This is a genomic window from Bacillus cereus group sp. BceL291 (genome assembly GCF_051776705.1).
GTDB lineage: Bacteria > Bacillota > Bacilli > Bacillales > Bacillaceae_G > Bacillus_A > Bacillus_A cereus.
In genome coordinates this window covers 1-50160 of the sequence record NZ_JBPWAP010000040.1, presented here as the reverse complement: position 1 = coordinate 50160, position 50160 = coordinate 1, and the positions used below count along the sequence as shown (strand labels likewise).

The following is a 50160-nucleotide window of genomic DNA, read 5'->3' as shown; positions in this document are numbered from 1 at the left end:
CTAATATTAAGAAAAAACATTCAATTTCTTTATATTCTATCACGAATATAAAGAAAGGATGGCATTTTTTACTTTTGGGGATAGTTAACACTTTTAAGTTGATGGGCATGATTCCATACCCCTATACTGAAAAAACACGATACAAAATTTCGACAATAAAACAAGAAGAGAAAAAATAGATTTTCCCCTCTATCTTGATTATAATAAAACTGATGAAAGGAGTCGATAAAAATGGAAAACCCACATATGCAAGAACAAGTATTAGAAGTATTAGATAAATTACGTCCATTCTTACTTCGCGATGGCGGAGACGTTGAATTAGTAGACATTGAAGAAGGTATCGTAAAACTACGCCTTATGGGTGCATGCGGAAGCTGCCCAAGTTCTACAATCACACTAAAAGCTGGTATCGAGCGCGCGTTACTTGAAGAAGTACCAGGCGTTATCGAAGTAGAACAAGTATTTTAATTAAAAGCGGAAGCGGCTCGTTCAAAATGTGAGGGGGATGGAGCTTCTGACATAGAGGCGTTTTTTGCCTCAGCGGAAGAAGCGAAGCCACCGAACATTTTAGCCGCTGGAGCTGGATATTAATCTAAAAGCGGAAGCGGCTCGTTCAAAGTCACTTGCTAAAAGGAGACCAAATTTGGTCTCCTTTTTTTATTCAAATCACATTTATCCGTTAACATCATAAAACAAAATTGGAAATCCCTCTCAAAAAATGCGATAATTAATACTATATAGTGAATCGTTCACACATATAAAGTAAAAAACATAGGGGGACGACACATGCCAAAAATGGGGAACACTTTTTTAACAATTCAAGAACTAGAAAAGAAAAAAGAGTATTTATTAGGCCTTTCATCCGCTATACCAACGTGGAATACAAGCTATCAATTTTTATTTAAAGAAATCCAGCAAGAATTATTGGGTAAAGTAAATGAAAAGCTCGAAAAGCATCAATTCGTTTTAAATATATGTACAGATCAGCAGGTAGGGGCATAATGTATTACATAAAATTGTGGTATATAAAAAAGAGACCTCACTCGGTCTCTTTTTTATATTTTTAAGATAACCAATCTAATTTTCTAATCCCAAGCTTATCTACTGGTAAACGAAGCGAACCATAAAAATGCTTCATAAATTGCTCTGAGCGGTTCACATCGTGTAAAATGGCTTCTAAGCGATCTCTATATATGCTTTTTTGTTCTTCGTTTCCAGTTTGGTAATATCGTTCGACCGTTTCAAAATAGTGCAGCGGGAACAGGAGCCTTGCAAATAATAAGCGCCAGCCAAATGAGGATAGCGAATAATTCCGTTCATAATCCGTAACAAATTGAACGATTGTTTGCTCCCAGTCTTTCTTTTTTTCTATCGTCATATGGCGGATCCATTCTGCAATATCTCGACTCGGGTGATCATACACCCAATCAAAAGGAAGTTTGAGACGCTTCGTTTGATGCCATAATAAAGGTGTGAATCGTTCTTGGCAAATTGTTGCTGCATCCGTTAGTTGCGGCGTATCATCCATTTCTGTATCGACAACATATTGAATGGCATTTTCTGCAACTCCTAAGTAATACGGGAAGGATTCAATAAACAATTGATCGAATACATCTGAAGGGTGGTTCATCACTTGTGATTGCCAAAACTTTTCTAATTGATCGAGCCTTTTTTCCCATAACGCTTTCCATTCACCAATTCGGCTTAATTGCTCAATTTCTTCTGGAAAGAATGCACCTCGTTTATGGAATATAGAAAGCTCACTTCCTAATGACATAGCATGTCGTTCTAACGTGCGCATACCTTTTAATAAGCAATAATTTTGTTCTTCTATCTCACTTACATAGTAGCCGTGTATAGTCGGAACGAAAGTCGCTACAGTTATATCCCCTTGCTGGTTCATATAATCACTGAGCTTTTTCATCTCTACAAGTACTTCTTCCTCCATTTCTCCAATTGGAACAAGTACATAAATTTTGTTGCGAATCCAAAAGCTTTTATAGGGGCCAAGGGGGATTAATTCTTTAACATGCATGTGATAATGCTCATAAATATGCTGAATCATCGCAGTCGCCACCTATGGTTTTTCTTTATATATATGAGCTTGTGCTCGCCTTTCATTCCTATGCACATGATAAAGCAACGAAACGTATACAAATACTAAAAAGAAAAAAAGGTGATAAACATGAAAGAATCAAATCAACTACAAGAAAGAGCATTAAAACTATTACAAGAACGCGGTGTAACAATTGACGATATTGCTGAACTTGTTCATTTTCTTCAAAAAAAATATCATCCAAATTTAGAGATGTCAGAATGCCGTTACAATGTAGAACGTGTACTATCAAAACGTGAAGTACAAAACGCACTGATTACTGGTATCGAGCTTGATGTCCTTGCTGAAAAGGGAATGCTAAGTGAACCGTTACAAGATATTGTAAAACGTGATGAAGGCTTATACGGAATTGATGAAGTTATCGCACTTTCTATCGTGAATGTGTACGGCTCTATCGGTTTCACGAACTTTGGATATATTGATAAATTAAAACCTGGTATTTTAGAATACTTAAATGATAAATCAACTGGAAAGGTGCACACGTTCCTTGATGATATCGTTGGCGGAATCGCTGCCGCTGCTTCAAGCCGTTTAGCGCACCGAGCTGAGCACTCAGAATAATAGTGTTTTCTAGGCCGTCAGGTTCATGCTGACGGTCTTTCATATTCCATCAGCATAAATTCTCTTCCGCGACTCAAAAAAATAGGCCCTTGCTTAAATCCGATATTTTTATATAACGTAATCGCTCTTGTATTAAATGTCGCTACGCTTAATCGAAACATTTTTGCATTAAACTCTTTCGTGGCAAACGCTATTCCAGCTTGGAAGAATTCTTTCCCCATTCCTTTCCCGGTTAACGCCGGCTTCATGCCAAGTCCAATATCAATCACATCTTCTCCACCATATAAATGAGCATCTCTTCCACCATATAAATGAGCATCTCTTCCACCTGGTACTTGTGCATTTGCTCCAAAACAAAAATAACCGATGAGGTCTCCTTGATCATCACAACAGCCATAATACGTTCCATCTAATAGCTCTTCCATTACTTCTTTCTCGCCTGAAAAACTATATAAATTATATGGTTCCTCGTACGTCCAAGTATTTATCTCATTTGCTTCTACCTCTGTTAATTTATGTATATCCACTTTCTCTTTCCCCCTATTATATTTCTATTAACAATATTCGATATTCATCTTATAATTCATCTTTCTCAATATATTTTTTTAATTTCTTGCTTCATTTTTATGGAAGATTTTTCTTATTATGTTACGATTAAACAGAATCATTATAAATAAGGTGGTGACAATTTGAATTACTTTTCTTATCTCTCCTCAGAAGAACGGCAAAATTTTTTCTATAAAGAACCTCTTAGTTTTTCAAAAAATATAGGAAAAGAACAACTAGCTTACGCACTAGGCGCTACACTATATACTCCTGGCACGAAAGAAACGATTGCGGAAGATATAATTAGAAGGAAACATGTGGATGCTATCTCAATTATTCTTTGTCTAGAGGACGCTATCAGCGATGAGGAAGTAAAACTTGCAGAGCAAAACATCGTCGTTCAAATACAGCAAATCGCTAACTTAGTCAGTGCCAACATACTAAATCAAGCAGACATCCCACTCCTTTTTATTAGAGTTCGACAGCCAAGTCAAATGAAGAAAATTGTTACTGAATTAGGTAGTGCCGTTCATTGTTTATGTGGTTTTGTCTTTCCAAAATTCACACCGATTAACGGAAAGACTTATATCGATCAGCTTGCATATATAAACGAGTTATACTCATTATCGCTATATGGCATGCCGATTTTAGAATCACCCGAAATTATGTATAAGGAAACACGGGCAGAATCATTATTACAAATAAAGGATTTACTAGATTCTTATCACGATTACATCTTAAATGTACGTATTGGTGCTACTGATTTTTCAAGTATATTTAGTATTCGGCGCAATAAATACACACCTATCTATCATATTACTGTTGTCCGTGATTGTATTTCAGACATTATTAACGTTTTCTCAAGGGCAACAAATGAATATATTATTTCAGGATGTGTATGGGAATATTTTTCTAATGATCATGAAGAAGGACTTATTCAAGAGGTATCACTTGACCATGCAAATGGCTTAATCGGAAAGACAGTTATTCACCCATCTCATATTAAAGTTGTACAGGCAATGCATATCGTCACAATGGAAGATTATTTAGATGCGAGATTAATTTTACAAAATGCAGATACGTATAATGGAGTGCTAAAAAGCAGTTTTTCTAACAAAATGAATGAAGTAAAACCTCATTATGGCTGGGCTCGCAAAACCATTTTAAAATCTAATATTTACGGGGTGCTACATGAAAACAAACAATTCACCGATCTCCTTATTGCAAAAGCAAAGCAACACGTATAACGTTTTAAATAATATACAAGTTCATGTAGAAGTACGTGATAATCCATATAATTTAGCGCTAGACAATCTTTTTCAAATGGCTGCGAGAATAAATAAGAAACGTAGTTTTTTATTTGTGAGTACAATCCTTGGAAAGCATCTTCCTATTAAACCTACAGTCTCTCTATCAAGTGGAGTTGCTCTCGCTGCAAGATATATGGAAATACTACATAATATTTCTCATCCATTTCAAAAAGAAATTTTAAATCTCATTTCATTAGAAATTGATGAAATCCCAGAGGAAGTATTTCGTTATCAATATCCTCTGCAAGAAGAAGTTTTGTTCATCGGATTCGCTGAAACAGCGACATCACTTGGTCATTCTATGTTTCAATGCTTTCAAAATGCAAAGTATGTACATACAACTAGGGAATCGATACCCCACCTAGAATCTGTCATTACATTTGAGGAAGAACATTCTCATGCAACATCACACCGTTGTTATGTAGATGAAAGCTTTTTTCAAAACAACAATCCAATTGTTCTCGTAGATGATGAGATGACAACAGGAAAAACAGCATTAAATATTATTAGATCTATTCAAAATAAATTCCCACGAGAAGAATATATAATTGCTTCTTTGTTAGACTGGCGTTCTCATACTAATAGAAAACAATTTAAACAATTAGAAGAAGAACTTCAAATTAAGGTTCATGTTATTTCTTTATTAGAAGGCAGTATTCATACAACTGGCCAACCATTAAATATTACAAAAACAGAGATTCAAATTGAAGAAACAAAACCTGATTTCAAAAAACATACCCTTACCTGCCCAAAATCACCCTATACATCAAATTATATAAAATATACTGGGCGATTTGGCATTTCAGCATATGAACAAAAGCACATTCATTCTTTCGCCCAAGAAGCAGGAAAAACTTTAAAAAGAGAAAGAATGGGAAAACGAACACTCTGTCTCGGAACGGGTGAATTTATGTATATACCAATGAAAATTGCTGCTGAAATGGGTGAAAATATTTTATATCAATCTACAACAAGAAGCCCTATCCATCCTGTTTCAAATGATGTGAACTACGCCATTCATAATCATTTCTCATATCCAAGTCCTGAAGATCCTACTATAACAAATTACTTTTATAATATTTCACCTCATGATTACGATGAAGTATTTGTTTTCATTGAGCGTGATTTAGGGGAAGAAGCCCTATCTCCTCTTCTACAGCAGTTACAAACAGTTATTCCTTTTATTCATATCGTCTCATTTTCAAATAGCATAGAAAAGGAAGGTTGATAATTATGGTAAAAGTAAATTCTCATATTAGTAGTTACAATCCAAATGATGCTATTTTTCTATTAAAAGATATTAGTGATTTAATGAAAGAAAGTTCCACGGAAACTAGAGAACAAGCAATTCAAGCTGGCACACATTATTCCGAAATGTTACCAATGGAATATAAACCCTCTAAAGCGTATATGGATTTATTCTTTTCTTCCCTGCAACAATACAAACACAAACTAGCCATCGCTGTTGGAGTTGTCGCCGAACAGATTATACAAACTAAAGGAACTAACCTTGTCCTCGTTTCATTAGCTCGTGCTGGTACACCTATTGGCATTCTTATCAAACGCTACATACGCTATCAATACAACCTTGATGTACCTCACTATTGTATTTCTATTGTTCGCGGACGCGGTATTGATGAAAATGCACTCCATTATATTTTGGAACATCACCCTAAAGAAACAATTCAATTCATTGATGGGTGGACTGGAAAAGGTGCAATAAAAAAAGAATTAGAATATGCAGTACACACATTTAACGAACGAAATAATACACACATTTCTCATTGTATGGCTGTGCTTGCTGATCCCGGTTACTGTACTTCAATTTACGGTACACGTGAAGATTTTCTTATTCCTAGCGCTTGCTTAAATGCAACAGTCTCTGGACTCATTAGCCGCACTGTACTAAATGACACCTATATCGGTCCAAATGATTTTCATGGTGTTAAATATTATAAAGAGCTAGAACAAGAAGACTTATCAAATTTATTCATTGATGAGGTAACAGATTTATTCCCTTCTGTTCATTCTCATATAGATAATCAATTACTTTATATTACTTCAACTTACACTGCTCCCTCTTGGCAAGGATTAAAAGATATACAGTCTATCCAAAGTCACTTTGAAATTGACGATATTAACTTAATCAAACCAGGAGTCGGTGAAACAACTCGCGTATTACTCCGGAGAATACCATGGAAAATTTTAATACGGAAGCAAAGCAATCCCGATTTAAAGCATATTTTACTTCTCGCTAAAGAAAAGAATGTCCCTATTGAAATCTATGAAAATATGGCTTATTCATGTTGCGGGCTCATTAAGCCCCTTAGGAGGAAAACGATATGATTTTCGCCAGTGATCTTGATCAGACGCTTATTTATTCCCGGAAATCGTTTCGTGCCCCTATAGAAGATGAATCAATTCAACTCATTGAAACTTTAGATGGGAAAGAAATTTCTTTTATATCACATAAAACCATTTCACTACTAAAAAAATTACAACTGCACTCACATTTCATCCCAGTTACAACAAGAACTATTGAGCAGTTTCAGCGGATTGGTTTATTCCAAGACGAAATCATTCCCGAATACGCCATTACAAGTAATGGCGGTAATATCCTTCATAACGGGAAACAAGATGGTACTTGGAACAGGACAGTAAAAGAAAGACTATCGGTTGAATGTATAGAGAGAAACGACATACTAAAGGAATTTGGACAAATAGCTCATAAAGATTGGGTTATATCACAAAAAACAGCCGATGATCTATTCCATTATTGCATTATTAAACGGGAGAACATTCCTTATGATGAATTATCATCTTTCACTTCCTGGTTAGACAAACAAGGCTGGAATCATTCACTTCAAGGTAGAAAGCTATACTTTGTACCAAAACCAATTAACAAATGGGACGCCGTGCAATATATAAAAGAAATTTTGCAAATAGATACGATTATTACAGCTGGGGATTCTTTACTTGATTTATGCATGCTTGAAAAGGCGAACCATGCCTTCGCACCACTTCATGGTGAGTTAGGGGCAATGCATGATAACTTACAACCTCATATTTTAAAAACAGACGCAATCGGCATATATGCCGCAGAAGAAATCGTAAATAAATCACTTCAAATTATTCACAGTTCATTACCTACCTCATGATCATAATATGCACAATTGCATACGCACCACAATTAAACAAATGGTACAATCTATTTGAATCGCTGTTGCTACACTTCTTGATTAAAGAAAAGGCGTTAACACGGAAATTAGCGTCTTATCAACCTCAAGCAATTGGCACATTTTGTCATCTTAAAAGACACTCCAACGAGTGTCTTTTTTTCTATATCCAACAAGGACTTACTCATTTCAAAGTATAAATACATAAAATAATGTAAATCATTACACGCATGAATCACTTTCTAAAAGTTATAAAGTAGATTCAAAATAAAAAAGCACTCTTAACTAGAGTGCTTTTTACTTTCAAACAAGGAGGCTACATATATGGATAGCACTCTCGTATTTAATTTCGGCATCGGGCTTGTCATTATTTTATTTGTCTTCTTTGTACTTTGTATGAGCGGGGTATAAAAAGGCGATTTTCGGGCGTCTTTTTATACATACATATGTATTACTTGACTTCTACAAAAACAGTAACCATAATAGTTACAGATATACAAATAACTATTCACATATCCACAAATAGGAGGAAGAAAAATGAAACATGTAATCGTTTATGCACACCCGAATACAGAAAGCTTCAACCATGCGATTTTAGAAACGGTAAAAAGTGAATTAGAAGAAAAAGGTCACGAAGTACGCGTTCGCGATCTATACGAATTAAACTTTAATCCAGTATTAGGCGCTTCCGATTTCATCTCATTTTCTAAAGGAAATACACCAGAAGATATTAAAGAAGAACAAGAGCATATCTCTTGGGCTGATAGCATTACATTTATTTATCCAGTTTGGTGGGCGGGACTTCCTGCTATTTTAAAAGGATACGTTGACCGTGTGTTTAGCCATGGATTTGCTTATGCTTACGGTGAAAACGGTATTGAAAAGTTATTAAGCGGTAAAAAAGGATTGTTATTATCTACAATGGGCAATACGAAAGAAGCATACACAGCAGGCGGCATGTTTGATGCGATGAAGAAAACAGCGGATGTTGGTATTTTTGAATTTACAGGCATTGAAACAATTGAGCATACATTCTATACAAGTGTTCCTTCTGTGGATGACAGTGTGCGTAAACAATATCTTGAAGAGGTTAAAGACGTTGTGAATCGTGCGTTCTAATAAAATTATATCAGTGATTTTCTAAATATATCAGCGCAACTCATATTATATCAGCGATTTTCTAAATATATCGGCGCAACTCAGATTATATCGGCGATTTTTCAAATATATCGACTTACCGACAAAAATCGACACTAGTCACAACTGAATGTTAGCCCACACCAATCGGGCTGCCCGCAAATATCAGAAAAAAAGCTGTTCCAAAGTTTGGAACAGCTTTCTTCATTACATCTTCTCAATCCACTCCGTCAAGTTATGCACAACTTGCGTTGGTTGTACTTCATATTCTGTTAACTTCTCCACAGTTGTGACTCCAGTGTGGACAAGAAGGGTATGCATGCCAGCATTTACTCCCGCTAAAATGTCTGTATCGTAGTTATCCCCAACCATTAATGCTTCATTTTTTTCTATGCCAAGCACTTTTAAAGCTTGTTCCATAATGATTGATTCTGGTTTTCCGATAAAGATTGGATCCACACCTGTCGATACTGCTACAACTGATGTTAATGAACCGTTACCTGGTAATAATCCGCGCTCAGTTGGAATGGCAATGTCCCCATTTGTAGAAATAAACGTTGCGCCGTTACGCACAGCAAGACACGCTTTTGCTAATTTTTCATATGTGATGTCACGATCTAAACCAACAACAACGAAATCAGGATTTTCATCCGCAAGTTCAAATCCTTTTTCCACAAGTGCATCATGCAAGCCTTCTTCACCAATCATATATACAGTTGCGTCTTGTTTACGTTCATAAATGAAGTTCGCAGTCGCCATACTCGTTGTGAATACTTGCTCTGCTTTCGCTGGAATATCGAAACGAACAAGTTTTTCTGCCACTTGTTCTGGTTTACGCGTTGAGTTATTCGTAACGAATAAATAAGGAATGCCGCGCTCTCCTAATGCTTTTACGAAGTCGCTTGCCTCTTCAATTTGTTCTTCCCCGCGATACATCGTACCGTCTAAGTCAATTAAGTAACCTTTATACATCGATTATGTCTCTCCTTCTATGCTAACGTTCTCACCTTATCATACCACTCTTATATTACCCGCTTTTTCCAAAGAAAAAAACGCTTTACCTAAAAGCGCCCCATAACGTTCATTTTTTCTCTTTTACTTGGTAAGAACAACTACAATCGCCCTCACACATATTTGCTAACGTCTTTACATCTGCTCCTGCAAATAAACGCTTATACATCTCTTTTTCATCTTCACATACTTGCGGGAATCTCTCTGCAATTTCCTTTAACGGACAGTTTTGTTTTTCAATTACGAAAGAATTCTCTCCATCTCTCTTTATTTGAACCATATAACCGTTTTTCTCTTGCATAGCTGCTATCTCTTGCACTTTATATGCTAAATTCTTTTGATTACTCACTCTCTTTTGTAACTGTTCTTCCATTCGCTTCGTTCTCTCTTTTAAAACGTAACGAAGTATTTTTTCATCACCCATTCGAGCTAAATCTTCTAGCATATCAATCGCAAATTGCTTATACTCTTTCGGGAATGTATCTTCTCCCTTTTCACTTAATCCATACAAATAAGTTGGTCTTCCGACATGTTGCCTTACCATCTTAGAATAAATGAGTCCGTCTTTCTCAAGATTACTTAAATGTCTTCGAATCGCCATTTCTGTAATCTCTAAAACGTCAGCTAGTTCAGCTACCGTGTGCTCTCCCTTTACTTTCAACAATTGTACAATTTCGTCTTTCGTCGTACGTGCTTCCCCCATACTTCACCCTTCTCCCTTTTCTTTCTCACATACAATATAAGATCCCCAAAAGGCATTCTCTGGGGATCTTATAAGCATAATTATTCTGGTACAAATGCAGATACAGGTCCTAATTCCTTTTCTAAATAACTGCGAATATTTGCTGGGTATTTCTCTACCACTGCAATATGTTTTTGAATCGTCTTATATAATTCATCATGATTCATTTGAATATAGTCTTGCGTAAGCATTTTTCGAAGAAGGATAATTTCTTTCATCCCTTGTCCATCTTCTTCACTTATCACTCGCTCGTCCATTAAAATATCAATAATATCTTCATAGCTTCCTGGATCGCGCATAATAAATCCATCAATCATCGCATTCCCGGCATCTAATACACAATCAATAATAAGATGGGCTATGCGCTCTAATGCGTAAAATTCAAACTCGGTTTCATATATCTTTTTCTCTTGAAATGTACTTGTTGCTCGTTCTAAACATACTAGCATTTGTTCTATTTTCTTTCTGTCTACAAAATACATGAATGTCACCTACCTGGAAATTAAAGCATTTACATTTTAATTGTAACGCTTTCTTCTGAAAAAATCGACAATTTTTCGAATTCACCTTTTCTCCGTTATTTGTTATAGTTATATTTGTATGATTTTTGAAATTGGAGGAATGGAATCTTGGAACGTGAACTCGCACTAGAAATTGTCCGTGTAACAGAAGCAGCAGCCTTAGCATCCGCACAGTGGATGGGCCGCGGAAAGAAAAATGAAGCAGATGATGCAGCAACTACAGCAATGCGTGATATGTTCGATTCAGTAAACATGGCAGGTACAGTTGTAATTGGTGAAGGAGAACTTGATGAAGCACCGATGTTGTATATTGGTGAAGAACTAGGAACAGGTAACGGTCCAGAAGTAGACATCGCCGTTGATCCATTAGAAGGTACAAACATCGTTGCAAAAGGTCTTGCAAATGCAATGGCAGTTATTGCAATCGCAGACAAAGGGAACCTTCTTCATGCTCCTGATATGTACATGGAAAAAATCGCGGTTGGTCCAAAAGCAGCTGGTAAAATTAGCTTAGATGATCCAATTGAAAAAACAATTGAAATTGTAGCAGAAGCTAACAATAAAAAGATTCGCGATCTAACAGTTATCGTTCAAGAACGTGAACGTCATCAAGATATTATTGACCGTGTTCGTGCAAAAGGTGCACGCGTAAAATTATTTGGTGACGGTGATGTTGGTGCGTCAATCGCAACAGCACTACCTGGAACGGGTATCGACTTATTCGTAGGTATTGGCGGAGCTCCAGAAGGTGTTATTTCTGCAGCAGCATTAAAATGCCTTGAAGGTGAAATGCAAGCTCGTTTAGTTCCAATGAACGAAGAAGAAGAAGCTCGTTGTCGTGAAATGGGATTAGAAGATCCTCGTCAACTTCTTATGTTAGATGACTTAGTATCTGGGGATGATGCAATCTTCTCAGCAACTGGTGTATCTGCTGGTGAGTTATTAGACGGTGTTAAATTCCTTGGTGGAGATTTAGCTGAAACATACTCTATCGTAATGCGTTACAAAACAAGAACAGTACGATTCATTAAAACGCATCACCATTTAGATCATAAACCACACTTAAACTTAGATATTTAATAAAGGAGCCATGTGTATGGAAGAACGTTTCTTTCTGTACGACGATACTGTCGCTACAAAAACTCGTTTCGTTAGCTTTATGGGAGAAAATGAGCGTCACGATTTAGCGCTATTATACTCCGATCGTCATTACGGTAAAACAATTGTCCTTGATATGCAACGCAATAAATTTGCAATCATCGGTGCTGACGATTTAAACGAACCAGGCTACTTAGAGCACGCATTTTCTATGACTGAAGAAATTGCAGAAGAATTACGCTCATTTTTATTTGAACTTATATAATTTATCGTATGCACCAGCTATTTTAGCTGGTGTTTTTTTATTATAAGTATTTTTAATTTTCAAACTAATATGTTATAATTAAGAATAAATCTATTTGGATAGAAAGGACGTTATCTACGTATGCCAACATTTACTTTGTAATGGACCAGCAATTGGATAGCATTACTCTCAAAAAAGCACCACGCTTTTTCAAGGGAGTAGTCTGCCCATTCCCATTACAAAGGAACGTAACACATCTGTAGTATGATGTTTACGGAGGTTCCTAAGGGAACCTCCTTTTATTTTTGTCTTTTTCTCATGTCTTCATACTACAAGACATCCAAATAGCTGTATTACGTTTCTTTGCCACTACTATAAGAGGTGAAGAAAAATGCAGAAAGTACAACTTTCTTGGAGTTTATATGAAAATGAGCAAAACACAATCGAAAAGTATTGTAAAAATTGCAGACGCACTACCTTATTTACTGACACGAATATTCGTAGGCATAACGCCAACGGAAAAAACATATACCGCTTTGCCATTTATAAATGTCCGAAAGATCATACGTGGAATCAAAAACTGCGTATTTATAAATCATTTACTGATCACGTTGAAACAGTCGATATGACGCAGCAAGATCAAGCCGAAACAACTACTACTATTTCCATTATGCAACATAAAGAAAACGGCATAGCTAAAATCACGATCGTATTAGACATCGTTTTCGGTTCCCACCGCATCGATAAAGCCTTATCCACATATATTTCCGACTGGAGCCGTACACTCATTGTGGATAAAATTAAAAATGGGGATATTCAATTGAATGGACAACAAATGAAGCCAAATACAATACTATCTGAAGGAGATTATATCTCGATTTGTTTATAATGCAAAAAATCCTCTTACAATCGTAAGAGGATTTTTTTATTTCTTCACTTTTCGCAATACGAAGTGTGCACAACCGAAGTTACAGTACTCGTATAAATACTCCGTTAACGTACTAATTTTCGTATCATATGTCGCACGCTGGTTACTATCATCAAAGAATCCGCGCAATCTAAGTTGCTCATATCCCCAGTCTCCAACGATATAATCATATTTATTTAAAATTTCTGCATAGCGCTCTTTAAATGCTTCTTCACTAAAACCGTCACGAAAGTTTTTAATTACTTCGTACTGCACATTATTAATGCTCACCGTAGCATGAATCTCTTGCTTTTGCTCCATCATTAACTTCCTCTCTAAGCATTCTTCTTTTTATCGTATCACAAAGCATAACAACCAACAATTTCAAATACAAAAAATTGAAAATTAGTGCATGCTATGGAGAAGGAGGTGATACATCGTGAAAAAACAAATTATACTCTCTCTCCTCACTCTTTCCTTATTTGCAGGCTGCCAATCAACGAATAAAGCCGAAATGGAACGTGAAGAAGGAAGCCGTGTTCTTGTTTCCAACAAAAACGACATGTATCATACGGAAAATACAAATACACGATTAACGAGAGTCGGTTATTCATCTAAACAAAAGCATGAAGTGTCTAACAAACAAGTAGGGGCCATTAACCGTGAGAAAGTCGCTGAAATGATTACAAGCATGACAGTCAAACTTCCTGACGTTACAAACGCTGCTACGCTCGTTACCGATGATGAAGTATTTGTTGTATACCGTGCAAACACAACGGATCCAAAACTCGTAGCGGATCAAGTATATAGAGCTGCTTTGTCCATCGTCCCTCGCTATTATAAAGGATATGTATCAACAGACCAAAAGTTGATTTCCCAAATTCAAGGTCTTCAATCTGGCGCATTAAATGATACAGAATATACGCAAAGCCTCGATATGCTAAAACGTGAAATGAGTAAAAATCCTCATTTGAACAATACGGGAGATCAGACTTTGAATGATATGATTAAAAAGTAAAACAGGTGGAGAAAATCTCCACCTGTTTTACTTTTTATTACGATCCGCATAAACCTCCATCGCATCACACATAAACTGCGCTAACCCTTCACCAAACTTATCGATATTTTTCGTAAAGCGCTCATCAGCGACGTACATTTGACCAAGTCCTTTAAAAGCATCTAATGAATATTCACCGAAGTTTTGCAAGTAATCGTACCACACCCCAATTGCTTCTTGTGCCTCTTTAGAATCTGGTGCTCCGTGTCTAAGCGCTGCTAAATTTCTATAAATAGCATTAAACTCCTCTTGGTTCTCTTTTGACATACCTTTTGCATATTCGTTCGCTTTATCTACAGCTGCGTCTCCCCATTTTTCCCGTGCTTCTTCTTCATATGGGTTATGGCTGAAATCGAATCCTTCAAATTTCTCTTTATTCGTCATTTCAATCTCTCCTTTTGTATGCTGAATTGTTTTATCAATTGTCGCAATCACCTTATCTAATCTAGCACGCTTTTCAAGAAGCATTTTCTTATGAAGCTCTAGTGCCTCTTCGCGATCAAATGATGGACTCATGATAATCTCTTTAATTTTTTTCAAAGGGAAGCCAAGCTCTTTAAAAAACAAAATTTGCTGCAATGTCTCTAAATTTTCATTGGAATACAGACGATATCCAGACTCTGTCGTCTCGTCTGGGGTTAACAACCCAATTTCATCGTAATGATGCAGTGTGCGCACACTAATTCCAACTAAATCAGCTACTTCTTTTACTCTCATTGTCATTTGTATCTCCCCCTTAGTACATACGATAAAGTATGACGCAACGTTAGAGTCAATAAGTAAATTCATTTTATCTTAAAAAGTTTCATCTCTCCTATATTTGATGCATAATAGTTATGTACATATATTAGAAAGCGGTGAAAGTATGGTTTCAAATACTGTAATTGCCAGCATCATCTTTCAACTCATTGTCTCGATTCTGGTCCCAATTATTGTACTCGTTTATTTCCGTAAAAAATATAATATGAATTGGAAAGTGGTCGGCATTGGTGTTCTTATCTTTATCGGATTTACCCAAATTCTTGAAACACCATTCCACCTATTTATGCGCGGTAATCCAACAATCGCTCCATTTTTAGAAAATCCGTTTGTCTTCGCAATTTATGGCGGATTGACTGCTGGTATTTTTGAAGAATTAGGACGCTTCGTTGCCTTCTTCTTCTTACTAAAAAAATATCTAGAATATAAAGATGGCTTCGCTTATGGAATTGGTCACGGCGGAATTGAATCTATTTTAATTGGCGGTTTTTCTGCATTACAAGCATTAATCTTTGCTAATTCTATTAACGATGGTAGCTTCGCTCGACTGATTGAACAAAAACCCGAGCTGAGCATTTTACAGGACATGTTAATTCAGCAACCTGCCTACTTATACTTCCTTGGTAGCTTAGAAAGAATTATGGCACTCGTGCTTCAAATCGCCTTTACAATGCTTGTTTTATACGCAGTAAAACAGAAGAAATATATCTTCCTAGTATACGCTATACTATTCCACGCATTTGTAGACTTTTTCGCGGCACTTTACCAAACAAAAACAATCAATATCTTCGTTGCAGAAGGAATTACACTTCTTTGTACAATTGGCGCTGTCGTTCTTATTCGCAAAATGAAAGCGAAATTAATGAGTGTACCGGAGTAAAAAATAAACCACCGATTGGTGGTTTATTTTTTATGGATTGTCGCAATGCTGATAGCTTTTTCCTTCTTGCAGCTCCCTCTTTGTTTCTGCATCTATAACGATATATTTATGAAACTCTTCTAATTCATTTTGAGAAAAGGAAGCGAAAAAATAAACTTGGCGATCAGGATGAACAAAAAAATCTTGAAGCATCACACAACTCCGAAAACCCACGGCTGTTTTTTGTAGGAAAGAAAATTCTTCATCGGGCACTTCTTTAAATAAGATTTTTTTTCGAACACTATATGCTGCATTATTGTATTCTTTATAGATTTTCTTATCTAACTGTTTATAAAAAATATCCTCACTCACAAATGACTTATTTCGATTGCTTGGATAATTTACTTTTTGATTCGACTCTGCATAAGTTGTGGACAAGTGTATAAAAAAACAAAGACTAACTACAATACATATCATTTTATTCATGATTGCACCTCAAATGTTCATTATCCACATTACTTTTCCACATATTTAAATCCATATGCCGTTTTCCAAGAAAAAGGAATTATTTCCACATTTGTCGAAGTATATAGCGTCAACTTGAAAGATGGGGATGAATTATGAAGAAAATTATTGTAATACGACATTGTTCAGCAACTGGGCAAAAACGTGATGCTGAATTAACGACCGATGGAAAAGACCAAGCAAATACCCTTGCTACATTCCTCTTAGAAAATCATCTACAAATCGATCATATTATTTCAAGCCCGTTTGTCCGAGCTATCGATTCCATTCGGCCCTATGCGCTCCAAGCTAACTTATCTATCCAAGAAGATGAACGATTAACTGAACGCATATTGAGCAACGTTCCAATGGATGATTGGATGCAAAAACTAGAATCTACTTTTACAAATATAGATATTGCCTTTTCAGGCGGAGAGTCAACAAAACAAGCAACAGACCGTGCCATATCGCTTATTCAAGACGTTTTACAATTAAACCATACAACAACACTACTTGTTACACATGGCAATTTACTTACGCTCATTTTAAAGCATTTTAATCATACGATTGGCTTTAATGAATGGAGAACTTTAACGAATCCTGATATTTACGAAATTACAATCGACGAACAATGTATCATAAAACGCTTATGGGAAGCATCTTCTAAGTAATATCCCTTTCCAAAACATTCAGTTGACGCCACGAGAAGAAACTGTACTAATAATAGAAAGGGGTATCACTCCATATGTACGAAGATGTACTTGCTCTACTACATAAAACAAATGTTTCTTATGAAAAATTTGAACACGAACCAGTACTCGATTATGAGACAGATCGGATTGTACGTGAGAGACTCGGCTTACAAGGCACTCCAAGTAAAAGCTTATTTTTAAAATCAAAGTCTGGAGATTATTACGTATTTTTTACGTTAGAGGGCACAAGACTCAACCGGGGAGAAATGAAAGAACTAACAGGAGAACGCTTATCTCTCTGTTCTCCTGATGAACTGCGAGACAAAACTGGTTGTACGCCGGGATGTGTGGCTCCTTTCGGATATTCACACGATGTAACAATTATTGTGGATAACGCTATTTATACGTACGATAAAATTTTAATTACACCTGGTGTACCTGAATTTACAATTGAATTATCCACAGAAGAATTAAAAAAGATTTTATTAACATGTCCAAATACCGTTTTAGAGTATAAACAAAAAGAGAGCTAATCGTTAGCTCTCTTTTTTCATTATTTAGCTTCTGCTGTTTTTTCTTTTGCAGAACGTACTTGCTCGTCCGCATGGTAAGAAGAACGCACAAGTGGGCCAGCTTCACAGTGGCTAAATCCTTTGCTAAGTGCAATTTCTTTAAGCTCTGCAAATTCTGCTGGTGGGTAATATTTAAGAACTGGTAAGTGCTTCTTAGATGGTTGTAGGTATTGCCCAAGAGTTAAAATATCCACATTGTTTGCACGTAAGTCATCCATTGCTTCAATTAAATCTTCTCTCGTTTCACCTAAGCCCACCATAATGCTCGATTTAGTTGGAATATCAGGCTGCATTTCTTTCGCTCGACGTAAAAACTCTAATGAACGTTCATATTTTGCTCTAGCGCGAACTCGGTCAGATAATCGACGTACTGTTTCAATGTTATGGTTTAAAATATCTGGTTTTGCATCCATTAACATTTTTAAGTTTTCTTCTACTCCACCCATATCAGATGGTAATACTTCGATAGACGTGAATGGGTTTTTACGACGTACTGCTCGTACTGTTTCAGCAAAAACAGCTGCTCCCCCGTCCTTTAAATCATCACGTGCAACCGCTGTTATAACAACGTGCTTTAAGCCCATTTGTACTACTGAATCTGCCACGCGTTCTGGTTCTTGTAAATCAAGCTCAGTTGGTAAGCCTGTTTTAACCGCACAAAAACGACAAGCACGTGTACAAACCGCACCTAAAATCATAAATGTTGCTGTTTTTCTTACAGCCCAGCATTCATGAATATTCGGACATTTTGCTTCCTCACAAACTGTATGAAGATTTTTAGAACGCATCATTTTCTTTAAGCCTGTATAGTTTTCATTCGTGTTTAACTTAATTTTCAACCATTCGGGCTTGCGCTTATATTCTGTTTGTTTTGTCATGGTTATCAACTCCGCACAATATGAAATAGTTTACCGTGTTCGCTTCTTTCAATGTAACATATCTATTCTAACGTATGAAAGCGATTTGCTCAAATGAAGATTCTAAGATTTTTTCCAATCGTTCCCTATAATGAAATACTCCGTATATCCCACACTAAAAAGAGTGATGTTGTGAAAGGAGTCTATTTCATGCTTCGAAAAATTTCTCTTTTGCTTTCTATTTGTTTTCTTCTCCACCAAAACATCGCTTACGGTGAAGATAATCAGCAAAGCATATACGAAAAGCGCATGGCACTATATAAAGAAACCGAGCAGTCTTCAGGCATTCCATGGTATTACTTAGCTGCAATGGATCAATATGAAAGAAATATACGGAGCGTAAGAAAAGATATTCCGAAAAAACCAGATGCCATCATTTCCCTTTATTTCAAACCAGAAATATGGGCTGGACCTATTAATAGTAACGATACTCTTCCCCATACAATTTCTCTATTTGGCGGAATAGGTTTAGATGGTGACAAAGATGGATTTGCAAATGCAAATAGCGACCGTGATCTTCTGCATACCGCAGCGACTATTTTAAGGAAACAAGGAACATCAGAAGACCGTATTAAAATTATGCTCTGGGAATATTATAGACGTGCCAAAACAGTTGATTTAATTAGCGAATACGCCCAAATTTATAAACATTATGGACGTATTAATTTAGAAGGAAATGCTTTTCCTCTTCCGATCCGTAGTGACCATAGCTACCGTAGTACTTTCGGCGCTGGAAGAAGTTTTGGCGGCAGAAGGATTCATGAAGGAACCGATATTTTTGCCGGATATGGCGTGCCAGTAAAATCGACTTGCTATGGCATTATTGAAACGAAAGGTTGGAACCGCCTTGGTGGATGGCGCATTGGTATTCGCGATCTTCATAACAATTACCATTATTACGCTCATTTAGGCGGGTTTTCAAAAGAAATACAGCTTGGACAAATTGTTGAGCCAGGGAAAGTAATCGGATTTGTTGGTAGCACTGGTTATGGACCTCCTGGCACAGCCGGAAAATTTCCGCCCCACTTACATTTTGGCATGTATAAAGACAATGGCTATACAGAATGGGCCTTCGATCCATACATGCATTTAAGCCTTTGGGAGCGCAAAGAACGAGCAAATACAAAACGATAACCGTAGCTGCATTGCTACGGTTATTTTTTATCCAGTAAAAGCCTGACTGAGCCGAGTTTCACTTTATTTACAACTAACTATCTGTTTTCTTTTTATCAGGTACAGCAACACTTCCGCTTCCATAATACGTAGGCACTTCCCCTTGAACGATACGCGTCGCAATCGGAACATTTTGTTTCACCTTTATCTCTTTCGTATGAAATGGAATAATCACTTGCAATGTTACTTCCATTTCCATAACAATTTGAATTGCTGTAGTATTAATCCCATGCGGCTCAATTTTTTGTTTAATATCTGTATTCACATGTCCAACTGGCGTGAAATGAATCGGAATATCTGGTCCTATATTACCAAGAAGTGCATTATCAGTTACACGCCCAAAAGGAACTGCCATAGTCGCGCCGTTTTTTTCAGCAATACCTAGCTCCTTCAACTTCCCTTGTTCTACTTGCTGTAAATATTTTTCTATGTACGTGGTCGTTGATGTTACGATTTCATTTACTTGCTTTGTATTTAAATTAATTGTGGATACTTTTCCGTTTTTATCATTCTGTACTTTCATTAATGAATCTACATCGAATCCTTCATTAATTCGATCCTTTACTGCCTTCGTCATAATTGCCGTCGCCATTTTATGTGTCTCTACTTCCCCATATTTAATTAAGGTCGGCTGAATATTATTATTCACAATCCACAACCCTTGCGTAAGTAATATAACAAAAAGAATAAACGACATAAGCAGTATATACCGAAAGGCAATAGGTCCCCTTCGAAACCGCGAGTTTTTCGAGCGAAATATACTCATAAAAAAACCTCCTTCTTATATCATTTCTATGCAAGAAGGAGGGACGATATATGCTTATCTCATTTTTAATAATGCTTCTTTTCCAATCGTACCTGCTGGAATGCCTAATGCTTCAGCTCCAGTCGTTACCGATTCTAGTGGCGCTTCAAGAAGTTGTTCAATCGTTCTTACACCAACCGCACGGCCAGCAATAATTCCTCGATCACCTAATTTCTCATTTAAAAGACCTACATCTAATGCACCACACATAATATATCCTTTATCGCTCATTACAGCTAGCAAATTCGTCTTTGGAAGTTTCACGCTAACTGCAATAAACGTATAATTATCAATTATAATTGGCTCCACATTAACCATAGTTCACACTCCTCTCTTTCTTATCTGTATGACAAGAGAAAAATGAGTGTTACAAGTTAACTAGCCTATAGTTTAACGGAAGATGTATAAGTTATTAACATATCTGTTAACACATCTCTAAGTAGTTCTGGCATATAATATTGTTTGTCAGAAAGTGTGGATAGCTCTGGGTATAAGTAGCCAAATGTAAACATATCAATCGTTCCTACTGTATATATACGATCTAATTCCAGCGATTCCCCGTTAATTAATACATCTTCGAGTAAAATTTTATTCCCGGGAATCGTATCTGGAATGACTTCTACACCAGCGTAAATCATTTTCCCCATCACTTTTCCCCGAAATCCGAATCCTTTCACCTCAAGATTCTCCATATTCGGCTTACGTGCTTTCAAAATAACTTCTCTTAATATCTTTCCTGGAACTTTCAAAGCACACGGATTAATTGGATGTGGACAAATTCTGTGAATATCTCCGCGCGTTACAACACCCTCTTCTAACCCTTCAAGAAGTACACCAGCGTTCACCATGCCAATCTCTGCATTGCACCATGTTTTCAGCGCACTTGCTAACATGTGAGAAAACGGCGTCTCATGAAACCAATCAACCGGTAATGACTCTTTTAAATGAACGACAGACTCTGCCATTATATGCTCACTTTCTTCCTGCAGTATTTCAATTGTGGATAACGGCTCGCTATAAGCACCTAACCGTTCCGTCTTAATCGCCCTACCGTCTTTTTTCAGCAATTTCTTCATCTCTATATCCACAGTAAGCTGCACGTGACCAACGTAACGCCCCCACTTTTCACAACAACAAAGTAAAGTATTATTCAGTAGAATACCACGCTCAAATAAATGATGCGTATGTGCTCCTAAAATAACATCTATATCATAATGCTCTGCCATATACTCATCCATACTTTTTCCAAGGTGAGAAAGGACAACCGTAATATGAGCCTCATCTTTCACTTCTTCTAAAATAGACTCTAAATGAATAATGGGATCTTCAATATGCCAATCGAGCATCTGATAAAACTCTGGATAAGCTACCGTTAATCCGATAAAAGCAATGGTAATCCCATCCGTCGTTGTATGCAATTTATAAGGCCTTGCCCATGACGGACGTACCCCTTCTTTTTCAAATAAATTTGCGACAAGTATTTCAAATCCAGCATCATCATAGAGCCGATTCAAATGCTCCTTCGCTAACGTAATTCCTTCATTATTTCCGATCGTTACATAATCATATAACGCCTCATTCAAAAGCTTCGTATTCCCAAGTCCATTCGTCGCTTCCGAAATACTATGAAAACGATCCACATGATCGCCGATATCAACCGTCAAAACAGTCTCTCCCGCTTCCTGTCTTCGCTTTTTCTCCCCTAGAACAAACCGAGAAATTTGCGGCCAATTTTCAAAATGACTATGTATATCGTTTGTATGATAAAGGTGGATGATTGTTTCTTTATTTGTATTCAGAGAAAAAACCTCCTCTCAGTTCCTTACTGCCATTTACGCTATGCGCACACAATAATCCTGTAAATACTTTTCGTCTTTTCTTGCTATTTTACATTGTACTCGCATTGTGAGAAAAAGCAAAAGATTGTCCTTTTTATATGAGAAACTTTATTTTTGCCAGTGTGGGGATTTGTTGGTAGAGCGGGGATTTGTCAGAAAGTTAGCCGTGGGGATTTTCCCATAAGTTCTTTGCTGCATTTGTCAGTATTTTAATCTAAATTACTTTCAGTTGCCCTCTTTATGTATAAATGCTCCTTTCCTTTTTGAAGGGTACGGGGTATTCGTTCCTCTTGCTATGTCGTAATTTGTTGATAAGTCGATATCCCTTGTCGAATCGTCGATATATTGAAATAATCGCTGATATATTTCGAGTTATGGACGATATATTTGAAAAATCGCTGATATATTTAACTGAACACCCACCCGGGTATCCTCTCCCAAGCCAAGACAAATCCGCAAAACAAAAAAGCACCCTGCACAGCAGGGCGCTTTCTTCATACATATATTATCCAGCTTTGCCTCCTAGACCCTCATGTCTAAGAACCTTCCGCACGAGAAGATAAAAAGCATCTTCTGTGCGAAAGAACCTTAGTCAACGGGTCTGAACAGTCGGCTCCGCATTTCTATTTAACCAATAGAACCTTCCATCTCAAACTTGATTAGGCGGTTCATTTCAACTGCGTATTCCATTGGAAGTTCGCGAGTGAATGGTTCAATGAAGCCCATTACGATCATTTCTGTAGCTTCTTGCTCAGAAATACCACGGCTCATTAGGTAGAATAATTGTTCTTCTGATACTTTAGATACTTTCGCTTCGTGCTCAAGTGAAACGTAATCGTTTTTGATTTCGTTGTAAGGAATTGTATCAGATGTAGATTGGTTATCCATGATTAACGTGTCACACTCGATGTTAGAGCGAGAGTTTTTCGCTTTTGGTCCGAAGTGTACGATACCACGGTAAGTTACTTTACCACCATGCTTCGCAATCGATTTAGAAACGATTGTTGAAGACGTGTTTGGTGCTAAGTGAATCATTTTCGCACCAGCATCTTGGTGTTGGCCTTTACCAGCAATCGCGATAGATAATGTTAAACCACGAGCGCCTTCGCCTTTTAAGATAACTGCTGGGTATTTCATCGTTAATTTAGATCCGATGTTACCGTCAATCCATTCCATCGTTGCGTTTTCTTCACAAACCGCACGTTTTGTAACTAGGTTGTATACGTTGTTCGCCCAGTTTTGGATTGTTGTATAACGGCAATAAGCATCTTTTTTAATGATGATTTCTACTACCGCACTGTGAAGTGAGTTAGTAGTGTAAACAGGTGCTGTACAACCTTCTACGTAGTGTACGTGTGCGCCTTCGTCTACAATGATAAGCGTACGTTCGAATTGTCCCATATTTTCAGAGTTAATACGGAAATACGCTTGAAGTGGTGTATCAACTTTAACACCTTTTGGAACGTAGATGAATGATCCACCAGACCAAACTGCAGAGTTTAATGCAGAGAATTTGTTGTCTGTTGGTGGGATTACTTTTCCGAAATGTTCACGGAAAATATCTTCGTTCTCTTTTAATGCGCTATCTGTATCTTTGAAGACGATTCCTAGAGCTTCTAGGTCTTCTTTCATGTTGTGGTATACAACTTCAGATTCGTACTGTGCAGATACACCAGCTAAATATTTTTGCTCAGCTTCTGGAATACCTAATTTATCAAATGTTGCTTTAATTTCATCAGGTACTTCATCCCAAGACTTCTCAGATTTCTCAGATGGTTTTACGTAGTACGTAATTTCATCGAAATCTAAGTCGTTTAAGTCGCCGCCCCATTGTGGCATTGGCATTTCGTAGAACTTATCCAGTGATTTTAAACGGAAGTCTAACATCCACTGTGGTTCTTCTTTCATACGTGAAATTTCTTCAACGATTTCTTTTGTTAAACCGCGTCCAGCACGGAAAATCGAAACGTCTTTGTCTTTGAAACCATATTTATAATCGCCGATATCTGGCAGTTGCTTCGCCATGTTGGTGTGTCCCTCCTTAGATAACCTCGTTTTTAGGAACCTTTAACATTACTTATCTTCGTTTAAGCCCTTTTCTAACGCTTTCCACGCTAATGTTGCACATTTAATACGTGCAGGGAACTTGCATACGCCTTGTAATGCTTCAATATCTCCTAAATCGATGCTGTCATCGTACTCTTTTCCTAGCATCATGTCAGAGAAAATTTTCGAAAGCTGAAGTGCTTCTTCAATTTTCTTACCTTTTACTGCTTGTGTCATCATTGAAGCTGAAGACATTGAGATTGAACATCCTTCGCCTTCAAACTTCGCCTCTTGCACAATACCTTCTTCTACTTTCATCGTAAGTTGAATACGATCGCCGCAAGTTGGATTGTTCAAGTTAACGGTAACACTATCTTCTAATACGCCATGGTTACGAGGATTTTTATAATGATCCATAATAACTTGACGATATAACGTATCTAAATTATTAAATGACATTTGTGAAATACTCCTTTGTCTTGATTAGCGAGTCAACAAATGTATCAATTTCTTCTTTTGTATTATATAAATAGAAGCTCGCACGTGCTGTTGAGGAAGCTTTTAGCCACTTCATAAGCGGTTGTGCACAGTGATGTCCTGCGCGAACTGCAATGCCTTCTACATCTAATACAGTCGCTACATCGTGAGGATGTACGTCTTCAATATTAAATGTAACAAGACCAGCGCGATGCTTTGGACCATAAATTGTAACGCCATCTACTTCTGATAGTCTTTCTAAAGCGTATTGCGCTAATTCATGCTCATGCTTTTCAATATTATCAAGACCGATTTCTTCTAGGAAATCAATTGCCGCACCAAGTCCGATTGCATTACCGATAATCGGTGTACCTGCTTCAAACTTCCACGGAAGCTCTTTCCAAGTAGATTCTTGTAAATCTACGAAATCAATCATTTCACCACCAAATTCAATTGGCTCCATATTGTTTAGCAATTCTTTTTTACCATATAATACGCCGATACCTGTAGGGCCACACATCTTATGAGCAGATAATGCGTAGAAATCACAGTTTAAATCTTGTACATCTACTTTCATGTGAGGTGTACTTTGTGCACCGTCAACGACCATAATTGCGCCATTTTCGTGTGCAATTGCTCCGATTTCTTTTACAGGGTTAATCGTTCCAAGTACGTTAGAAACATACATGATAGAAACGATTTTTGTATTCGGTGTAATTGTTTGACGAGCATCTTCTATTGAAATTGTCCCATCTGGTTGAAGCGGAAGATATTTTAAAGTTGCACCAGTTTTCTTCGCAACTTGTTGCCACGGAATGATATTACTATGGTGCTCCATGTAAGAAATAACGATTTCATCGCCCTCTTTTACATTTTCAAGACCATAGCTAGCCGCTACTGTATTTAATGCAGTTGTCGTTCCGCGCGTGAAAATAATCTCTTCCATTGATTTCGCATTGATAAACTTGCGAACTTTCTCACGTGCACCTTCATACGCGTCGGTAGCTTTCGTACCGAGCGTATGAACACCGCGATGCACGTTAGAATTATATTCTTTATAGTAACGTTCTAACGTTTCAATGACTTGAATTGGTTTTTGAGAAGTTGCTGCACTATCGAAATAAACAAGTTGTTTGCCGTTCACTTTTTGATCAAGAATTGGAAACTGTTTGCGTATTTCATGAATATTCATTAGCGAACTTTCCTTTCAATTACCTCAACAAGCTGTGCCTTTACTCCTTCAATTGGAAGCTCATTAACTACAGGTGCTAAGAATCCATGGATGACTAAACGTTCTGCTTCGCGTTTTGGAATACCACGGCTCATCAAGTAGTATAGTTGGACTGGATCTACGCGACCTACTGAAGCTGCGTGACCTGCCATTACATCATCTTCGTCGATTAAAAGAATTGGGTTTGCATCACCGCGAGCTTTTTCATCTAACATAAGAACGCGAGAAGATTGTTGTGCATTTGATTTAGATGCACCGTGTTCAATCTTACCAATTCCGTTAAAGATAGATGTTGCACTATCTTTTTGTACACCGTGTTTTAAAATCCAACCTTCAGAATGTTTACCGAAGTGAACAACTTTAGTTGTAAAGTTTTGTGTTTGGTTGCCACGGCCAATTGTTACTGTTTTCGTATCAGCATATGAACCGTCGCCCATTAAGTTCGTAACGTTCTCTGAAATTGTGTTTCCGTCATTCATAAGGCCTAGAGCCCAATCAATACGGCCGTCGCGTCCTACAACGCCGCGGCGGTTAACGTAAGTTGTTACGTCTTTTGCTAATAGATCAACCGCACCGAATTTCACTTGTGCGCCTTGTTCCACGATTACTTCTGCTACGATATTTGCAATACCTTTAGCATTTTCATTTGCAACATAGTTTTCTACATAAGTTGCAGTACTGTTCGCATCAGCTACGAATAGTACGTGGTTATATACGTTAGCTTCTTCGCCGTCTACTAAGAATACAGCTTGAAGTGGAGTTTCAAGAACAACGTTTTTCGGAACATATACGAATGCACCACCGTTGATTAATGCAGCATGAAGTGCAGTTAGACGATGCTCGTCTACTTTCACGCCGTCTTTCATTAAGTACTTTTGTACTAGTTCAGCATGCTCAGTTGCTGCTGTTACGATGTCTGTAAAAATAACACCTTTTTCTTTTGCTTCGTCTGCTAAAGAAACGAATGCAGTTGTACCAGTGCGTTGTACTAATACGCTGTTATTTTCATCGATTAAGTTTTTCACTGCTTCTGTAAGTTCAGTTAAAGAACTTACAGGCTCTTGCTTAGCAGCGTCGCCTTTTCCGATAAAGTCCCATTTGTCAATTTTCGTTTTATCAGGCGTTGGCATTGGAAGTTCAGTTGCTTGTGCAAGAGCTTGTAAGCGGAACTCAGTCAACCAAGCAGCTTCGTTTACTTCGCTTGCGCGTTGACGGATTGTTTCTTGATCGAAAGGTAATGTACCGATTGTCATGTTTATGCTCCTCTCTTACGCTTCTTGCTCTGTTGTTTCGTCTTCAATACCTAATTCTTTTTTAATCCAGTCGTAACCTTCAGCTTCTAGACGTTGTGCAAGCTCAGGGCCACCAGATTTAACGATACGACCGTTCATCATAACGTGAACGAAGTCTGGAGTGATGTAGTTTAATAAACGTTGGTAATGCGTAATCATTAGGCAACCGAACTCTTCGCCGCGCATTTCGTTAATACCTTTAGATACAACTTTTAATGCATCGATATCAAGACCTGAGTCGATTTCATCTAAGATTGCGATTTTTGGCTCAATCATCATTAATTGAAGGATTTCATTACGTTTTTTCTCTCCACCAGAGAAACCTTCGTTTAAGTAACGTTGTGCCATTTCTGGATCCATTTCTAGGAATTCCATGTTTTTATCTAATGTACGGATAAATTTCATAAGAGAAATTTCATCGCCTTCTTCACGACGTGCGTTAATTGCAGAACGTAAGAAGTCAGCGTTTGTTACTCCGCTAATTTCACTTGGATATTGCATTGCTAGGAATAGACCTGCTTGTGCGCGCTCGTCTACTTCCATTTCTAATACATCTTCACCGTCGATGATGATGCTACCTTCTGTTACTTCATACTTTGGGTGACCCATAATTGCAGAAGATAAAGTTGATTTACCTGTTCCGTTAGGTCCCATAATTGCGTGGATTTCTCCACCTTTTACTTCAAGGTTTACACCCTTTAAAATTTCTTTGCCATCAATTGATACGTGTAAGTCTTTAACCGTTAATGTAGAACCAGCCATCTCAATACCTCCATTAATCCTATATATACATTTTAAAAATTCCTAAAACGTTCATATTCTCATTTTATTCTCATTCTAATTTTATATCAAATAAAATGATATCGCAAACGACGAAAAAAGTAACCGTTTTTTCACAAATGTATATAAGTATTTCCTTCACATCTTTCTATGATACACCTTTCTTCTTATTTATATAAAGAAAAAAGGACTGGTAATTTTCCAGCCCTTTCCTTATATTTATTCACTTACCGGAAGTACAGCACCTTTATATTCTTTATTAATAAAATCTTGAATTTCTTTTGAATGTAGCACTTCTACTAGCTCTTTAATTTCTTTTTTCTTCTCATCACCTTTACGAACTGCAATGATGTTTGCATACGGAGAGTCTGCTCCTTCAATCGCAATTGCATCCTTTGTTGGATTTAATTTTGCATCAATTGCATAGTTTGAATTAATAAATAAAGCATCACCTTCATTATTTTCATACAGCTTTGGTGACAATCCAGGCTCTACATCTGTTTTAAACTTTAAGTTTTTCGGATTTTCGACTACATCTTTTACTGTTGCCTTAACAACATCTACTCCGTCTTTTAATTTAATAACGCCGCCTTTTTGTAACAGTGCTAGCATACGGCCACGCTCCGCTACGTTATTACTCATAATCACTGTCCCGCCATCTGGTAAGTCTTTTAAGCTTTTATACTTCTTAGAATAAATACCCATCGGCTCTAAATGGATTTTTCCTGCGTTTACAATTTTATATCCCTTTTCTTGAATTTCTTTATCTAAGTACGGAATATGCTGGAAGTAGTTCGCATCAATTTCTTTATCCGCTAACGCTTTATTTGGCAGTACATAATCCTGAAACTTTTTAATCTCTAACTTAATGCCTTTTTTCTCTAATATCGGCTGTGCCTTTTCTAAAATAACAGCGTGCGGCACGTTAGAAGCTCCCACAACAAGCTTATTCTCTTCCTTCCCTCCGCAAGCAGCTAATGTAAATACAGATAATGCTGTAACAACTGACAATAGAATCTTTTTCATATGACGTCCCCTTCTCCCTATAGTTATGTAGTAAAAAAGGACCGGCATACACCAGCCCTTTTTCAGCAATTATTCTTTTACAGGAACAACTGCACCTTTATATTCTTTAGTAATAAAGTCTTCAATTTCTTTAGAATGTAATACTTCTACAAGCTCTTTAATCGCTTTTTTATCTTTATCACCTTTACGAACCACTAGTACGTTTGCGTATGGAGAATCATCGCCTTCAATTGCAATTGCATCTTTTTCTGGGTTTAATTTCGCATCAATTGCATAGTTCGAGTTAATTAAAACAGCGTCGCCTTCTTTATTGTTATACACTTGTGGCAACAAACCAGGCTCAATATCCGTTTTGAATTTTAAGTGTTTCGGATTATCTGCAATATCTTTTGGAGTTGCACTAACTGGATCTACTCCGTCTTTAATTTTTAAAATGCCTTCTTTTTGTAAAATTGCTAAACCACGTCCATGGTCAGTAACGGAATTACTCATAATAATTGTCGCCCCGTCTGGAAGTTCTTTTAAACTCTTATATTTTTGAGAATATACACCAATTGGTTCAATATGAATTTTCCCTGCTATTTCAAAATCATATTTTTTATCTTTAATTTCTTTTTCTAAATACGGAATGTGCTGGAAATAGTTTGCATCTAATTCCTTATCCGCTAACGATTTATTTGGCAACACGTAATCTTGGAATTTTTTCACTTCTAATTCAATTCCTTTTTTCTCAAGTAACGGTTTTGCTTTTTCTAAAATTTCAGCATGCGGTACGTTAGAAGCACCAACAACAAGTTTCTTTTCATCTTTATCTTTCCCGCCACAAGCAGCTAACCCAAAAATTGAAGTTGAAATAAGTGCCGTAAGTAATAATTTTTTCATTTAAAATATCCTCCCGTTTTTATTATCGTTTATCTATTCGAGTCGTTAAACTATCACCAATCCACTGGATTAAAAATACAACTAGTAATACACAAATTGTCGCAACGATTGTTACATCGTTATTCCCTCTCTGGAATCCTTCTAAGTAAGCAAGTGTTCCAAGGCCACCAGCACCAACAACTCCCGCCATTGCTGTATAGCCTACTAAAGCAATTGTCGTAACCGTAATACCAGATACTAATGCTGGTAATGATTCTGGAATTAACACTTTCAAAATAATTGTGCTTGTTTTTGCTCCCATTGCTTTTGAAGCTTCAATTACACCTTTATCAATTTCGCGAAGTGCAATTTCAACCATTCTCGCGTAGAATGGTGCGGCTCCAATAATTAAAGCCGGCAGAGCTGCACTTGCTCCAAGAATTGTTCCAAGAAGAATCTTTGTAAATGGGATTAATAAAATAATTAAAATGATGAACGGTATAGAGCGGAATATATTTACGAATGCTCCAATCACCGTATTAATTGATTTGTTTTCCCATAAATTATCTTTTGCTGTCATGAAGAGTAACAATCCTAAAATTAGTCCTAAAACAAATGTCGCAAGGGCTGCGATTGCCGTCATATATAACGTTTCACCAGTTGCTTCTAACATTTGATTCCAATCAACATTTGCGAGTAACTTATCCATGTGCAATCACCTCCAGCTCTACTTGATCTTGATGAATTCCTTCTATTGCTTGCTGGATCGCTGTTTCCTCACCATTTAAATGAACAACTAAACTACCGTAAGAACCGTTATTCGTTTGTGCAATATTTCCTTGCAAAATGCTAACTTCTATATCACTGCGTTGCATTAATCGTTGAAGCACTGGTCTTTCTACAGCCTCACCGATAAACTGCAAACGAATTACTTTTCCATCTGGATATTTTTCAATTAAATTTTCAATTGTTTCATTTGTATCTTCAGAATCTGTTAACTGCTGTACAAATCGTTTCGTAATATCTTGCTTCGGATTACGGAATACATCAAGTACTGGACCTGTTTCTACAATCTTTCCTCTCTCCATTACCGCCACTCGGTTACAAATCTTTCGAATCACGTGCATTTCATGTGTAATGAGTACAATTGTTAAACCAAGACGCTTATTAATGTCTAATAGTAAATCTAAAATTTGATCTGTCGTTTCCGGATCAAGAGCTGACGTTGCTTCATCACATAAAAGCACTTGTGGATTGTTAGCTAATGCTCTTGCAATCCCGACGCGTTGCTTTTGTCCTCCACTCAGCTGAGATGGGTACGCGTCTCCTCTTCCTTCTAATCCAACAAGATGAATTAATTCATCAACACGTTTTCTTCTCTTCGCTTTATCAACACCTGCAATTTCAAGTGGAAACTCAATATTTTCACGTACAGTTCGTGACCAAAGTAAGTTGAAGTGTTGAAAAATCATTCCGATTTCTTGTCTTGCCTTACGAAGTTCACTTCCTGTAATTGCTGATATAACACGATTCGCAATTGTAATTTGGCCAGAAGTCGGTTTCTCTAACTGATTAAACAATCTGATTAACGAACTTTTTCCAGCGCCGCTATATCCAATAACACCAAATATTTCGCCTTTTTCTATTTTTAAATTGGCGTTATCTACAGCAGTGACATCACCGCTTTTCGCCTTATATATTTTCTTTACGTTCTCTAATAGAATCATGATGTTCACCCCTTTTTTGTTTGGATCGACTCCGCAATTTTTTATTTTTAATGCGTGTAGTCCACTGTTATCATTACTTTTATTATTTGAATGTCCTCCACATTCAAACAATAAAAAAACCTTTCTGCTTTAGAGAAGCAGAAAGGTTTATATGCGTATATAACAACATTATCCCTCTCTCTCATCTCTCAAAGCATTCGCTTTGCAGGAATTGGCACCATTTCAACATAAGTTGACGGTTGCCGGGCTTCACAGGGCACAGTCCCTCCACCTCTCTTGATAAGAGAAATCAGATTCAATTTTCGTCTGATTTGAAATTTATGAAATTGTCTATATTTTATGACTTGAATTGTATCAATATACACTCACCATGTCAACAGAAATTTTCGCAAAAAATGAAACTTCAGAATTTTAAGCACCTACTGACATCGGTTTACATATATGAAACATCGATTCCACTAATAACATCGTTCGGTACGTTCCTGAATATTGTACACGTCCATCGTTCATTAACATTTGCAATCGTACATTTCCATTCACCAATTGTTCTATATCCTTTTCATCTAAGCAAATGATTTGTTCCGTTCCTCTTTCCTCATGTACCAGCTCTATATAATCTCTTGAAATTTGTAACGAACAACTTTCATCTCCAAAGCGAAAATTAACAGTTTTTTCTTCTTGTCTTAAAAGCGGTTCTAAATGATATTGACCATTAGCGTAATTTACAAATGATTGAAGCAAAGAATATAATCTCACCCTAAATCACATCCTTCATATCACTTTCTATTACATACCATTCCCTCTCACTAAAGAGCAATCCTGTTATTTTCGCTCGACAAATACTGTATCCACCCTGCATCTCGACATATTTCCCAAGAAATATGTCGAGGCGGCAAAAATTTTGCCGCCTACTTTAATTCCGTATATAAATATTCAACCGAATGAAATGCGTATATCTTCTTCATCAGTGTCCCATTTTCAAAAACAAGTAAACAAGGTACACTTTCAATCCCATACTCTTTCGCTAAATACGGAGCATAATTTAAATCTAACATCCCAATTTTGAGGCCTTCAATTGTCATCTCAACAACTGTTAACATCTTTTTTGCTAATTGGCATGTTCCACACATTGGAGTATATACATATAATACTGTTTTTTCTTCGTTCTCTATTAGGGCTGTAGCTTCGGCTCCTGTCCAATCAATCACTTCTATCATTCCTTACCGTAAATATTCTGTATAAACGTCAATGTCGGCTCCCCATAATACATTTGCTAAGTGTGTAGATGGCGCAGTTGCCACTTCTCGGTACGAGCGATCAATATAGATATGCTCGGCTTGCGGAAATTCTTTTCGAAATTGTTTCCTTAACTTTTCTCCAGCATCATCAGCATCCACTAGCACATACACTTCCTTATCAAAAAACTGATCAACGAGCTCATCCATTTTCGACAAACCAATTGTACCATTTGTACAAACAATTTCCACCGGTTCACGAATAATAGATTCAATCTTTCTTCTATCTGATGTACCTTCTACAATAATGACTTTTTCTACATAAATCATATGTCATCACCCGATCACCATATACTATATAACCTTGAACTTAGTATATAGTATATTCGTTATTTTCATGTTGTTTCCTGTTTATTTTTGCAAAAGAAAAGCGCAAGCGGCTCGTTTAGATTGTGAAGACTTATGAAACCTTACCACAAAACAGTTTTTCTCATAATAGCTTATTTATTTACATATAACTTGAATTTCATTATTTCACACAAAATAAAAAAGGACAGCACAAAGGCTGTCCTTTAGTCGACTATAATTAGTCTTGGTTTGTCATTTCTGCATATTTTTCTGCAGTTAATAACTTCTCAACTTGGCTTGCATCAGAAAGTTCAACTTTAACCATCCATGCACCCTCGTATGGAGATTCGTTAACAAGTTCTGGTTGGTCACTTAATTCTTCGTTTACTGCTACAACTTTACCGCTTACAGGTGCGTATAACTCAGAAACTGTTTTAACAGATTCTACGCTTCCGAATGGCTCGTCAGCTTCGATTGTTGCACCTACTTCAGGAAGTTCAACGAATACGATATCGCCTAGCTCACCTTGTGCAAAGTGAGTGATACCGATAACAACTTCATTACCTTCAGTTTTTACCCATTCGTGTTCTTCAGAGTAACGTAAATTATTTGGAATGCTCATGACTGTACCTCCAGTGAATGTATTAATTATGTAAAAATACCTTATTGGTACTTTTTCCACACACTTTCAAACTGCTCTTCGTTAAAACCAAGTGTTACATTCGTTCCATCTGTTACAATTGGACGTTTAATCAACATGCCATCAGATGCTAAAAGCTCATACATTTCGTCTTCGCTTGCATCTTTCAACTTATCTTTTAGACCAAGTTCACGGTAACGCATTCCACTTGTATTAAAGAATTTTTTTAATGGTAATTCACTTTTTTCATGTAAATTACGTAAATCTTCTTTTGATGGTGGATTTTCAACAATATGAATCATCTCATATGCTACATCGTTTGCCTCAAACCATTTCTTTGCCTTTTGACATGTGCCACACTTTGGATATGAATAAAATGTTACTGTCATAAATTCACCTACTTTTTTACTAACCTTTACCTTTATCATATAGAAAACGTTTTATTATTTCAAACCATTATTCGCTAAACTTTTACTTATTTCGTGATAATTTTTAATAATCCTGCGAATTTTTCTTATTTTTCCGCCATTTGTTAAGAAAAAAATAAATATATAAATTTTTTAGATTCTGCACCAAACATATATCTTAAACAAGCGTTTGATTAATTCTCCATTTTTCTTTCTTAACCTTTGAACTACAGGAGTTTCTTCCTACCGAACATACAGCTTAAACAAACGTTTGATTAATTCTCCATTTCTCTTTGTTAACCATTGAGTTACATCAGTTTCTTCCTACCGAACATACAGCTTAAACAAACGTTTGATTAAAAAAATAAGAAGCCTCGTTTACAGGCTCCCTCATCATCTATTCAAATAATCTGCGATGGTTTGAAATACGACGATATACATATTATGAATACTTTCTTCTGTATTTCCACCATTAGATAAACCAATTGCCCATTGTTGCCCTTCACCACTTCCGATATTTGCAAAGCCTTGCGTATACATAGCATTTACATCTTTTCGTGCACTGTTATACTCTATTCCTTTTGTAATAAAAATTGAATATGATTTATCTTGTAAACCGATAAAAAACACTGGTTTCTTTAGCGATGAAAATACATTTTTATACTGCTCTGTTGAGGCTTCTTGAAAGTGATCTTTCATTATTAGAAAACCATCCACTTCCTTAGATTTCTTTTCTAGTTCCTCTAACTTCATTTCTTCAAACTTTACATTCCTAAACGTATCTTTCGGCTTTTCTCCAACAACTCCAATTACGAGTGCTCTTCCATTATATTCTAATTTCTCTCCTTCTTTATCCTTTGCACACCCAGCACCTACTAGGCATATCAATATAAAAAATAAGAAATACGATAAACGCTTCATTTAGCACCCTCTCCTTCTTTTTAGTCAAGTGACAAAAACGTAAGGTTAATTCAAGAAAATGTAAGTAAAATCGATAGCCCAATTCACGTTTCTATATTATAATCAATTGAATTTACTTACATTACTAAACATAGGAGATCAACATGAAGAAATTTAAACTTTCATCTTTTCTTCCGTTAAGTTATATACTTCTACTCGTGCTCGTAAGTCCCCTTTACGACGTATTAAATAAATCGACTGTTCACGCAGTAGACGTTACAACTGTAGTAGATGATTGGATTCCATTTGTAAAAGCATTTATTATTCCTTATTTACTTTGGTTTCCATACTTATACGGCGCACTTATTTATTACTGCTTTGCTGACCGAAAGCAATATTATGTCACTTTAAGTAGTGTTATTTTTGGAAAGCTTGCTTGTTTTTCTATTTATTATTTTTGGCAAACAACTGTACCGCGTCCGACTGTCGTTGGAACAGATGTATTTTCTGAACTAGTTCGCTATATTTATAGTATCGACCAGCCAGTAAACTGTTTCCCTAGCATTCACGTTCTTACTACATTTGTAATTATGTTAGCTGCCTTTAAGCGTAGAGAACAGCATGCTTTTGAATATTACATCCTTACTTTCTTCGGTACACTTATTATTTTATCAACGCTATTTACGAAGCAGCATGCCTTTGTAGATGCCATTTCTGGAATGACGCTTGCAAGTATACTTTACTTCGGCGTTCAGCTCTTATTGGCCAAAGAACCAATAAGAGTTCCAGTAAAACAAAATCATAGAATGTAGCATGACAAAAAGCAGACTGTGGCTTCTCAGTCTGCTTTTATATATTATTAAGGAGATTTTCAACTTAAGATTGCGGTACAGTCATATCACCAGAGTGAATACGACCTGCTTTTTTAAGAGCAATGTAAAGTATATAAGAAACAGCTACTGGAATGACGATATAAGTAATTACCATCGCCGGGAGAACTTCCCATCCTTGGCTGGAAATTAAATTAATTGGTGCGATAAGAGAACTTAATCCAAGACCTGCAATTTCCTTTCCTGCTTCCAGTTGGAAAATTAATGCGGATACTGGACCGACTATAGCACTGGCAACGACAGTTGGGACGAGAATCATTGGATTTTTAGTGATATTTGGTAACTGTACTTTCGGAGTACAAAGTGCTTGAGCTAATATGCCACCTAAATTATTTTCTTTCGCTGAGATGACAGAGAATCCGATAAACTGAGCGACGCATCCGGCAAGAGCAGCACCACCTGCAACACCGTCTAAGCTAAGTGCAATTGCTAACGCAGCTGATGAAGCTGGAGAGATAAGTAATAGCCCCCAAACTACTGCAATGACGATAGAAGCAATAAACGGACTACCAGCTGAGCTATCTTTAATAAACGCTCCAACTGCATTTAAAACAGGAGTAATATTATGAGATAACCAAATACCAACTAAACCAGAACCTAATATTGCTGCAAATGGAACGAGCATCATATCTAACGCAGTTTTTCCGCTTAAACGTTTACCAATATATACAGCTAAAGTTGCTGTTAATAATGCACCGATTGGCTCACCTGTTTTAATAATTAGACCGGCTTCAGTAATTGAAATGGATCCGGCACCAATTGCTCCGGCTACCATCGCCGAGAAGATTACAAGACCGTTTGCACCGAGCATAAAAGCAATTCCGGCACCAATTGCCGGTGCCATTAGTGATTTTGCAACAACTCCGATTGTAATAAGTAATGGTATATCAACAATTCTTCCTATATTTTCGATCAGTAAACCAATTCCGAGGGATACGAAAATACCTTGTGCGATTCCAGCAGATGCTTTAAATACACGAGACATTATATATTCCTTCATTTGTTTCACCTTCTTCTATAAGTTAGTAACCAATTGTTTTCATATAATCACGTAAAATATCGTTTGATTTTGCGAATCGAGATTCTTCATCCTCTGTTAAATTGAGTTCTACAACTTCTCTTATACCGTCTCTAGTAATAATAGCTGGTACTCCTGTACAAATATCATATTCACCATACTCACCATCTAAAATGGCTGATACAGCAATGACACGGTGATCATCATTAAAGATTGAACTCGCAATATATGCTAGAGAATTTCCAATTCCGTAATAAGTAGTTCCTTTACGTTTATAAATTTCCCAACCAGCTTTTGCAGTCTTCTCAACAATTTCATCTAAATCTATTTCACCAAATCGTTCTTTTTGTTCTTCTAAAATTTGCAGAATTGGCTTTCCACCAACAGTTACATGAGACCAAGCAACCATTTGAGAATCACCATGTTCTCCTAATGAATACCCATGAATACTACGAGGGTCTACATGTAGCATTTCAGATAAAATTGTTCTTAAGCGAGAAGAATCTAGTGATGTACCAGTACCGATTACGCGATTTCTAGGTAATCCAGATAATTTCCACACTTCATATGTAATAATATCAACTGGGTTCGATGCAAGTAAGAAAATACCATCAAATCCACTTTCCATTACGCCGCCAACAACACTTTCCATAATCTTCGCACTCGCTCCTAAAGTATCTAAGCGACTTTGCCCTGGTTTTGGTGCTGGCCCTGCTGTAATAATAACAATGTCCATATCTTTGCAGTCTTCATAGCTTCCTGCATATACTTTTGTTCTTGTATTTGTAAAGTTAATGCAATGTGATAAATCCATTGCTTCCCCAACTGCACGTTCATGATTTATATCAATTAATAATAGCTCTTCACAAATCCCTTGATTTACAATGGAATACGCACAACTTGATCCAACTAATCCAGTACCGATAATTGCAATTTTTCTTGTATGTCTTTTCATAGCAATCTCTCCTAATTGATCATATAATCTATTTCTTTTGCTCTTTACACTCCTAATTATAAAGGTTCTCACGATAGAAACCATGGATACTTTGTGAAATATTGAGCAAATCGTTTGTCCTTTTTGTGAATTGTTATATTCCATTTTCGTCATATTTGTTACAGCTGGAAAAATATTTATTATGTATTTATTGACATATAAAAAAAGAAAACGAGCGAATCCATTTTCGCTCGTTTTTTCATCCTATTATTCTGCACTTAACTGACTTTTCAATTGCTGCACAATCATCGGATTGGCAGGTGCTGCCGGTTTGTAATAACTCTTTTGCTTTGCATACTCATACATATTACGTTGGCGCGCCTCGTCTTGATTACGAATTTGAATTAACGTTTGATGTAACTGTTCATTATCAGACTGAGCAATATAATTTGCATAACTTGTTAAACTTGCATTTAATCCTGCCAAATAATCATTTACCATATCTTTTTCATTCATGTTCCGCTTCCTCCTATCCTAGGAAAGTCATTAATTGCTGTTTCGTATTTCGTGCATCTTGCGCATCCTTTTGTAACATTTGTTTCAATTGTGGATCTGTACACGTTTCTGCATACTGCTCCAACTTGTTAATAATTGTTGCGTGTCCACCAATTAAATGACGTAAGTTTTCTACTTCAAGCTCTGTTAAATTTTGCATGGAATACTCCTACCTTTCTTCTTTCATTCTCCTTTAGTATTCTGTTCTTTTTAAATCGTATTCATGAAAAAGCTTTCTTACATTTCAAATCAATCACATCTATTTATAAATACAAAAAAATGTTATAATTACAGAAAAATACAAATATTCAAAAGCTAACCTTATAATAACAGTATAATCCTCAAACAAACCATGGTAGGAAGGTGTGCTCATGCAAAAATATGTTAAAGTTATCTTCTTTATCATTTACGCAAGCCTCTATGTAAAACTGTTGATTGATATATTAAATTTAAAGCCGTTATTCACTTCTATAGCTTTACATATGTTATTTCTCATTTGCTTTCTATTTATAGCACTTAACAATTATAAAAATCGTAACACTACATTTTTCCTATTGTTTATTAGTGCAACTCTATTAGTAAGTATTAGCTTCATTAAAAGTATTCTTATATAAAGGAGCAATAAACATGAAAACACATGACTTCCTTACAGAAATCCAGAAGGGCTCTGAGCCTAGTCCATATCAAGACCCCATCGTATTCAGTTTCGTTTGCTTTTACTTAGCGATATATACATTTTTCAAACCTGCAAAATAATATCATTTCATAAGAAAAAGCCTACCATTCTTTTCGAATCATATGCACTAAAAAACCTTAGAATCACTTCTAAGGTTTTTGTTTACCTTGCTTCTTATTCACGTAACCCTTTAATAAACGTTTCCAATAATACATGTAAACTTATATCTAGATCTAACGGCAAACCAAATCCGCCTTGCTGTTCAATCGAAGCAAATCCATGACAAATACTTCTGAATCCGCGTGTCGCATGAAGTGCATTCTCTCCTTCTAAGCCATACTGTTGTAATACTTGAAGACAAAGCTTTACAATTCCGTCACCTGCTTTTCTTACTTCTTCATCTCGTAAAAAAGTTGCTTCATATAGTCCAGGATGTTTTCGGACAAATGCTACATACGCTTCTCCTAATGCATGAATTGCTTCGTCCGTATATTTACCCTCAGTAGCTTCTTCTAGTCTGTTATGCAGCTGTTTGATTCCGTAAATACCAAGATTTTTCCGTACATCTTGTAACCCTTTTACATGATTATATAGTGAGGGCGAACGTATCCCTAACCTTTGCGCTAATGAAGCTAACGTTACTTCTTGTATTCCATTTGTATCTGCAATTTCTGCCGCTGTTTCTACAATTTTTTGTAATGTAAGTCCGATTCTCGGTGACATAAATTACCCCTCTTTCTTACTTTCTATATTCCGCTTAGCTTCCTTAATAGCAAGCTCTATGACAGTCCCTGGATTCTTTATCATTTCCCCATGCCCTGCCGCAAGTAAGGAAGGCTCATATTCGCTTAACTTCTCTGCACTTTGTAATGATATTTCTTTGCTCCACGTTGCCATCGCAGGAAACGGAAACCAAAATTTCATTTGTCCCGAAACAGCCATACCTCCTCTTGTTTGGAATGCATCCCCAACAATAAGAGCTTTATTCCGTACATCAAGAAACGACATGGATCCTGGTGTATGTCCCGGTGTCATAATTGCAAGAAGCGATCCAACTCGGTCCCCATCTTCTAATAAAACATCAGGTACCGTTTTTACTTTTTTAGGTACACCGCCTTTTATCGGTATATTCGGTTCATCCTTTTGTAACGTCGTATCTCCTTCTAACAGCTTTGCGTCCCGCTTAGAAATATAGACTGGAACATGAGGAAGTACTTCCTTTAATGCGTCTAATGCACCGATGTGATCATCATGCGCATGTGTTAATACAATTTTAGTAATTGGTTTTCCTATTTTCTCAGCCGCCTGTAAAATACCTTTTGCGCTATATGGCAAAGCCGCATCAATTAAAGTTAAACCATCTTCTTCCTCTACAAAGTAACAATTTACAGGAAACGCTCTTGGCAAAAATGACAATTGATATAACGTTTTTTCATGTATCATCCTCATAGTCCCATCTCCCTTTTCACGAAAACTAATACCATTAGTTTTATTATACTAATGGTATTAGTTTTATTATACTAATGGTATTAGTTTTGTGTCACTAAAAAATTTCTTTTTTTCAAAAAAAAGAACAGTAGCCGTATAAACGACTACTGTTCTTTAAAGATATTAAACTGTGTAACGCTCATCTTCTAAAATTTTCGCAGCGATTTCACGTTTCTTCGGAATTACGTTAAGTGGTGTGTGGCGAGTTAATTTACGTAATGATGATAACATCATGCGCAGCATGTCGCCGTTTTCAACTGCGATAAGTGTTTCTTTCGCATCTGCTTCGATTTCGTTAAATGCTTCTTGGCAGAATACTTCAGTGTATAACACTTTTTGTTTATTCTTTTCAAGACCAGTTGTTTTGATCGCTTTTTCTGTACGAAGAACAGCTGATTCCATTGCGTATAGATTGCTTACGATGTCAGCGATATTTACAAGAATTTCTTGCTCTTTATCTAATGCTTTACCATATTTTTGAGCCGCTAATCCAGCTACCATTAAGCCGATTTTCTTCGCATTAGTTACTAAATACTTTTGAAGTGCTAATGGCTCATCGCCTACTTCTTCTGGCATCATCATCATTAACTCTTCTTGTAATTTTTGTGCTTTTTGAAGAAGTGGTAATTCACCTTTCATCGCTTTACGTAAGAACGTACCTGGTACGATTAGGCGGTTAATTTCGTTCGTTCCTTCGAAAATACGGTTAATACGAGAATCGCGGTACATTCTTTCAATCTCGTACTCTGCCATAAATCCATAACCACCGTGAATTTGAACACCTTCATCTACTGTATAGTCTAATACTTCAGAACCGAATACTTTGTTTAAAGAGCACTCGATTGCATATTCAGCGATAGAAGCTGCTACTGCTTTACCGTCTTTTACTTCTTCTTCAGATAATGTGCTCATGCGGCTTTCGAATAAACCTACTGTACGATATACAGAGCTTTCAGCTGCATATGTTTTTGCTGCCATATTCGCAAGTTTCTCTTGAATTAATGGGAAGCGAGCGATTGGTTGTTTGAACTGTTGACGTTGGTTTGCATATTGTGCTGAAATTTCTACTGCACGTTTCGCAGATCCAACTGTACCAACACCTAATTTATAACGACCGATATTTAAAATGTTGAATGCGATAATATGACCTTTACCGATTTCGCCAAGTAAGTTTTCTTTCGGTACTAACGCATCTTCTAAAATTAACGTACGAGTTGAAGAACATTTAATACCCATTTTCTTTTCTTCTGGGCTTGTAGATACGCCAGCGTAGTCTTTCTCTACGATAAATGCTGAGAAGTGCTCGCCATCAATTTTTGCATATACAACGAATACGTCAGCGAATGCAGAGTTTGTAATCCATTGTTTTTCACCGTTTAATACATAATGTGTACCTTCTGCATTTAAACGTGCAGTTGTTTTTGCGCCTAATGCATCAGATCCTGAACCTGGCTCTGTTAATGCGTATGCAGCTAATTTTTCACCAGTTGCAAGCAATGGTAAATATTTTTTCTTTTGCTCTTCGTTACCGAATAATACGATTGGTAAAGAGCCGATACCTACGTGAGCACCGTGAGTAATTGCAAAGCCACCAGCGCGAGAGAACTTCTCTGCGATTAACGCTGAGCTTACTTTATCAAGACCAATTCCGCCGTACTCTTCTGGTACGTCAGCGCCTAATAAACCAAGTTCTCCAGCTTCTTTTAAAAGACGAACTGAGCGATCAAACTCATGTTGCTCTAAATATTCAAGCTCTGGAAGAACTTCATTTACGATAAAGTCCTCTGTCGTTTTTGCAATCATTTTATGCTCAGATGAAAAATCTTCTGGCGTAAACACTTGATCAATCGTAATCTCATCTACTAAAAAGCTACCGCCTTTAACCGCATTTCCTACTGTTTTTTCCATGAAAATTTCCTCCTTCATATTTTCATGAGCCGCTTCTCTCTTTTTGAAAGAAGCTAGCTCTCCCTTTTTTTATAAACCTTTGTTGCTTCCATTTTTTTTATAATCCAGTTCCAGCGGCTAGAATGTTCGGTGGCTTCGCTTCTTCCTACGAGGCAAAGAGCGCCTCTACGTCTGAAGCTCCATCCCCCTCACATTCTGAACGAGCCGCTTCCACTTTTTTTCATAATCCAGTTCCAGTGGCTAAAACAGTCGGTCGTTTCACCCCTTCCTGTGAGGCAAAAAGCGCCTCTTCGTCAAGGCTTCCAACGCCCTCCTGTTCTAAACGAGCCACCTGCACTTTTTAAAGTAATTCAAATACTCCCGCTGCTCCCATTCCGCCGCCGATACACATTGTTACGATACCGAATTGTTCGTTGCGGCGTTTCATTTCGTGAATAAGAGATAGTGTTAGTTTTGCTCCTGTACAGCCAAGTGGATGTCCAAGTGCGATTGCACCACCGTTTACGTTTACTTTTTCTTCATCTAAACCAAGTTCACGAATAACTTGGATCGATTGAGAAGCAAATGCTTCATTTAGTTCGAATAAGCCAATATCAGATAACTCTAAGCCAGCTAGTTTTAACGCTTTTGGAATTGCAGCGATTGGGCCGATTCCCATTACTTCTGGTGGTACGCCAGCTACTGCAAATGAACGGAATTTCGCAAGTGGCTTCATGCCATCGCTCACTGCTTTTTCGCGATCCATTAATAATACAGATGCTGCACCATCACTCATTTGTGAAGAGTTACCAGCTGTTACAGAACCGCGAACGTTAAATGCTGGACGTAATTTTCCTAAAATGTCTAGTGTCGTCTCTGCTCTTACACCTTCATCTTGTGCGAAAGTGATTGTTTCTTCTTGAAGTTTATTGTTTGATCCAACCGAGCGTAACGTCACATCTACAGGTACTGTTTCATCAGCAAAGTTTCCTGCAGCTAATGCTTTCGCAGCACGTTGATGACTTCTTACTGCAAATGCATCTTGCTCTTCACGAGAAATTCCATATTTCACAGCAACTTGCTCTGCTGTATGTCCCATACCCATATAATATTCTGGAGCCGCTTCTACAAGGCGACTATTCGGACGAACAACGTGTCCCATCATTGGAACTAAACTCATTGATTCTGCTCCGCCTGATAATACAGCTTCAGAGTGACCAAGCATAATACGCTCAGCTCCGTAAGCGATACTTTGTAAACCTGAAGAACAGTAACGGTTAATCGTAATAGCTGGAACATCGTAAGAAAGTCCTGCTAATCCGCCGATATTACGAGCCATATTTAAACCTTGCTCTGCTTCTGGCATCGCACAACCGAAAATTAAATCATCGATTGGTCCTTCATAATTCGCACGCTTTAACGTTTCCTTTACTACTAACGCCCCTAGATCGTCAGGACGAACTGTTTTTAATGAACCCCTCTTTGCTTTTCCAATTGGTGTTCTTGCTCCCGCAACAATGACAGCTTCTCTCATGAACGATATCTCCCCTCGTTATTAGTTACGTAATGGCTTTCCTTTTACAAGCATGTGCTGCATTCTTGCTTGTGATTTCATCTCACTTACTAAGCTAATAAATGCTTCACGTTCTACATCTAATAAATATTGCTCATCAACCTCTGTTCCGTACGGCACTTTTCCGCCCGCAATGACATATGCAAGTTTCTTAGCAATGTGAAGATCGTACTCTGAAATGTAACCAGATAAATGCATTGCTTCCGCACCAAGTGCAAGAGTTGCATATCCTGTTTCCCCAACAACTGGTATCTTTTTACGGATCGGCGCTTTATAACCAGCTTCATATAAAGCAAGTGCTTTCTGTTTCGCATCGTATAGTAAGTGATCACCATTCACACTAATACCATCTTTATCACCTAAGAAGTTATGAGAAACTGCTTCTTGTCCTGAAGTTGAAACTTTCGCCATTGCGACTGTTTCGAACACTTTATTTGCAACTTTTTGCAGATCAAACTCTACACCGTTTGCCATTTTGTTTAAGTGTTTAATGTATAGCTCTTTATTACCGCCTCCGCCAGGGATTAAGCCAACACCAACTTCTACTAAGCCCATATACGTTTCACTAGAAGCTTGAATGCTCGCTGCTGGTAAGCAAACTTCTGTACCTCCGCCAAGCGTCATACCATATGGTGCTGCTACAACTGGCTTAGAAGAGTACTTAATTTTCGTCATTGCATCTTGGAAGTTTTTCACAACCCACTCAATTTCAAAGTAGTTGTCGTCTTGTGCTTCCATTAAGATCATTGCTAGGTTCGCACCAACGCAGAAGTTCTTCGATTGGTTACCGATAACAAGACCTTTATAATTCTTTTCTACTTCATCAACAGCGTAGTTAATCATTTGCGTAATATCCATACCGATTGCATTGCTCTTCGAATGGAACTCTAAGCAAAGGATGCCGTCGCCTAAATCAATTAAGCTCGCTCCGCTATTTTTCTTTAATACACCATTTTTTGCTTTTAATTGCTTAAGAGAAATTGCTTTTTTATTACGCTCGATTAGCTTATATTCGCCATTATCGTAATAGTAGCTATCGCCGTTATCATGTTTATAGAAAGTAGTGAAACCTTTCTCTAACATTTCTTTCACCCACGTAGGAACAACTACGCCATTTTCTTCCATCTTTTGAACAGATTTTTCAACGCCGATTGCATCCCACACTTCAAATGGCCCTTGCTCCCAGCCGAAGCCCCACTTCATCGCTTGGTCAATTGCAACGATATCGTCAGCAATTTCTTTATGAAGTTTTGCAGAGTATAAAAGAGTTGGTGTAATGATGTTCCATAATAACTCTCCTGCACGGTCTTTCGCGTATACAAGCGCTTTCAATTTATTCGCTAATCCTTTTTCTTGTTTACTTAACTCTACGGATGCAGCTTTTAACTTTTTACGCGCTTCGTATTCCATCGTTTCAGGATTTAGTTCTAAAATTTCTTTTCCTTGTTTTAAGAAGAAGCCTTGCCCCGTTTTACTTCCAAGCCATTTTTTCTCAAGCATGTCATGCATGAAAGCTGGTACTTTAAATACATCACGCTCTTCTTCTTGCACATTTTCATATACGTTATTTGCAACGTGTACGAATGTATCTAAACCGACAACATCTAATGTGCGGAACGTTGCGCTCTTCGGACGACCAATAAGTGGGCCTGTTACAGAATCAACTTCCCCAATGCTATAGCCGCGTTTTACCATCTCTTGAAGAGTAACAAGTAAACCGTACGTACCGATGCGGTTTCCAATAAAGTTTGGTGTATCTTTTGCGATAACAACGCCTTTTCCAAGAACGTCTTCGCCAAATAGTTTCATGAAGCTTAATACTTGTGGATCTGTTTCTTTCGTCGGTATTACCTCTAGAAGTTTTAAATATCGTGGTGGGTTAAAAAAGTGTGTGCCTAAGAAGTGTTTCTGGAAGTCGTCTGAACGACCTTCTGCCATTTTTTCAACTGAAATGCCTGACGTATTCGAGCTTACAATTGAGCCCGGTTTACGAACAGCGTCTACTTTTTCAAATAATTTCTTTTTAATATCTAAGTTTTCAACTACTACTTCAATAATCCAATCTACATCAGCTAGACGCTCAAGATCATCTTCTAAGTTACCTGCTTCAATCAGTGCTAGATTTCCTTTCACTGTCAGAGGAGCTGGTTTTTGCTTTAATAGTTTTTGCACAGCCGTATTACTAAAACGATTTCTCACACTTTTATGTTCTAATGTAAGTCCCTTCGCTTCTTCTTCTTTCGTAAGCGCAGGTGGTACAATATCAAGCAATAATGTCGGAATACCAATATTAGCTAAGTGTGCCGCAATTCCCGAACCCATTACGCCTGAACCTAGAACAGCAGCCTTTTTAATTTGGAACATCCAATTCTCCCCCTATTCTTGAATGAATGCTCATTCAATTTTTCGACATAAGTCGCAATCAATGAGTGAGCCTCTACTAATAAATATATGATACTGTTTAAATTTTCGCAATATATTTATTGATAAAATTTTCTGAAATAAATATTTTTCTTTCATTTGGCCATGCTATATATGTATTTTCTTCACTAAAATACACTTTCCCTTTTTATAATCTGACGAAACTGGAGGAATATATATGGCAAAACTTAAGAAGAACCCTTCAAAGGCTGGAATTAGTGCAGCTAGTGTAACTGGAAACGCAGGTCCGCATAACCACGGCGTGGAAAAAGGACGTCAAGGTAATAACCAACAATATAAAAAGCATAATATGGGCGAAAAATAACGCTATATTTTTGGGCAGAGAACGTGGCATAATGATTAATGGCTGCTTTTTCTGCCCAATTTATTTGTAACAAATGAGGGAATTATAATGAAACGAACAATAGTTATGATTGTAATGATTGCCACACTATTTACAGGGATGATTTTCTTCTCTTATGCACAAAGACAACAAGCTGTAAGAGCTGATCAACCCAACATTACTGGGCAATATGGGGTTACAATCGATGCAAACACAGGTGAAATTTTGTATGGGAAACGCGAAGACGAACGCTCTTATCCGGCTAGTATAGCCAAAATGATGACAACCCTTCTTTTACTAGAGAATGTAAAAGAAGATGAAGAAATTACGGTTACAGAAAACGCAATTAAAACAGAAAGTCAAAGCAAGAAAATTAAACTTCGTGCTGGAGAAAAATTAAAGCGTGATGAGGCATTAAAACTTATGCTTATCATTAGTGCAGATCCAATAGCTGAATCAATTGCAGAACATATTGCAGGATCAAAAAATGAATTTGTGAAAATGATGAATGCTAGAGCGAAGGAACTTGGTACAAAGCATGCAACTTTCAAAAACGCAAGTGGTGCTGATGCAATTGGGAATAAAGTATCACCATATGACATTGCTATTATTACGAAAGAAGCATTAAAGTATCCAGTTGTTTTAGAATATATGAATTCAACGCGTACAACTCTACATACTTCAGAACGCTCTCCAAACATCGCAAACTACGGACGAGAAGAACTATATGACGATCCATATGCGATTGGAAGTAAAAGCGGTCTATCAGCACTTGGCAAATATACAGTCGTAACAGTGGATGAAAAAGACGGTAAACGTGTCATTAATGTTGTATTATCTTCTACCCGCAAGCAACTGTATCCTGATACGAAGAAAATGGCACATTATGCATTTCAGCAATTAAAATAACCAAGGAGTATTTTCTCCTTGGTTATTTTTTAACCATACCTTTTAATACGAACGCAACGTTTGCTGGACGCTCTGCTAGACGACGCATGAAATATCCATACCAGTCGTTTCCATAAGGTACGTAAACTCGCATTTTGTAGCCTTCTTTTACTAGCTCAAGTTGACGCTCATTACGAATACCATATAACATTTGGAATTCAAATTGATCCCTTGGAATGTTGTGTTCTTCAGCAAGTTTTTTTGTATATTCAATAATCGCTTCGTCATGTGAAGCAATTGCAGTATAATTTCCATTTAATAAGTGCATTTTAATAATTTTTTTATAATTGTCATCTACATCTTTCTTGTCTGGGAATGCCACTTCTTCAGGTTCTTTATAAGCACCTTTTACAAGACGTAAATTAGGATTATAAGCATTTAAATCTTCAATATCTTTTTCTGTACGATATAGGTAAGCTTGAATAACAGTACCAATATTATCGTATTCAGATTTTAATTGTTTAAAGATATCAATTGTTTTACCACAGCGTGTATAGTCTTCCATATCAATGGTAACGAACACACCATTTTCTTTCGCCGCTTCTAAAATACGGCGCATATTGTTCATTACGATTTCATCAGAGATATCTAATCCCATAGAAGTCATCTTTAAAGAAAGCTGCGAATCAAGACCTTCTCTTCCAATTGCACGGATTGCTTCAATCGATTGGTTAGCCATTTCATTTGCTTCCGCTTCATTATCAACGAATTCCCCTAAATAATCGATTGTTACACAAAGTCCTTGCTTGTTCAATTGTTTAATAGCTGCTGTCGCTAATTCAATTGTCTCCCCTGCGACAAAGCGACCTGCACCAAAGCGTAAACCGTACTTTTTAGCCAGTTTTGTTAGCGCTTTATTTTTAGATAAGAAAAGAAACGAATTTCGCATTAATTGTTCCATGTAATTCACCCCTATGACTTGATTTATCTGTTTTTTACCCCTCTTCAAAATTATATCATTGTTTAAAATTATTGGATACAAATAATTATTTAGATAATTTATAAAATACTATAAAAACATTTAAAACCCTATATTTCCGCTTATAAATATAACTAAAATATTTTTCGACATTTAGAAAAATGGAGTTTACTAGGCATAAAATAGGCATGTCGAAAATATTCGACATGCCTATAAAACCCTTAATATTCCATGTAAATTATATAAGGATATTAATACAGAAAACTTACGATTATATTTCCCTCAAGTTTTTTTATTGCTCATTTCGCTTCTCTTCATTCAGCCTTTTAATATCCGTAATTAACTGCACCATCTCTTCTTTCGCATCGGGATACGTCTCATTCCAATGCTTCACTAAAGCTGGCATCGTCTTCGCTATGTAAGAATAAAGTGCCCACTTCTGTACCTGTTCTTTTCTCTCTTCATTGCTCTCTCCAAGTAACAGTTCCGTGTATTTCTCTAACAACCCGTCAAATTGTTCGTTAAACTTTTCACTCATCTTATTTACCTCCTATATGAAAAAAGCAGCGAAAATCGCTGCTTTTCTTTATAATTTTGATCGAACAGAGTTTAATTTTTTCTCCATTGTGCTCACTTTATCACGACGATCATCAATACGAATTGTTGTTGCAACACGCTGTGCACCTTTCGTATATGGAACTTCATGCATTTGTTGAATTACTTCTAGAATGACAGGAAGATCTCCTTCAATAATTGTATTCATCGGTGTTAATTGATACTTCACGCGATCCGCATTTTTCTCTAGCACCTTTTGTACTTCTGCTACATATTCACTAACACTTGGATTACCTGTTCCTACTGGAATAATCGATACATCAACAATTATTGTCGATAGGTAAGTCTTTGAGTTTATCTCCAACTTTTCCCCCGATCCGCACCGTACGTGCCACTTTCATGGCATACGGCGGTCTACCTAAATTGTAGTTTTCGTCT

Annotated in this window: 58 protein-coding genes and 1 riboswitch; of the genes, 19 read left to right on the top strand and 39 right to left on the bottom strand. The window is 36.9% G+C overall.

What is annotated here, in order from left to right; all coding sequences use genetic code 11:
• Positions 1-231 precede the first annotated feature (231 nt).
• Complete coding sequence (locus ACS2CR_RS22365; protein WP_000431159.1) at positions 232-468, top strand: NifU family protein; 237 nt, start codon at positions 232-234, stop codon at positions 466-468.
• A 318-nt stretch (positions 469-786) separates the two neighbouring features.
• Positions 787-1002, top strand: a complete 216-nt coding sequence (locus ACS2CR_RS22360) for a hypothetical protein (RefSeq protein WP_001125494.1) — start codon at positions 787-789, stop codon at positions 1000-1002.
• A gap of 61 nt (positions 1003-1063) precedes the next feature.
• Here the strand turns inward: ACS2CR_RS22360 and yutH are convergent, their stop codons facing one another.
• Complete coding sequence (yutH, locus tag ACS2CR_RS22355) at positions 1064-2065, bottom strand: spore coat putative kinase YutH (RefSeq protein ID WP_000614218.1); 1002 nt, start codon at positions 2063-2065, stop codon at positions 1064-1066.
• A gap of 120 nt (positions 2066-2185) precedes the next feature.
• Here yutH and ACS2CR_RS22350 point away from each other — a divergent pair, with 120 nt between their 5' ends.
• Positions 2186-2677, top strand: coding sequence for a phosphatidylglycerophosphatase A family protein (locus ACS2CR_RS22350; protein WP_000665094.1), 492 nt, complete (start codon positions 2186-2188; stop codon positions 2675-2677).
• 23 nt (positions 2678-2700) lie between these two features.
• Here the strand turns inward: ACS2CR_RS22350 and ACS2CR_RS22345 are convergent, their stop codons facing one another.
• Positions 2701-3204 (bottom strand): GNAT family N-acetyltransferase, encoded by a 504-nt coding sequence (locus ACS2CR_RS22345; RefSeq protein ID WP_053514374.1) that lies wholly within the window; start codon positions 3202-3204, stop codon positions 2701-2703.
• Between the two features lie 162 nt (positions 3205-3366).
• Between ACS2CR_RS22345 and ACS2CR_RS22340 the strand changes: the two genes are divergently transcribed.
• The 5 genes from ACS2CR_RS22340 (at position 3367) to ACS2CR_RS22320 (ending at position 8828) form a co-directional block, all read left to right on the top strand.
• A complete protein-coding gene (locus tag ACS2CR_RS22340) occupies positions 3367-4470 on the top strand; it encodes an HpcH/HpaI aldolase/citrate lyase family protein (protein ID WP_001106090.1) in 1104 nt (367 codons plus the stop codon).
• Positions 4415-5761 carry a phosphoribosyltransferase family protein gene (locus ACS2CR_RS22335; protein ID WP_053514373.1) on the top strand — a complete coding sequence of 449 codons (1347 nt, stop codon included), beginning with the start codon at positions 4415-4417 and terminating at the stop codon, positions 5759-5761. The genes ACS2CR_RS22340 and ACS2CR_RS22335 overlap by 56 nt, the downstream gene beginning before the upstream one ends.
• 5 nt (positions 5762-5766) lie before the next feature.
• Complete coding sequence (locus tag ACS2CR_RS22330; RefSeq protein ID WP_016110890.1) at positions 5767-6879, top strand: cysteine protease StiP family protein; 1113 nt, start codon at positions 5767-5769, stop codon at positions 6877-6879.
• Complete coding sequence (locus tag ACS2CR_RS22325) at positions 6876-7691, top strand: HAD family hydrolase (RefSeq protein WP_053514372.1); 816 nt, start codon at positions 6876-6878, stop codon at positions 7689-7691. The genes ACS2CR_RS22330 and ACS2CR_RS22325 overlap by 4 nt, the downstream gene beginning before the upstream one ends.
• A gap of 555 nt (positions 7692-8246) precedes the next feature.
• Complete coding sequence (locus tag ACS2CR_RS22320) at positions 8247-8828, top strand: NAD(P)H-dependent oxidoreductase (RefSeq protein WP_053514371.1); 582 nt, start codon at positions 8247-8249, stop codon at positions 8826-8828.
• Between the two features lie 225 nt (positions 8829-9053).
• Here the strand turns inward: ACS2CR_RS22320 and ACS2CR_RS22315 are convergent, their stop codons facing one another.
• From ACS2CR_RS22315 to ACS2CR_RS22305, 3 genes are all read right to left on the bottom strand, one after another.
• Positions 9054-9818 (bottom strand): TIGR01457 family HAD-type hydrolase, encoded by a 765-nt coding sequence (locus ACS2CR_RS22315; protein WP_000276463.1) that lies wholly within the window; start codon positions 9816-9818, stop codon positions 9054-9056.
• A 109-nt stretch (positions 9819-9927) separates the two neighbouring features.
• A complete protein-coding gene (locus tag ACS2CR_RS22310) occupies positions 9928-10560 on the bottom strand; it encodes a helix-turn-helix transcriptional regulator (protein WP_000503346.1) in 633 nt (210 codons plus the stop codon).
• Positions 10561-10640: 80 nt separating this feature from the next.
• Positions 10641-11081 (bottom strand): DUF86 domain-containing protein, encoded by a 441-nt coding sequence (locus tag ACS2CR_RS22305; RefSeq protein ID WP_000273999.1) that lies wholly within the window; start codon positions 11079-11081, stop codon positions 10641-10643.
• A 147-nt stretch (positions 11082-11228) separates the two neighbouring features.
• On the opposite strand from ACS2CR_RS22305, the gene glpX reads away from it, so the two are divergent.
• The 3 genes from glpX (at position 11229) to ACS2CR_RS22290 (ending at position 13351) form a co-directional block, all read left to right on the top strand.
• Positions 11229-12200 (top strand): class II fructose-bisphosphatase, encoded by a 972-nt coding sequence (gene glpX / locus ACS2CR_RS22300; RefSeq protein ID WP_000439090.1) that lies wholly within the window; start codon positions 11229-11231, stop codon positions 12198-12200.
• Positions 12201-12216: 16 nt separating this feature from the next.
• Positions 12217-12483 (top strand): DUF3055 domain-containing protein, encoded by a 267-nt coding sequence (locus ACS2CR_RS22295; RefSeq protein WP_000392606.1) that lies wholly within the window; start codon positions 12217-12219, stop codon positions 12481-12483.
• 370 nt (positions 12484-12853) lie between these two features.
• Positions 12854-13351, top strand: a complete 498-nt coding sequence (locus ACS2CR_RS22290) for a cytoplasmic protein (protein ID WP_053514370.1) — start codon at positions 12854-12856, stop codon at positions 13349-13351.
• 36 nt (positions 13352-13387) lie between these two features.
• On the opposite strand, the gene ACS2CR_RS22285 is transcribed toward ACS2CR_RS22290, so the two are convergent.
• Positions 13388-13690, bottom strand: coding sequence for a YutD family protein (locus ACS2CR_RS22285; protein ID WP_000435943.1), 303 nt, complete (start codon positions 13688-13690; stop codon positions 13388-13390).
• Positions 13691-13808: 118 nt separating this feature from the next.
• Between ACS2CR_RS22285 and ACS2CR_RS22280 the strand changes: the two genes are divergently transcribed.
• Positions 13809-14387 carry a YhcN/YlaJ family sporulation lipoprotein gene (locus tag ACS2CR_RS22280; protein WP_000744039.1) on the top strand — a complete coding sequence of 193 codons (579 nt, stop codon included), beginning with the start codon at positions 13809-13811 and terminating at the stop codon, positions 14385-14387.
• A 27-nt stretch (positions 14388-14414) separates the two neighbouring features.
• On the opposite strand, the gene ACS2CR_RS22275 is transcribed toward ACS2CR_RS22280, so the two are convergent.
• Positions 14415-15149, bottom strand: a complete 735-nt coding sequence (locus ACS2CR_RS22275; protein WP_000178769.1) for a MerR family transcriptional regulator — start codon at positions 15147-15149, stop codon at positions 14415-14417.
• Positions 15150-15249: 100 nt separating this feature from the next.
• Here ACS2CR_RS22275 and ACS2CR_RS22270 point away from each other — a divergent pair, with 100 nt between their 5' ends.
• Positions 15250-16065: a YhfC family intramembrane metalloprotease gene (locus tag ACS2CR_RS22270; RefSeq protein ID WP_002101508.1), complete on the top strand. Its 816-nt coding sequence runs from the start codon at positions 15250-15252 to the stop codon at positions 16063-16065.
• Between the two features lie 30 nt (positions 16066-16095).
• Here the strand turns inward: ACS2CR_RS22270 and ACS2CR_RS22265 are convergent, their stop codons facing one another.
• Positions 16096-16530 (bottom strand): hypothetical protein, encoded by a 435-nt coding sequence (locus tag ACS2CR_RS22265; protein ID WP_053514369.1) that lies wholly within the window; start codon positions 16528-16530, stop codon positions 16096-16098.
• A 134-nt stretch (positions 16531-16664) separates the two neighbouring features.
• Between ACS2CR_RS22265 and ACS2CR_RS22260 the strand changes: the two genes are divergently transcribed.
• Both ACS2CR_RS22260 and ACS2CR_RS22255 read left to right on the top strand, forming a co-directional pair.
• Entirely contained in the window at positions 16665-17219 is a 555-nt protein-coding gene (locus ACS2CR_RS22260; protein ID WP_000721050.1) for a histidine phosphatase family protein, read from the top strand.
• Positions 17220-17293: 74 nt separating this feature from the next.
• A complete protein-coding gene (locus ACS2CR_RS22255) occupies positions 17294-17773 on the top strand; it encodes a YbaK/EbsC family protein (protein ID WP_000272747.1) in 480 nt (159 codons plus the stop codon).
• 20 nt (positions 17774-17793) lie between these two features.
• On the opposite strand, the gene lipA is transcribed toward ACS2CR_RS22255, so the two are convergent.
• Positions 17794-18690 carry a lipoyl synthase gene (gene lipA, locus ACS2CR_RS22250; protein WP_000166372.1) on the bottom strand — a complete coding sequence of 299 codons (897 nt, stop codon included), beginning with the start codon at positions 18688-18690 and terminating at the stop codon, positions 17794-17796.
• A gap of 189 nt (positions 18691-18879) precedes the next feature.
• On the opposite strand from lipA, the gene ACS2CR_RS22245 reads away from it, so the two are divergent.
• Positions 18880-19863 carry a M23 family metallopeptidase gene (locus ACS2CR_RS22245; protein ID WP_053514368.1) on the top strand — a complete coding sequence of 328 codons (984 nt, stop codon included), beginning with the start codon at positions 18880-18882 and terminating at the stop codon, positions 19861-19863.
• 73 nt (positions 19864-19936) lie between these two features.
• Here ACS2CR_RS22245 and yunB read toward each other — a convergent pair whose 3' ends face one another.
• The 18 genes from yunB to ACS2CR_RS22155 all read right to left on the bottom strand — a co-directional run bounded on the left by yunB (position 19937) and on the right by ACS2CR_RS22155 (position 35536).
• Entirely contained in the window at positions 19937-20668 is a 732-nt protein-coding gene (gene yunB / locus ACS2CR_RS22240) for a sporulation protein YunB (RefSeq protein WP_000021802.1), read from the bottom strand.
• 54 nt (positions 20669-20722) lie between these two features.
• The gene (locus tag ACS2CR_RS22235) at positions 20723-21025 is read right to left on the bottom strand and encodes a YunC family protein (RefSeq protein WP_000248466.1); all 303 of its coding nucleotides are present in this window, start codon (positions 21023-21025) and stop codon (positions 20723-20725) included.
• A gap of 65 nt (positions 21026-21090) precedes the next feature.
• A complete protein-coding gene (locus tag ACS2CR_RS22230; protein WP_071686394.1) occupies positions 21091-22482 on the bottom strand; it encodes a bifunctional metallophosphatase/5'-nucleotidase in 1392 nt (463 codons plus the stop codon).
• Positions 22483-23172: 690 nt separating this feature from the next.
• A complete protein-coding gene (gene sufB / locus ACS2CR_RS22225; RefSeq protein ID WP_001118827.1) occupies positions 23173-24570 on the bottom strand; it encodes a Fe-S cluster assembly protein SufB in 1398 nt (465 codons plus the stop codon).
• A 48-nt stretch (positions 24571-24618) separates the two neighbouring features.
• Complete coding sequence (gene sufU / locus ACS2CR_RS22220; RefSeq protein ID WP_000009523.1) at positions 24619-25050, bottom strand: Fe-S cluster assembly sulfur transfer protein SufU; 432 nt, start codon at positions 25048-25050, stop codon at positions 24619-24621.
• Positions 25040-26260: a cysteine desulfurase SufS gene (sufS, locus tag ACS2CR_RS22215; RefSeq protein WP_001020760.1), complete on the bottom strand. Its 1221-nt coding sequence runs from the start codon at positions 26258-26260 to the stop codon at positions 25040-25042. Before sufS ends, sufU begins: the two co-directional genes overlap by 11 nt.
• The gene (gene sufD, locus ACS2CR_RS22210; RefSeq protein WP_000152170.1) at positions 26260-27552 is read right to left on the bottom strand and encodes a Fe-S cluster assembly protein SufD; all 1293 of its coding nucleotides are present in this window, start codon (positions 27550-27552) and stop codon (positions 26260-26262) included. The genes sufS and sufD overlap by 1 nt, the downstream gene beginning before the upstream one ends.
• A gap of 15 nt (positions 27553-27567) precedes the next feature.
• Complete coding sequence (gene sufC, locus ACS2CR_RS22205; RefSeq protein ID WP_000929160.1) at positions 27568-28353, bottom strand: Fe-S cluster assembly ATPase SufC; 786 nt, start codon at positions 28351-28353, stop codon at positions 27568-27570.
• Positions 28354-28590: 237 nt separating this feature from the next.
• A complete protein-coding gene (gene metQ, locus ACS2CR_RS22200) occupies positions 28591-29397 on the bottom strand; it encodes a methionine ABC transporter substrate-binding lipoprotein MetQ (RefSeq protein ID WP_000722399.1) in 807 nt (268 codons plus the stop codon).
• Positions 29398-29466: 69 nt separating this feature from the next.
• On the bottom strand, positions 29467-30279 hold the full coding sequence (metQ, locus tag ACS2CR_RS22195) for a methionine ABC transporter substrate-binding lipoprotein MetQ (protein WP_000735096.1): 813 nt from the start codon (positions 30277-30279) through the stop codon (positions 29467-29469).
• 22 nt (positions 30280-30301) lie between these two features.
• Positions 30302-30967: a methionine ABC transporter permease gene (locus ACS2CR_RS22190; protein ID WP_000359401.1), complete on the bottom strand. Its 666-nt coding sequence runs from the start codon at positions 30965-30967 to the stop codon at positions 30302-30304.
• Positions 30960-31985, bottom strand: a complete 1026-nt coding sequence (locus ACS2CR_RS22185; RefSeq protein ID WP_000601778.1) for a methionine ABC transporter ATP-binding protein — start codon at positions 31983-31985, stop codon at positions 30960-30962. Before ACS2CR_RS22185 ends, ACS2CR_RS22190 begins: the two co-directional genes overlap by 8 nt.
• A gap of 178 nt (positions 31986-32163) precedes the next feature.
• Positions 32164-32271: riboswitch (SAM riboswitch) on the bottom strand.
• A 125-nt stretch (positions 32272-32396) separates the two neighbouring features.
• Entirely contained in the window at positions 32397-32741 is a 345-nt protein-coding gene (locus ACS2CR_RS22180; protein ID WP_001242139.1) for a hypothetical protein, read from the bottom strand.
• 152 nt (positions 32742-32893) lie between these two features.
• Positions 32894-33202, bottom strand: coding sequence for a thioredoxin family protein (locus tag ACS2CR_RS22175; RefSeq protein WP_002062684.1), 309 nt, complete (start codon positions 33200-33202; stop codon positions 32894-32896).
• A gap of 3 nt (positions 33203-33205) precedes the next feature.
• Positions 33206-33550, bottom strand: coding sequence for a toprim domain-containing protein (locus tag ACS2CR_RS22170; RefSeq protein ID WP_000640870.1), 345 nt, complete (start codon positions 33548-33550; stop codon positions 33206-33208).
• Positions 33551-33806: 256 nt separating this feature from the next.
• A complete protein-coding gene (gcvH, locus tag ACS2CR_RS22165) occupies positions 33807-34190 on the bottom strand; it encodes a glycine cleavage system protein GcvH (RefSeq protein WP_000026896.1) in 384 nt (127 codons plus the stop codon).
• Positions 34191-34231: 41 nt separating this feature from the next.
• Positions 34232-34597, bottom strand: coding sequence for an arsenate reductase family protein (locus tag ACS2CR_RS22160; protein ID WP_000218968.1), 366 nt, complete (start codon positions 34595-34597; stop codon positions 34232-34234).
• Between the two features lie 411 nt (positions 34598-35008).
• Complete coding sequence (locus tag ACS2CR_RS22155) at positions 35009-35536, bottom strand: hypothetical protein (RefSeq protein ID WP_000826877.1); 528 nt, start codon at positions 35534-35536, stop codon at positions 35009-35011.
• A gap of 143 nt (positions 35537-35679) precedes the next feature.
• Between ACS2CR_RS22155 and ACS2CR_RS22150 the strand changes: the two genes are divergently transcribed.
• Positions 35680-36327, top strand: coding sequence for a phosphatase PAP2 family protein (locus tag ACS2CR_RS22150; RefSeq protein ID WP_000713771.1), 648 nt, complete (start codon positions 35680-35682; stop codon positions 36325-36327).
• 64 nt (positions 36328-36391) lie between these two features.
• Here ACS2CR_RS22150 and ACS2CR_RS22145 read toward each other — a convergent pair whose 3' ends face one another.
• From ACS2CR_RS22145 to ACS2CR_RS22105, 9 genes are all read right to left on the bottom strand, one after another.
• Positions 36392-37405, bottom strand: coding sequence for a PTS transporter subunit IIC (locus ACS2CR_RS22145; RefSeq protein ID WP_000666172.1), 1014 nt, complete (start codon positions 37403-37405; stop codon positions 36392-36394).
• A gap of 22 nt (positions 37406-37427) precedes the next feature.
• Complete coding sequence (locus tag ACS2CR_RS22140; protein ID WP_000820650.1) at positions 37428-38378, bottom strand: L-lactate dehydrogenase; 951 nt, start codon at positions 38376-38378, stop codon at positions 37428-37430.
• A gap of 246 nt (positions 38379-38624) precedes the next feature.
• Positions 38625-38873, bottom strand: a complete 249-nt coding sequence (locus tag ACS2CR_RS22135; protein WP_001002981.1) for a spore coat protein — start codon at positions 38871-38873, stop codon at positions 38625-38627.
• Positions 38874-38886: 13 nt separating this feature from the next.
• Positions 38887-39072, bottom strand: coding sequence for a hypothetical protein (locus ACS2CR_RS22130; protein WP_001180551.1), 186 nt, complete (start codon positions 39070-39072; stop codon positions 38887-38889).
• A 690-nt stretch (positions 39073-39762) separates the two neighbouring features.
• Positions 39763-40311 (bottom strand): TetR/AcrR family transcriptional regulator, encoded by a 549-nt coding sequence (locus ACS2CR_RS22125; RefSeq protein WP_053514367.1) that lies wholly within the window; start codon positions 40309-40311, stop codon positions 39763-39765.
• A gap of 3 nt (positions 40312-40314) precedes the next feature.
• Positions 40315-41037 carry an MBL fold metallo-hydrolase gene (locus ACS2CR_RS22120; RefSeq protein WP_001242324.1) on the bottom strand — a complete coding sequence of 241 codons (723 nt, stop codon included), beginning with the start codon at positions 41035-41037 and terminating at the stop codon, positions 40315-40317.
• A 162-nt stretch (positions 41038-41199) separates the two neighbouring features.
• The gene (locus ACS2CR_RS22115; RefSeq protein WP_000416291.1) at positions 41200-42984 is read right to left on the bottom strand and encodes an acyl-CoA dehydrogenase family protein; all 1785 of its coding nucleotides are present in this window, start codon (positions 42982-42984) and stop codon (positions 41200-41202) included.
• Between the two features lie 340 nt (positions 42985-43324).
• Positions 43325-44497 carry an acetyl-CoA C-acetyltransferase gene (locus ACS2CR_RS22110; protein ID WP_001206324.1) on the bottom strand — a complete coding sequence of 391 codons (1173 nt, stop codon included), beginning with the start codon at positions 44495-44497 and terminating at the stop codon, positions 43325-43327.
• A 21-nt stretch (positions 44498-44518) separates the two neighbouring features.
• Positions 44519-46900 carry a 3-hydroxyacyl-CoA dehydrogenase/enoyl-CoA hydratase family protein gene (locus ACS2CR_RS22105; RefSeq protein ID WP_000486378.1) on the bottom strand — a complete coding sequence of 794 codons (2382 nt, stop codon included), beginning with the start codon at positions 46898-46900 and terminating at the stop codon, positions 44519-44521.
• Positions 46901-47135: 235 nt separating this feature from the next.
• Here ACS2CR_RS22105 and ACS2CR_RS22100 point away from each other — a divergent pair, with 235 nt between their 5' ends.
• Together ACS2CR_RS22100 and ACS2CR_RS22095 are read left to right on the top strand one after the other, a co-directional pair.
• Positions 47136-47282: a YuzL family protein gene (locus tag ACS2CR_RS22100; RefSeq protein WP_001096344.1), complete on the top strand. Its 147-nt coding sequence runs from the start codon at positions 47136-47138 to the stop codon at positions 47280-47282.
• A gap of 87 nt (positions 47283-47369) precedes the next feature.
• Complete coding sequence (locus tag ACS2CR_RS22095) at positions 47370-48209, top strand: D-alanyl-D-alanine carboxypeptidase family protein (RefSeq protein ID WP_000831466.1); 840 nt, start codon at positions 47370-47372, stop codon at positions 48207-48209.
• 22 nt (positions 48210-48231) lie between these two features.
• Here the strand turns inward: ACS2CR_RS22095 and ACS2CR_RS22090 are convergent, their stop codons facing one another.
• The 3 genes from ACS2CR_RS22090 to ACS2CR_RS22080 form a co-directional block, all read right to left on the bottom strand.
• The gene (locus tag ACS2CR_RS22090; protein ID WP_000436772.1) at positions 48232-49149 is read right to left on the bottom strand and encodes a proline dehydrogenase family protein; all 918 of its coding nucleotides are present in this window, start codon (positions 49147-49149) and stop codon (positions 48232-48234) included.
• Between the two features lie 310 nt (positions 49150-49459).
• On the bottom strand, positions 49460-49705 hold the full coding sequence (locus ACS2CR_RS22085; RefSeq protein ID WP_001290594.1) for a YusU family protein: 246 nt from the start codon (positions 49703-49705) through the stop codon (positions 49460-49462).
• 48 nt (positions 49706-49753) lie between these two features.
• Positions 49754-50053 (bottom strand): MTH1187 family thiamine-binding protein, encoded by a 300-nt coding sequence (locus ACS2CR_RS22080; protein ID WP_309567973.1) that lies wholly within the window; start codon positions 50051-50053, stop codon positions 49754-49756.
• Positions 50054-50160: the final 107 nt, after the last annotated feature.

Coding starts and splice junctions, on each gene's coding strand:
- ACS2CR_RS22360 (WP_001125494.1), top strand. CDS start 787: ATGCCAAAAATGGGGAACACTTTTTTAACAATTCAAGAACTAGAAAAG.
- metQ (WP_000722399.1), bottom strand. CDS start 29,397: ATGAAAAAGATTCTATTGTCAGTTGTTACAGCATTATCTGTATTTACA.
- ACS2CR_RS22190 (WP_000359401.1), bottom strand. CDS start 30,967: ATGGATAAGTTACTCGCAAATGTTGATTGGAATCAAATGTTAGAAGCA.
- ACS2CR_RS22120 (WP_001242324.1), bottom strand. CDS start 41,037: ATGAGGATGATACATGAAAAAACGTTATATCAATTGTCATTTTTGCCA.
- ACS2CR_RS22330 (WP_016110890.1), top strand. CDS start 5,767: ATGGTAAAAGTAAATTCTCATATTAGTAGTTACAATCCAAATGATGCT.
- ACS2CR_RS22145 (WP_000666172.1), bottom strand. CDS start 37,405: ATGAAGGAATATATAATGTCTCGTGTATTTAAAGCATCTGCTGGAATC.
- ACS2CR_RS22110 (WP_001206324.1), bottom strand. CDS start 44,497: ATGAGAGAAGCTGTCATTGTTGCGGGAGCAAGAACACCAATTGGAAAA.
- sufC (WP_000929160.1), bottom strand. CDS start 28,353: ATGGCTGGTTCTACATTAACGGTTAAAGACTTACACGTATCAATTGAT.
- ACS2CR_RS22245 (WP_053514368.1), top strand. CDS start 18,880: ATGCTTCGAAAAATTTCTCTTTTGCTTTCTATTTGTTTTCTTCTCCAC.
- ACS2CR_RS22100 (WP_001096344.1), top strand. CDS start 47,136: ATGGCAAAACTTAAGAAGAACCCTTCAAAGGCTGGAATTAGTGCAGCT.
- ACS2CR_RS22320 (WP_053514371.1), top strand. CDS start 8,247: ATGAAACATGTAATCGTTTATGCACACCCGAATACAGAAAGCTTCAAC.
- ACS2CR_RS22285 (WP_000435943.1), bottom strand. CDS start 13,690: ATGGAGCAAAAGCAAGAGATTCATGCTACGGTGAGCATTAATAATGTG.
- ACS2CR_RS22350 (WP_000665094.1), top strand. CDS start 2,186: ATGAAAGAATCAAATCAACTACAAGAAAGAGCATTAAAACTATTACAA.
- sufB (WP_001118827.1), bottom strand. CDS start 24,570: ATGGCGAAGCAACTGCCAGATATCGGCGATTATAAATATGGTTTCAAA.
- ACS2CR_RS22085 (WP_001290594.1), bottom strand. CDS start 49,705: ATGAGTGAAAAGTTTAACGAACAATTTGACGGGTTGTTAGAGAAATAC.
- ACS2CR_RS22140 (WP_000820650.1), bottom strand. CDS start 38,378: ATGAAAAGACATACAAGAAAAATTGCAATTATCGGTACTGGATTAGTT.
- ACS2CR_RS22105 (WP_000486378.1), bottom strand. CDS start 46,900: ATGTTCCAAATTAAAAAGGCTGCTGTTCTAGGTTCAGGCGTAATGGGT.
- sufS (WP_001020760.1), bottom strand. CDS start 26,260: ATGAATATTCATGAAATACGCAAACAGTTTCCAATTCTTGATCAAAAA.
- ACS2CR_RS22335 (WP_053514373.1), top strand. CDS start 4,415: ATGAAAACAAACAATTCACCGATCTCCTTATTGCAAAAGCAAAGCAAC.
- ACS2CR_RS22295 (WP_000392606.1), top strand. CDS start 12,217: ATGGAAGAACGTTTCTTTCTGTACGACGATACTGTCGCTACAAAAACT.
- ACS2CR_RS22090 (WP_000436772.1), bottom strand. CDS start 49,149: ATGGAACAATTAATGCGAAATTCGTTTCTTTTCTTATCTAAAAATAAA.
- ACS2CR_RS22275 (WP_000178769.1), bottom strand. CDS start 15,149: ATGACAATGAGAGTAAAAGAAGTAGCTGATTTAGTTGGAATTAGTGTG.
- ACS2CR_RS22235 (WP_000248466.1), bottom strand. CDS start 21,025: ATGGTTAATGTGGAGCCAATTATAATTGATAATTATACGTTTATTGCA.
- lipA (WP_000166372.1), bottom strand. CDS start 18,690: ATGACAAAACAAACAGAATATAAGCGCAAGCCCGAATGGTTGAAAATT.
- ACS2CR_RS22305 (WP_000273999.1), bottom strand. CDS start 11,081: ATGTATTTTGTAGACAGAAAGAAAATAGAACAAATGCTAGTATGTTTA.
- ACS2CR_RS22185 (WP_000601778.1), bottom strand. CDS start 31,985: ATGATTCTATTAGAGAACGTAAAGAAAATATATAAGGCGAAAAGCGGT.
- ACS2CR_RS22265 (WP_053514369.1), bottom strand. CDS start 16,530: ATGAATAAAATGATATGTATTGTAGTTAGTCTTTGTTTTTTTATACAC.
- ACS2CR_RS22270 (WP_002101508.1), top strand. CDS start 15,250: ATGCATAATAGTTATGTACATATATTAGAAAGCGGTGAAAGTATGGTT.
- ACS2CR_RS22290 (WP_053514370.1), top strand. CDS start 12,854: ATGCAGAAAGTACAACTTTCTTGGAGTTTATATGAAAATGAGCAAAAC.
- ACS2CR_RS22315 (WP_000276463.1), bottom strand. CDS start 9,818: ATGTATAAAGGTTACTTAATTGACTTAGACGGTACGATGTATCGCGGG.
- sufU (WP_000009523.1), bottom strand. CDS start 25,050: ATGTCATTTAATAATTTAGATACGTTATATCGTCAAGTTATTATGGAT.
- gcvH (WP_000026896.1), bottom strand. CDS start 34,190: ATGAGCATTCCAAATAATTTACGTTACTCTGAAGAACACGAATGGGTA.
- yutH (WP_000614218.1), bottom strand. CDS start 2,065: ATGATTCAGCATATTTATGAGCATTATCACATGCATGTTAAAGAATTA.
- ACS2CR_RS22095 (WP_000831466.1), top strand. CDS start 47,370: ATGAAACGAACAATAGTTATGATTGTAATGATTGCCACACTATTTACA.
- ACS2CR_RS22310 (WP_000503346.1), bottom strand. CDS start 10,560: ATGGGGGAAGCACGTACGACGAAAGACGAAATTGTACAATTGTTGAAA.
- ACS2CR_RS22125 (WP_053514367.1), bottom strand. CDS start 40,311: ATGTCACCGAGAATCGGACTTACATTACAAAAAATTGTAGAAACAGCG.
- ACS2CR_RS22255 (WP_000272747.1), top strand. CDS start 17,294: ATGTACGAAGATGTACTTGCTCTACTACATAAAACAAATGTTTCTTAT.
- yunB (WP_000021802.1), bottom strand. CDS start 20,668: ATGAGTATATTTCGCTCGAAAAACTCGCGGTTTCGAAGGGGACCTATT.
- ACS2CR_RS22115 (WP_000416291.1), bottom strand. CDS start 42,984: ATGGAAAAAACAGTAGGAAATGCGGTTAAAGGCGGTAGCTTTTTAGTA.
- ACS2CR_RS22260 (WP_000721050.1), top strand. CDS start 16,665: ATGAAGAAAATTATTGTAATACGACATTGTTCAGCAACTGGGCAAAAA.
- ACS2CR_RS22160 (WP_000218968.1), bottom strand. CDS start 34,597: ATGACAGTAACATTTTATTCATATCCAAAGTGTGGCACATGTCAAAAG.
- sufD (WP_000152170.1), bottom strand. CDS start 27,552: ATGACAATCGGTACATTACCTTTCGATCAAGAAACAATCCGTCAACGC.
- ACS2CR_RS22365 (WP_000431159.1), top strand. CDS start 232: ATGGAAAACCCACATATGCAAGAACAAGTATTAGAAGTATTAGATAAA.
- ACS2CR_RS22155 (WP_000826877.1), bottom strand. CDS start 35,536: ATGAAGCGTTTATCGTATTTCTTATTTTTTATATTGATATGCCTAGTA.
- ACS2CR_RS22130 (WP_001180551.1), bottom strand. CDS start 39,072: ATGCAAAATTTAACAGAGCTTGAAGTAGAAAACTTACGTCATTTAATT.
- ACS2CR_RS22170 (WP_000640870.1), bottom strand. CDS start 33,550: ATGATTTATGTAGAAAAAGTCATTATTGTAGAAGGTACATCAGATAGA.
- metQ (WP_000735096.1), bottom strand. CDS start 30,279: ATGAAAAAATTATTACTTACGGCACTTATTTCAACTTCAATTTTTGGG.
- ACS2CR_RS22325 (WP_053514372.1), top strand. CDS start 6,876: ATGATTTTCGCCAGTGATCTTGATCAGACGCTTATTTATTCCCGGAAA.
- ACS2CR_RS22175 (WP_002062684.1), bottom strand. CDS start 33,202: ATGATAGAAGTGATTGATTGGACAGGAGCCGAAGCTACAGCCCTAATA.
- ACS2CR_RS22135 (WP_001002981.1), bottom strand. CDS start 38,873: ATGAATGAAAAAGATATGGTAAATGATTATTTGGCAGGATTAAATGCA.
- ACS2CR_RS22150 (WP_000713771.1), top strand. CDS start 35,680: ATGAAGAAATTTAAACTTTCATCTTTTCTTCCGTTAAGTTATATACTT.